The sequence below is a fragment of the Bradyrhizobium sp. SOJA106 genome, from assembly GCF_059448745.1.
The window spans coordinates 2,166,181-2,223,007 of sequence record NZ_CM182549.1; the positions used below are offsets into that span (position 1 = coordinate 2,166,181).

General features: G+C 64.0%; 47 protein-coding genes, 1 tRNA gene and 2 pseudogenes. 29 read left to right on the plus strand and 21 right to left on the minus strand.

The features are described from left to right. The first annotated feature begins 74 nt into the window (after positions 1-74). Complete coding sequence (locus AC5V87_RS09540; protein WP_495370788.1) at positions 75-221, plus strand: hypothetical protein; 147 nt, start codon at positions 75-77, stop codon at positions 219-221. Between the two features lie 494 nt (positions 222-715). On the opposite strand, the gene AC5V87_RS09545 is transcribed toward AC5V87_RS09540, so the two are convergent. Beyond that, positions 716-982 carry a hypothetical protein gene (locus AC5V87_RS09545; protein ID WP_495370789.1) on the minus strand — a complete coding sequence of 89 codons (267 nt, stop codon included), beginning with the start codon at positions 980-982 and terminating at the stop codon, positions 716-718. Positions 983-1,567: 585 nt separating this feature from the next. Between AC5V87_RS09545 and AC5V87_RS09550 the strand changes: the two genes are divergently transcribed. Together AC5V87_RS09550 and AC5V87_RS09555 are read left to right on the plus strand one after the other, a co-directional pair. Then, complete coding sequence (locus AC5V87_RS09550) at positions 1,568-1,789, plus strand: LuxR C-terminal-related transcriptional regulator (protein ID WP_495370790.1); 222 nt, start codon at positions 1,568-1,570, stop codon at positions 1,787-1,789. 305 nt (positions 1,790-2,094) lie between these two features. Further along, positions 2,095-3,203, plus strand: a pseudogene (locus tag AC5V87_RS09555) (IS630 family transposase). A 916-nt stretch (positions 3,204-4,119) separates the two neighbouring features. On the opposite strand, the gene AC5V87_RS09560 reads toward AC5V87_RS09555, so the two are convergent. Continuing rightward, positions 4,120-4,195, minus strand: a tRNA-Ile gene (locus AC5V87_RS09560). 339 nt (positions 4,196-4,534) lie between these two features. Next, a complete protein-coding gene (locus tag AC5V87_RS09565; RefSeq protein WP_456840361.1) occupies positions 4,535-5,509 on the minus strand; it encodes a Bug family tripartite tricarboxylate transporter substrate binding protein in 975 nt (324 codons plus the stop codon). A gap of 107 nt (positions 5,510-5,616) precedes the next feature. Here AC5V87_RS09565 and AC5V87_RS09570 point away from each other — a divergent pair, with 107 nt between their 5' ends. Then, positions 5,617-6,579 carry a TAXI family TRAP transporter solute-binding subunit gene (locus AC5V87_RS09570; protein ID WP_456840360.1) on the plus strand — a complete coding sequence of 321 codons (963 nt, stop codon included), beginning with the start codon at positions 5,617-5,619 and terminating at the stop codon, positions 6,577-6,579. Positions 6,580-6,705: 126 nt separating this feature from the next. On the opposite strand, the gene AC5V87_RS09575 is transcribed toward AC5V87_RS09570, so the two are convergent. Together AC5V87_RS09575 and AC5V87_RS09580 are read right to left on the minus strand one after the other, a co-directional pair. Continuing rightward, complete coding sequence (locus AC5V87_RS09575; protein WP_456840359.1) at positions 6,706-7,920, minus strand: ABC transporter substrate-binding protein; 1,215 nt, start codon at positions 7,918-7,920, stop codon at positions 6,706-6,708. A 99-nt stretch (positions 7,921-8,019) separates the two neighbouring features. Then, positions 8,020-8,913, minus strand: a complete 894-nt coding sequence (locus AC5V87_RS09580) for a substrate-binding domain-containing protein (protein WP_456840358.1) — start codon at positions 8,911-8,913, stop codon at positions 8,020-8,022. A 391-nt stretch (positions 8,914-9,304) separates the two neighbouring features. Here AC5V87_RS09580 and AC5V87_RS09585 point away from each other — a divergent pair, with 391 nt between their 5' ends. From AC5V87_RS09585 to AC5V87_RS09595, 3 genes are read left to right on the plus strand one after another with little or no spacing between them, the layout of a single operon-like run. Beyond that, positions 9,305-10,138 carry an ABC transporter substrate-binding protein gene (locus AC5V87_RS09585; RefSeq protein ID WP_495370791.1) on the plus strand — a complete coding sequence of 278 codons (834 nt, stop codon included), beginning with the start codon at positions 9,305-9,307 and terminating at the stop codon, positions 10,136-10,138. Positions 10,139-10,192: 54 nt separating this feature from the next. Beyond that, positions 10,193-11,299, plus strand: coding sequence for a molybdopterin-binding protein (locus AC5V87_RS09590; RefSeq protein WP_456840356.1), 1,107 nt, complete (start codon positions 10,193-10,195; stop codon positions 11,297-11,299). A 13-nt stretch (positions 11,300-11,312) separates the two neighbouring features. Further along, positions 11,313-13,262, plus strand: a complete 1,950-nt coding sequence (locus tag AC5V87_RS09595; RefSeq protein WP_456840355.1) for a molybdopterin biosynthesis protein — start codon at positions 11,313-11,315, stop codon at positions 13,260-13,262. Between the two features lie 303 nt (positions 13,263-13,565). Here AC5V87_RS09595 and mobA read toward each other — a convergent pair whose 3' ends face one another. Both mobA and fdhD read right to left on the minus strand, forming a co-directional pair. Further along, complete coding sequence (mobA, locus tag AC5V87_RS09600; protein WP_456840354.1) at positions 13,566-14,222, minus strand: molybdenum cofactor guanylyltransferase MobA; 657 nt, start codon at positions 14,220-14,222, stop codon at positions 13,566-13,568. After that, positions 14,203-15,093: a formate dehydrogenase accessory sulfurtransferase FdhD gene (gene fdhD, locus AC5V87_RS09605; protein WP_456840353.1), complete on the minus strand. Its 891-nt coding sequence runs from the start codon at positions 15,091-15,093 to the stop codon at positions 14,203-14,205. The genes mobA and fdhD overlap by 20 nt, the downstream gene beginning before the upstream one ends. A gap of 93 nt (positions 15,094-15,186) precedes the next feature. Here fdhD and mobB point away from each other — a divergent pair, with 93 nt between their 5' ends. From mobB to AC5V87_RS09675, 14 genes are all read left to right on the plus strand, one after another. Further along, positions 15,187-15,714 (plus strand): molybdopterin-guanine dinucleotide biosynthesis protein B, encoded by a 528-nt coding sequence (gene mobB, locus AC5V87_RS09610; RefSeq protein ID WP_456840352.1) that lies wholly within the window; start codon positions 15,187-15,189, stop codon positions 15,712-15,714. A 9-nt stretch (positions 15,715-15,723) separates the two neighbouring features. Then, positions 15,724-16,980 carry a molybdopterin molybdotransferase MoeA gene (locus AC5V87_RS09615; RefSeq protein WP_495370792.1) on the plus strand — a complete coding sequence of 419 codons (1,257 nt, stop codon included), beginning with the start codon at positions 15,724-15,726 and terminating at the stop codon, positions 16,978-16,980. 45 nt (positions 16,981-17,025) lie between these two features. Continuing rightward, the gene (locus AC5V87_RS09620) at positions 17,026-17,289 is read left to right on the plus strand and encodes a sulfurtransferase TusA family protein (protein WP_495370793.1); all 264 of its coding nucleotides are present in this window, start codon (positions 17,026-17,028) and stop codon (positions 17,287-17,289) included. Between the two features lie 311 nt (positions 17,290-17,600). Beyond that, the gene (locus AC5V87_RS09625) at positions 17,601-19,256 is read left to right on the plus strand and encodes an OFA family MFS transporter (protein ID WP_456840349.1); all 1,656 of its coding nucleotides are present in this window, start codon (positions 17,601-17,603) and stop codon (positions 19,254-19,256) included. A gap of 90 nt (positions 19,257-19,346) precedes the next feature. Next, complete coding sequence (locus AC5V87_RS09630; RefSeq protein ID WP_495370794.1) at positions 19,347-19,622, plus strand: hypothetical protein; 276 nt, start codon at positions 19,347-19,349, stop codon at positions 19,620-19,622. Positions 19,623-19,868: 246 nt separating this feature from the next. Next, the gene (locus AC5V87_RS09635) at positions 19,869-21,578 is read left to right on the plus strand and encodes an NADH-ubiquinone oxidoreductase-F iron-sulfur binding region domain-containing protein (protein ID WP_456840347.1); all 1,710 of its coding nucleotides are present in this window, start codon (positions 19,869-19,871) and stop codon (positions 21,576-21,578) included. After that, positions 21,575-24,340 carry a formate dehydrogenase subunit alpha gene (fdhF, locus tag AC5V87_RS09640; RefSeq protein ID WP_456840346.1) on the plus strand — a complete coding sequence of 922 codons (2,766 nt, stop codon included), beginning with the start codon at positions 21,575-21,577 and terminating at the stop codon, positions 24,338-24,340. Before AC5V87_RS09635 ends, fdhF begins: the two co-directional genes overlap by 4 nt. A gap of 135 nt (positions 24,341-24,475) precedes the next feature. Next, positions 24,476-24,949, plus strand: a complete 474-nt coding sequence (ybaK, locus tag AC5V87_RS09645) for a Cys-tRNA(Pro) deacylase (protein ID WP_456840345.1) — start codon at positions 24,476-24,478, stop codon at positions 24,947-24,949. A gap of 179 nt (positions 24,950-25,128) precedes the next feature. Beyond that, a complete protein-coding gene (locus AC5V87_RS09650; RefSeq protein WP_456840344.1) occupies positions 25,129-26,019 on the plus strand; it encodes an N-acyl homoserine lactonase family protein in 891 nt (296 codons plus the stop codon). Positions 26,020-26,127: 108 nt separating this feature from the next. After that, positions 26,128-27,075: an ABC transporter ATP-binding protein gene (locus AC5V87_RS09655; protein WP_456840343.1), complete on the plus strand. Its 948-nt coding sequence runs from the start codon at positions 26,128-26,130 to the stop codon at positions 27,073-27,075. Next, positions 27,072-27,773 (plus strand): ABC transporter permease, encoded by a 702-nt coding sequence (locus AC5V87_RS09660; RefSeq protein ID WP_456840342.1) that lies wholly within the window; start codon positions 27,072-27,074, stop codon positions 27,771-27,773. Before AC5V87_RS09655 ends, AC5V87_RS09660 begins: the two co-directional genes overlap by 4 nt. An 11-nt stretch (positions 27,774-27,784) precedes the next feature. Beyond that, a complete protein-coding gene (locus AC5V87_RS09665) occupies positions 27,785-29,386 on the plus strand; it encodes a Gldg family protein (protein WP_495370795.1) in 1,602 nt (533 codons plus the stop codon). Beyond that, positions 29,383-30,444 (plus strand): DUF4340 domain-containing protein, encoded by a 1,062-nt coding sequence (locus AC5V87_RS09670; protein ID WP_495370796.1) that lies wholly within the window; start codon positions 29,383-29,385, stop codon positions 30,442-30,444. The genes AC5V87_RS09665 and AC5V87_RS09670 overlap by 4 nt, the downstream gene beginning before the upstream one ends. After that, positions 30,441-31,532, plus strand: coding sequence for a HupE/UreJ family protein (locus AC5V87_RS09675; protein WP_495370797.1), 1,092 nt, complete (start codon positions 30,441-30,443; stop codon positions 31,530-31,532). The genes AC5V87_RS09670 and AC5V87_RS09675 overlap by 4 nt, the downstream gene beginning before the upstream one ends. Positions 31,533-31,632: 100 nt before the next feature. On the opposite strand, the gene AC5V87_RS09680 is transcribed toward AC5V87_RS09675, so the two are convergent. Beyond that, the gene (locus AC5V87_RS09680; RefSeq protein ID WP_495370798.1) at positions 31,633-32,310 is read right to left on the minus strand and encodes a GntR family transcriptional regulator; all 678 of its coding nucleotides are present in this window, start codon (positions 32,308-32,310) and stop codon (positions 31,633-31,635) included. Between the two features lie 149 nt (positions 32,311-32,459). Between AC5V87_RS09680 and tcuA the strand changes: the two genes are divergently transcribed. Together tcuA and tcuB are read left to right on the plus strand one after the other, a co-directional pair. Next, positions 32,460-33,851: an FAD-dependent tricarballylate dehydrogenase TcuA gene (gene tcuA, locus AC5V87_RS09685; protein ID WP_495370799.1), complete on the plus strand. Its 1,392-nt coding sequence runs from the start codon at positions 32,460-32,462 to the stop codon at positions 33,849-33,851. Continuing rightward, positions 33,838-34,944, plus strand: coding sequence for a tricarballylate utilization 4Fe-4S protein TcuB (gene tcuB / locus AC5V87_RS09690; RefSeq protein ID WP_495370800.1), 1,107 nt, complete (start codon positions 33,838-33,840; stop codon positions 34,942-34,944). The genes tcuA and tcuB overlap by 14 nt, the downstream gene beginning before the upstream one ends. Positions 34,945-35,101: 157 nt before the next feature. Here tcuB and AC5V87_RS09695 read toward each other — a convergent pair whose 3' ends face one another. Next, positions 35,102-38,506, minus strand: a complete 3,405-nt coding sequence (locus AC5V87_RS09695; RefSeq protein WP_495370801.1) for an acyl-[ACP]--phospholipid O-acyltransferase — start codon at positions 38,504-38,506, stop codon at positions 35,102-35,104. A 664-nt stretch (positions 38,507-39,170) separates the two neighbouring features. Between AC5V87_RS09695 and AC5V87_RS09700 the strand changes: the two genes are divergently transcribed. Beyond that, entirely contained in the window at positions 39,171-39,791 is a 621-nt protein-coding gene (locus AC5V87_RS09700; RefSeq protein ID WP_495371869.1) for a TetR/AcrR family transcriptional regulator, read from the plus strand. A 15-nt stretch (positions 39,792-39,806) separates the two neighbouring features. On the opposite strand, the gene AC5V87_RS09705 is transcribed toward AC5V87_RS09700, so the two are convergent. The 5 genes from AC5V87_RS09705 to AC5V87_RS09725 all read right to left on the minus strand — a co-directional run bounded on the left by AC5V87_RS09705 (position 39,807) and on the right by AC5V87_RS09725 (position 45,033). After that, complete coding sequence (locus AC5V87_RS09705; RefSeq protein ID WP_495370802.1) at positions 39,807-41,114, minus strand: GGDEF domain-containing protein; 1,308 nt, start codon at positions 41,112-41,114, stop codon at positions 39,807-39,809. A 236-nt stretch (positions 41,115-41,350) separates the two neighbouring features. Then, on the minus strand, positions 41,351-42,655 hold the full coding sequence (pncB, locus tag AC5V87_RS09710; RefSeq protein WP_495370803.1) for a nicotinate phosphoribosyltransferase: 1,305 nt from the start codon (positions 42,653-42,655) through the stop codon (positions 41,351-41,353). A gap of 84 nt (positions 42,656-42,739) precedes the next feature. Further along, positions 42,740-43,651, minus strand: coding sequence for an Lpg1974 family pore-forming outer membrane protein (locus AC5V87_RS09715; RefSeq protein WP_495370804.1), 912 nt, complete (start codon positions 43,649-43,651; stop codon positions 42,740-42,742). A gap of 113 nt (positions 43,652-43,764) precedes the next feature. Further along, positions 43,765-43,950 carry a hypothetical protein gene (locus AC5V87_RS09720; RefSeq protein WP_495370805.1) on the minus strand — a complete coding sequence of 62 codons (186 nt, stop codon included), beginning with the start codon at positions 43,948-43,950 and terminating at the stop codon, positions 43,765-43,767. 153 nt (positions 43,951-44,103) lie between these two features. After that, positions 44,104-45,033, minus strand: coding sequence for a LysR family transcriptional regulator (locus AC5V87_RS09725; protein WP_495371870.1), 930 nt, complete (start codon positions 45,031-45,033; stop codon positions 44,104-44,106). A 95-nt stretch (positions 45,034-45,128) separates the two neighbouring features. Here AC5V87_RS09725 and pcaH point away from each other — a divergent pair, with 95 nt between their 5' ends. Both pcaH and pcaG read left to right on the plus strand, forming a co-directional pair. Then, a complete protein-coding gene (pcaH, locus tag AC5V87_RS09730) occupies positions 45,129-45,917 on the plus strand; it encodes a protocatechuate 3,4-dioxygenase subunit beta (protein WP_495370806.1) in 789 nt (262 codons plus the stop codon). Between the two features lie 17 nt (positions 45,918-45,934). Further along, the gene (gene pcaG / locus AC5V87_RS09735; RefSeq protein ID WP_495370807.1) at positions 45,935-46,561 is read left to right on the plus strand and encodes a protocatechuate 3,4-dioxygenase subunit alpha; all 627 of its coding nucleotides are present in this window, start codon (positions 45,935-45,937) and stop codon (positions 46,559-46,561) included. Between the two features lie 23 nt (positions 46,562-46,584). Here the strand turns inward: pcaG and AC5V87_RS09740 are convergent, their stop codons facing one another. Then, positions 46,585-47,190: a LabA-like NYN domain-containing protein gene (locus AC5V87_RS09740; protein WP_456843421.1), complete on the minus strand. Its 606-nt coding sequence runs from the start codon at positions 47,188-47,190 to the stop codon at positions 46,585-46,587. A 357-nt stretch (positions 47,191-47,547) separates the two neighbouring features. Then, positions 47,548-48,453, minus strand: a complete 906-nt coding sequence (locus AC5V87_RS09745; RefSeq protein ID WP_495370808.1) for a helix-turn-helix domain-containing protein — start codon at positions 48,451-48,453, stop codon at positions 47,548-47,550. Positions 48,454-48,503: 50 nt separating this feature from the next. On the opposite strand from AC5V87_RS09745, the gene pobA reads away from it, so the two are divergent. Beyond that, a complete protein-coding gene (gene pobA / locus AC5V87_RS09750) occupies positions 48,504-49,676 on the plus strand; it encodes a 4-hydroxybenzoate 3-monooxygenase (RefSeq protein WP_495370809.1) in 1,173 nt (390 codons plus the stop codon). Positions 49,677-49,719: 43 nt separating this feature from the next. Here pobA and AC5V87_RS09755 read toward each other — a convergent pair whose 3' ends face one another. The 3 genes and pseudogenes from AC5V87_RS09755 to AC5V87_RS09765 all read right to left on the minus strand — a co-directional run. Beyond that, entirely contained in the window at positions 49,720-51,870 is a 2,151-nt protein-coding gene (locus AC5V87_RS09755) for a CHASE2 domain-containing protein (protein WP_495370810.1), read from the minus strand. Between the two features lie 19 nt (positions 51,871-51,889). Then, the gene (locus AC5V87_RS09760; RefSeq protein WP_495370811.1) at positions 51,890-52,558 is read right to left on the minus strand and encodes a hypothetical protein; all 669 of its coding nucleotides are present in this window, start codon (positions 52,556-52,558) and stop codon (positions 51,890-51,892) included. 186 nt (positions 52,559-52,744) lie between these two features. After that, positions 52,745-53,227: pseudogene (locus AC5V87_RS09765) on the minus strand (HD-GYP domain-containing protein); the annotation flags it as partial. 205 nt (positions 53,228-53,432) lie between these two features. Between AC5V87_RS09765 and AC5V87_RS09770 the strand changes: the two are divergent. Together AC5V87_RS09770 and AC5V87_RS09775 are read left to right on the plus strand one after the other, a co-directional pair. Next, complete coding sequence (locus tag AC5V87_RS09770; RefSeq protein ID WP_495370812.1) at positions 53,433-53,876, plus strand: hypothetical protein; 444 nt, start codon at positions 53,433-53,435, stop codon at positions 53,874-53,876. Positions 53,877-53,983: 107 nt separating this feature from the next. Continuing rightward, complete coding sequence (locus AC5V87_RS09775; RefSeq protein WP_495370813.1) at positions 53,984-54,268, plus strand: hypothetical protein; 285 nt, start codon at positions 53,984-53,986, stop codon at positions 54,266-54,268. Positions 54,269-54,851: 583 nt separating this feature from the next. Here AC5V87_RS09775 and AC5V87_RS09780 read toward each other — a convergent pair. Beyond that, positions 54,852-55,217 (minus strand): VanZ family protein, encoded by a 366-nt coding sequence (locus AC5V87_RS09780; RefSeq protein ID WP_495370814.1) that lies wholly within the window; start codon positions 55,215-55,217, stop codon positions 54,852-54,854. Between the two features lie 1,089 nt (positions 55,218-56,306). Beyond that, a complete protein-coding gene (locus tag AC5V87_RS09785) occupies positions 56,307-56,480 on the minus strand; it encodes a hypothetical protein (RefSeq protein WP_456840323.1) in 174 nt (57 codons plus the stop codon). Between the last annotated feature and the right edge of the window lie 347 nt (positions 56,481-56,827).

Consider the following 56,827-nt stretch of genomic DNA (forward strand, 5'->3'; position numbering starts at 1 on the left):
ATTCATTTTTGGAGCGAGGAGCGACCCGCCACAGCCACCGTTGGCCGACCGCCTTGAATTGCTTCCGAGTCAGCATGTCGCAGGACAAGAAGTCCAAGAAGCCTACGGAACCAGCAAAATCGCGCGAGGAAGAAGCTCGCGAGGTCGCGCAAGAATATGCCGATCAGCAGCGCGAGTTCATTGACAAATTTCGCAAGCGTCAGGACGGGCACGCTCGGTAAGTTGCATGGGGTCGCGCCGCCGGAGAGACAATGAAGCCGGAAGAACACTAAACAGGGGCGCTCTTACCGCTTCGGCACTCTGATTTCCCGGACCGTCAGCTCGGCCAGAGCGATGGCATCACTAACGCCGCGCATGTAAATGTCCATCATCCTCTTGGCGACGGGATCACAAATCGGATCGCTCCGATCCACCAAGTCGAGCTTGCGCAGGCGTGGTGGAAGGCCAGCCGCCGGACCGCATCATCCTTGCCGAGAGCGCAATTGTGTCGTCGCAAAAAATGCGGCGCCACCTCGGGGGCTGAGTTGGGGTTGATTCTACGGACCAGCCGATGGGGATCGTACTGGCCCAGGGCCCAAAGTGCACCGGGCTGGGCTTTCTAGCGATATAGCATCCGATGTATGGCGTGGCGCGACCGGCTTGCGTAGGAACTTTGGAACTAACGTTTCAAACCGGGCGCATCGCGCGGTGTCAGCGTCGCGTGCGGGAGTTGGTGCTACTGACGTTGATCTTTCAACTTGGTTGACGATACGCCCCGTTGAAGGGCATCCAATGCGCTGCGTACGTGTTGTGCGGCTTTCTTACTGCCGGTCTTTTCAATTTCTTCCAAAGCCCAAATCAGGTGCTGCATCGCAGCTTGGAGGCGAGGATCGGTCGGAGATGTCATCGACCCTGCATATCCAACTAAATTTCGTTCGTCGCCTCTCAGGCCCGCATAGGGGAAATGCGGGAAAAAGCGGAAGTTCACAAATGAACAGTTCATGTTGATGAACGGTCAGTACCTACTCGCCCCATTGTCCCCCAGATAGACACATCCGGGTCGCTCCAACGCACACATCACCGTTGATCTAAATCAAGCTTGAACGCAGCGCCACACGAAACGATGGAAATGCAGTGGGAGCTGGCCAAGTCACCGGAGCAAAGGGCATGAGATGCGGAACCGGATTGGTCGTTGCTACTCTGCTGGCAGCCGGAGCACACCCAAGCGATGCCGCCGTGCGGATCACAGATGATCCCGGTGGTTGATCGAGAAGTATATATACAGGTATGAGCGGCTGCGCGCTTCAGGGCAGCGTGTAGTCATCGATGGTCTCTGCGCGTCTGCTTGCACGATTGTCTTGGCGACCTTGCCCTCCAACAGGATTTGCGTCACTTCGCGGGCCGAACTAGCTTTCCACGCCGCCTGGGATATTGGGCCTCACGGAAGGCCTATTACAAACTCCGGCGCAACACGCATGATGTATCTGATGTATCCTGGTCCGGTGCGCCGTTGGATCGCCCAACGTGGCGGGTTAACGCGCCGAACCATATTCCTGAGCGGAAACCCGCTACAAGCGATGTATCGCTCATGCCCGTCCTGAGCCAGCGCGAGAAGAAGCTTCTGAGACGACTGGCTCAAGGCAAGACTGACCGGCAAATCGCGACCGAGATCGGGGGCAGAAAAGATCAAATCGGATTGCAGCGGCAAAGGCTGATTGAACGACTGCAAATCCGGTCGCAGGAACAGCTTGAGGCTCGAGCCGAGGAATTTGCTTGTTGGCCGAAACGAACAGGACGGCGAGAGCCTTAGCCAAGCACCGTCCGCGCTCGATCGATGTGGTCAGTACCGATATCCATAAGGATACTGACCCGGGCAGACGTAGTTGCCGTAAGTGTCGTATGTGCAGTTGTTGTAACCGCCGTAATAAACCTCCGGCGCGCATGCCGCCCCCATGGAAGCCTCCGCCACCGCGGAACCCACCGCCGCCGCCACGTCGAGGTCAGCACCCGAAAAGAGCCTTCGCCTCGCGCAGTAATCAGTTTTTGACCTAGTCATCTGGAACGCAAGTTCGTCGCATTAGTTGATAGCTCGAATCTCTGTAGAGGAGAGCGCTTGTGGCGAATGCAGGTATGAGAGGCCGACCGATTGCGCCGTTAGTGCTGAGCCAGCAGGAGCGGACGTACCTGGAGAGGCAAGTTCGTCGTCATCGCGTTGCCCGGTCGCTATCTGAGCGATGCCGCGCGATCCTGCGATGTGCGGACGGCTTGCCAAGCAAGTCTGTGGCTGCCGAACTCGGCCTCCACGAACACACCGTTGGGAAGTGGCGGCGCCGATTTTTGAAGGATCGCTGTGACGGCCTGCTTGACGAGGCCCGCCCTGGTCGCCCTCGAACCATCAACGACGATCAGGTTGCCGCGGTGATCGAGCGGACGTTGCGGACGACGCCAGCCGATGCGACGCACTGGTCGATCCGCTCGATGGCTGCGGAAACCGGCTTTTCCCACACCACGATCCGCCGAATGTGGGCGGCGTTCGGCTTGCAGCCGCACCGTAGCCAGACATTCAAGTTATCGAGCGATCCGCTGTTCGTCGACAAGGTACGCGAATCGTCGGCCTTTATCTGTCCCCGCCGAACCGAGCCCTTGTCCTCAGCATCGATGAGAAAAGTCAGATTCAGGCACTCGATCGCGAGCAGCCGGTCTTGCCGATGATGCCTGGCGTACCGGAACGTCGCACGCACAGCTATGTGCGGCATGGCACGACCACGCTGTTTGCTGCACTTGATGTCGCCTCGGGGTTTGTCATCGGCAAATGCTACAAGCGTCACCGGGCGGTCGAGTTCTTGAAGTTCCTCAAAGAGATCGACGCTCAAGTCCCTGAAGGGCTCGAGGTCCATATCGTCATGGACAATTACGCCACCCACAAGACACCCAAGATCAAAGCGTGGCTCGCCCGCCGGCCGCATTATCATATCCACTTCACGCCGACTTCCGCGTCATGGATCAATCAGGTCGAGCGCTAGTTCGCTGAGCTCACCAGAAAGCAGATCCAGCGAGGTGTTCACACCTCCGTCAGGCAGCTCGAGGCCGACATCCGTACCTTCATCGACCTGCACAACAAAAATCCCAAGCCCTTCAAATGGACCAAGTCCGCAGACCAGATTTTGGCTTCCGTCAAACGCTTCTGTCACAAAGCTCAGCAGACTTTATGTGGCGAACTTTAGATTCACGTGACCAGATCAAAGTCGATCGCAGGCTCGATTCTTAATCGTGCACGTTCCCGATGGGAACGGGACGCATTTGCCACTACGGCTGCCGGTGCAGTTGGTGGCGTCCGACATCGGTCAAGTATCCGCCGAGTGTGCGCACTCGGCGCCATCTGCTCCATCGTCGCGCGATTAAATGTGACGCCGTACTCGTCTGTCGGGGAAAACTTTCGTTCGCTTCGACAGTCAATAATCGCTGGCGGCCGACGTCTGCCAGTCATCGACTTAGCGGTGCTGTGTGATTATCTACCGGGTGCTGGTCTGGTCGTCAAAGTTGATCCATTGATGTCGCACTGGGTCCGACGACCGCCGGCCTAACTCGTGCTCGGCCTGCATCAGACGGACCTGCTGAAGGACCACAACCTCACTACGTTGAGACTGAAATTGAGGACGCGCATGGACGACAAACGATGGCATTGACTTCTTAACTTTGAGGAGGCTGAAACCAAGAAACGTGGGGTCGCGTCGGCCAAAGCTACCGGACCGAGGTATCCGTGCTCGAGTTGGCATGTTGGGGAACGAGTCCCTCCCTTAGGCCTGCGTTGTCGTTGGACGAGCGCTCCTCGAGACACGGGAGCGATTACCGCGGCGTTCAGTTACGAGCATCCATCGGTGCTACGCTGCGACAGGCCGCAGCGACTTGGCTCATGCAGCGAGGCGCGGATCCGTGGCAGCCAGCGAGGTATCTCGGGATGTAACTTGAGGTGCTGTTCAACACGTATGACCATCAAAATCCTGACGATTTGTCCGATGCCGTCGACCGAATCGCCAAGTGCTACCCAGCCAGCGAACGAAAAGCGCACGTATCTGGTGCGATATCTGGTGCGGTGCTTCCGATGAAACGAACCCGGGCTTGATAAGCCACTGATTTCATTGGTGGGCCCGGCAGGACTCGAACCTGCAACCAGACCGTTATGAGCGGCCGGCTCTAACCATTGAGCTACAGGCCCCGCCGCGGGACGGCTAGCGCGTATGCGCGACCGGCAACGGTGCGCGGTTCGTTTACAGGGATGGAGGCGGGGGTGCAATGCTGACAGCCGCGGCGGGAACGCCAGCACGGCTTGGCTCAGTAAATTTTGAATTACCGAAATCGGCAATGATGCCCTTATGCGCCTGTTTTGCCCGACGAGTCAAAGGGTTTTTCGCGGGCCGGCTCGCCCGATCCTGTAAACCATTGTAATCGCTGAAGGTTTCTACTGTGCATGGGGTTGTTTTGATTTTTGATTTGAAGGGGCCCTTCGGCCCCGCCCAATGGCTTGGTTGCGAGCCGCAAGCTCGCCACTAGCCCACTAGTCCACCGAGACGCCGGCGAACTCCACCACCTTGCGCCACTTCTCGGTCTCGTCGGCGACCAGCTTGCCGAACTCGGCTGGCGCCATTGGCTTGGGGATGCCGCCGTTCTCGGTCAGCCGCGCGATCACCTTCGGGTCCTTCAGCGCCTCGCCGACGGCCTTGTTGAGGATCTCGATCACCTCGCTCGGCGTGCCCTTCGGGGCGGAGATGCCGTAGAAGCCGACCGATTCGAAGCCGGGCACGGTCTCGGCGATCGCCGGCACGTCAGGCACGCTCGGCCAGCGCTGCGGCGAGGTCACGCCAAGCGCGCGGACATTGCCGCCGCGCGACTGCTCGAGCGCGGAGGGCAGGTTGTCGAAGATCAGCTGCACCTTGTTGGAGATGATGTCGGGGAAGGCGATCGCCGAGCCCCGATAGGGCACGTGGATCATGTCGCACTTGGTCATCGCCTTGAACAGCTCGGCCGACATGTGCACCGAGGTGCCGTTGCCGGAGGAGGCATAGGAGATCTTGCCGGGATTGGCCTTGCAATAATCGATGAACTCCTGGACCGTCTTCGCCGGAAACGCGTTGGAGACGACCAGCATGTTGGTGAGCTGCATGATGCTCGCCACCGGCACGGTGTCGCGCAGGAAGTCGAACGGCAGCTTCTTGTACAGCGAGGTCGAGATCGCGTTGTTGGGCGCGACGAACAGCAGCGTGTAGCCGTCGGGGGCTGCGTTGATCGCAGCCGCAGCCGCGATGTTGCCGCCGGAACCGGTGCGGTTCTCGACGATGAACTGCTGGCCGAGCCGATCCGACAGCGCCTGCGCCATGATCCGCGCCACGATGTCGACCGGGCCGCCGGCGGCAAAGCCGATCATCCAGTGCACGGGGCGGTCGGGATAGGCGGCGGAGGCGGGAGGGGAGGCGCTGAAAAGACCTAACAGAACTGCGAGCCCGAAAACACCGTTACGCAAAATTCGCAACATGACGCCTCCCATTGTTCTATTGTCGTTATGGGCCATGCTTTCACAAAAACGGGCCGCTGCCTACATCGCCGCAAGTCGGTGTTGACGCAGGCCCGCCGGGACTGACCATGAGATTCGTAATTCTCCTTCTCGCAGCGGTGCTGCCCTTCACCCCCGTCGTGGCTCAAACCGGAGGCAAGGCCATTCCGACCACGACACTCAGCCTCGGTACCGCGACGCCCGGCGGCGGCTTCCCGCTCTATGGCAATGCCTTCGCCGAGGTGATGAACGCGGCCGATCCGCAAATCACCATCGCGCCGCGCAACACCAAGGGCAGCAACGAGAACATCCCGCTCCTCGAGAAAGGCGAGCTCGATCTCGCTTTGGTCGCGGGCGAGCCGGCCTATGAGGCCTTTGCCGGCATCGGCCGTGCGAAGGTAGCGCTGAAGATTCTCACGGCGATCTATTCCAACCCCGGCATGTTCGTGGTGCGGGCCGACAGTCCCTACAAGACGATCCGCGATCTCGTCGGCCAGCCCGTCGCGTTCGGCGCCAAGGGCTCGGGCCTGCCGATCCTGGCGCGCTATGTGCTCGACGGCCTCGGCCTCAAGCAGGACGAGGATTTCAACGCCATCTATCTCGACCGCGCCGGCGATGGCCCTGCGATGGTCGAGGACGGCCGCGTCGCCGCGCTCTGGGGCGCCGGCATCGGCTGGCCCGGCTTTGCCGCGGTCGCCTCGAGCGCGGCAGGCGCGCGCTTCATCGCACCGAGCGCAGAGGAGATCGCGCGCATCCGCGCCAAGCACGCGTTCCTGAAGCCGCTCACGGTTCCGGCCGGCTCCTATCCGAAGCAGAGCGAGCCGATTGCCTCGCTCGGCTCCTGGAGTTTCGTCCTAACGCGCGAGGACCTGCCCGACGATGTCGCCTATCGGTTGGCGAAGACGCTGCACGGCGTCGAGGCGACGTTCTGCAAGCGGCTCGCGCAGGCCTGCGAGACCACGGCCGCGAACACCGTCGCGGCCGCGCCGAAGACGGAGCTGATCCATCCGGGCGTGATGAAGTACTTTCGCGAGATCGGGGTGGTGAAATAGGAACAGCCACACCCACGGCCGTCATGGCCGGGCTTGACCCGGCCATCCACGCGTCACCGCGGTTGAGAAGAGACGTGGATGCCGGGGTCAAGCCCGGCCATGACGAGTGTGTGTTTCGCTACATCGTCACTTCTTCACGAGCGCGCACGCCGGGTCCGGCGGGCCGAACGCCTTCTCGCCGGAGATCGTCGTGAGGATCTTGTAATAGTCCCACGGGTACTTGCTCTCCTCCGGCGTCTTCACCTGCACCAGCCAGAGATCGTGCACCATCAGATTGTCCTCGCGGATCCTGCCGTTGCGGGCGAAGAAATCCTCGACCGGCTTCTCGCGCATCTTGGCGGCGACCTTGAGCGGATCGTCGGTGCCGGCGTCCTTAATGGCGTTGAGATAGTGGATCACGCTGGAATAGACGCCGGCCTGCCACATCGAGGGCATCTTGTTCATCTTGGCGAAATAGCGCTTCGACCATTCGCGCGTCTTGTCGTCCATGTCCCAATAGAACGACGTGGTCAGGAGCAGGCCTTGCGCGGCTTGCAGGCCAAGGCCGTGGATGTCGGTGATCAACGCCAGCAGTGCCGCCATCTGCTGGCCGCCCTTGAACACGCCGAACTCCGAGCCGGTCTTGATCTCGTTCATGTTGTTGGGCGGGCCTGCCGCAATGCCGATGATCTTGGCCTTGGAGGCCTGCGCCTGCAGCACGAACGAGGAGAGGTCAGCCGTTGCCAAGGGCGGCTTCACCGATCCCAGCACCTTGCCGCCATTGGCGGTGATGACGCTCGAGGCATCGCGTTCGAGGGAGTGACCGAAGGCGTAATCGTCGGTGATGAAGAACCAGCTGTCGCCGCCGCGCTTGACCACGGCATCCGCGGTGCCGACCGCGAGCGCGCGGGTGTCGAACACCCACTGCATCGCATAAGGCGAGCAGAACTTGCCGTGGAAGTCGGCAGTGCCGGTGGAGTGGGTGATGAACAGCTTCTTCTTCTCGTTGGCGATGTTCTGCACCGCGAGGCCGACGGCGGAGACCGGTACGTCGACGATCAGGTCGACCTGGTCGACGTCGTACCAGCGCCGCGCGAGCGAGGCGCCGATGTCGGCCTTCAATTGGTGGTCGCCGATCACGATGCTGATCGGCTTGCCGAGCACGGTGCCGCCGAAATCGTCGATCGCCATCTGCGCCGCGGTCACCGAGCCCTGGCCGGTCGGCGCGGAGGCGGGGCCGTTCATGTCGGTGAGCACGCCGATCTTGACGACGTTGTCGGACACCTGCGCCGAAGCTGTGCCCGGCAATAGCGCTGCCACCAGGGCAGCCGCGACCGGCAGTCCAAATCTCGCTGGATTCACGTTTGTCCTCCCCTGATCCGGCGCGTTGGCCGGTGTTGCCCCGGGTATGGCCCGGCTGAATTGGTTTCTTTTGCAACTATTAGGGGGCGGGCGTCAATGTCAGGCTGCGAAGCGGATCTGTCCTGCGGGCGAGGGATCATAGCCGGTCAGCTCCTCGGCGCGTTGGCGCAGCCTCCGCTCGTTCAGGAACCTGATCAAGGCCTGCATGGCCGGGCGGAAATAACTGCGCTGCCGCATCGCAAGATCGAAATTCTCCCAGGCCAGCGGCACGAAATCCAGTCCAGCCGAACGTGCCGCCGCCCGCGTCGCGACGCCGCAATCGGCCTGTCCCGCCCGCACGATCTCGGCGAGGTCCGGACCCGTGAGGGCCGGCGCCTCGATCCGGTGCAGATCCCGCGTCGAGGCGCCGGCGCGCTTCAGCAGCACGTCGAGCAGCATCTGCGCGCCAGTGCCCTGTTGCCGCATCGCCATCCTGGCGCCGAGCGCGAGCACGTCGGAGAGGCCGCGCAGCCGCTTCGGATTGCCCGGCGCCAGCACGAGGCCCTGCTCGCGGCGCACGAATGCGACCAGCACGGCATCGTGCAGGTCCGGCGCGTCGCGCAGCGCCGTCGCGCTGGCGTCAGCGGCAAGATTGCCGTCGGCGTCGAGGCTGTGGAAGTGCACCGCGGCTGCCATCACCTCGTCGCGCTGCAAGCGCTCCAGCCCGCGCGCGCTGCCCTCGGTCATCGATCCCAGGCCCGAGCCGGATTCGCGCAGGCTCCAATCCAAGAGCTCGTCCTGGCTGCCGCCCACGACCGGCGGCGGCTCCGCGATCAGCATGCCGGCGGGCCGCGCGAGGCCCGAGAGCACCCAGAGGTCGAGTTCGTGCCGCGGGAAGAGCCACTTTCCGGTCACCTTGCTGCAGGGGATCGCGCCATTGGTGACGAGTTCGTAGAGCTTGCGTTCGCCGAGCCGGAGATAGTCGGCGGCTTCGCTGGTGGTCAGGAATTCCATCCTGCATTCCTATGCAAATTCTTGCTTCTTTTTGACGCTCGACGCAGGTGGAATTCTGCATTTCAATTTCTGTACAATGGAACCATGCACGTTGATTTCGTTGCTTTGCAACACATCCGCGCCGGCGATTTTTGCTTTGGTGAACGATCCTGTGCACGCGCATGGCGGGGGTTGCGATCGCGATCGAGATAAACGTCGCGGCGTTGCCGAACTTTCCCGAATGTCGCGCCTCGACGCGAGCGCGCCGGCGCGCGGCGACGTCTGCTGCTGTGGTGATTGGACTGCAGCTCTATCTTTTGTTGCCGAGACCCGACTGGCGATGCGAAATGCGTCACGAGTGCGGCGCAATCGATCATCATCATGATCGCGTCATATCCGAGGGAACCCGTCCATGGCCGTTCGCCGCTTGTCCGCTCTGCTTGCGCTTCTCTGCGGCCTTGGCGCAGCCGTTGCGGCGTCATCCGCCGAGGACCGCGCGATCGTGCTCGCGACGACGGCATCGACGCAGGAGTCCGGCCTGCTCGACTATCTCCTGCCGATCTTCCGCGACAAGACCGGCATCGACGTCACCGTGATCGCGCGCCGCGCCGACGAGGTGCTCGAGGGCGCGCGACGGGGCGAAGCCGACGTGGTGCTGATGCACGCGCGGCCGCAGGAGGAGAAATTCGTCGCCGACGGATTCGCATCGAAGCGCTACGACGTGATGTACAACGACTACCTGCTGATCGGGCCGAAGAGCGACCCCGCCGCCGTGAAGGGCAAGGACATTGCGACCGCGCTGAAGGCGATCGAGGCCAAGGGCGCGCCGTTCGTGACGCGCGGCGATCGCTCGGGCACCCACGCAGCCGAGCTCGCGCTGTGGATCGTCGCCGGCATCGACATCGCAAGCGCGAAGGGCGCCTGGTATCGCGAGGCTAGGCAAGGCATGAACGCGGCGCTCGAGGCCGCGCGCGCCGCGAACGCCTATGTGCTGTCCGATCGCGGCAGCTGGATCGCCTTCAAGGAGCGCGGCGGTCTCGACGTCGTCGTCGAAGGCGACAAGCGGCTGCTCAACCAGTACGGCGTGATGCTGGTCAATCCCGAGAAGTTTCCGGACGTGAAGAAGGAGCTCGGGCAGACCTTCGTCGATTGGCTGACCTCGCCGGAGGGACAGACCGCGATCGCCGGCTTCAAGGTCGACGGACAGCAGCTGTTCTTTCCAAATGCGGACAGGTCGGGCGGCTGATGTCCGCACCGCCAGCGGTTGCCAAACCGGGCGATGCATGGTCCATCATGGCGCATGACCCAGCGCCTGCCGCCCTCGCTCACATCGCTCGACGTTGCGCTCGCCGCATTGCTGCGCGGCGTCGATCCGCTTGCGCCGGTGGATTTGCCGCTGACCGAAGCGGCCGGCTGCATTGCGGCGGGCGCTCCGCTGCTTCCGGCCTGTCCGCTGCGCGACATCGCCGCCGCGGACGGCTGGGCGTTCCGCGCCAATGATCTCGTCGGCGCCTCCGCCTATTCGCCGCTGCCTCTCACAGGGACGCCTGCCTGGGTCGAGGTCGGTGATGCGATGCCTGCGGAATGCGACTGCGTGCTCGATGCCGATGCGGTCGAGGTGTTGGGGCCGCTGGTCCAGGTGCTGGCCGAAGGTGTGCCGGGGCAGGGCGTCAGGCGCGCCCGAAGCGATGTCGCGGACCGCACGCCTGCCGGGCGACAGGGGCACCCGGTCAGCGCAGCCGATCTGTTCATCGTGCGCATCGCGGGTTTGGCAGAGCTCAGCGTGCGGCGGCCGCGGCTGCGCATCGTCAATGTGCCGGGCGCAACGATAGCGGCGCATATGGTCGCCGAGATGGCGCGTGCGGCGGGGCTGGACGTGACGACGTTCGAGGCCGGCGCGCGTGATCGGGCATCGATTGCCGCTGTGCTCGATGTCTCCTCTTGCGATGTGCTGCTGACGGTCGGCGGCAGCGGCATCGGCCACCGGGACGCGGCCGTCACCGCGCTGGCCGAGCGCGGCGATGTGCTCGCGCACGGAATTGCGCTCCAACCGGGACGTACCACGGCCGTGGTGCGGCTTGGCAAGGTTCCCGCCGTGGCCCTGCCGGGATCGCCGGATCATGCCCTCGCGGCCTGGTTCGCGCTGGTGCTCCCCCTGATCGATCGTCTGTCGGCGCGTCAGCCGCGCAGACAGGCGACCTTGCCGCTCGCGCGAAAAATTGCGTCCAGCGTCGGCATCGCCGAGATCGCGCTGCTCGCGAGGGAACATCAGACATGGATGCCGATTGCGGTCGGCGACTGGCCGCTTCAGGCGATCGCCCGCGCGGATGCATGGCTGCTCATTCCCGGCAGCCACGAAGGATTTGCGGCGGGCGCGCCGGTCGATGCTTATCTGATGCGGGAGTGAGATGGGTTCCGGCATGACGATGTTCCCAAAACCGCCAGACCGCAGCGGGCTCGAACAGGAGCAGTTCCTGAAGGTTCTCTCGCGCGAGGAGGCGCTGGCGCGCTTCGAGGCGGCGTTGTTCCCGCGTGTTCTTCCGAATGAGACGCGCAAGCTCGGTGCTGCGCTCGGCGCGGCACTCGCCGAAGACATCACCGCACCGATCGATGTGCCGCCGTTCGACCGTTCCAATGTCGACGGTTTTGCCGTGCGCTCGTCCGACCTCGCCGCGGCCGGCGAAGGCGCGCCCGTTCGCCTTGCGCTCAACGGTGAGACCATCCATTGCGGCGCCGCGCCGGCGCTGCAAGTGGCAGCGGGAACCGCAACGCCCATTGCGACGGGCGGTCCGTTGCCGCGCGGCGCCGATGCGGTCATCATGGTCGAGCACACCCAGCCGGCCGGCTCGGATGCGATCGAGGTCCGCCGCGCGACATCTCCCGGCCAGTTCGTCTCCTATGCGGGCTCCGACATCGCGCGCGGCGAGGCGCTGCTGCGCGCCGGCACACTCGTCGGCTCGCGCGAGATCGGCATGCTCGCGGCCTGCGGCATCGCCGAGGTGAAAGTCGCACGCAAGCCGCGGGTTGCCGTGATCTCCACCGGCGACGAACTGGTGCAGTCCGGCGAAGCGCTTGCGCCGGCGGCGATCTACGACACCAACGGCGCGATCGTCGCCGCGGCGATTGATGAGAATGGCGGCGAGGCGGTCTTCCTCGGCGCCATTCCCGATGATGAGGCAAAACTCGAAGCCGCCATGCGCAGCGCGCTGGCGGCCTCCGACATGCTGGTGCTCTCAGGCGGGACCTCGAAGGGTGCCGGCGACCTGTCACATCGCATCATCGGCCGGCTCGGAGAACCCGGCATCATCGCGCACGGCGTTGCGCTCAAGCCCGGAAAGCCGCTGTGCCTTGCGGTGTGCGACGGCAAGCCGGTGGTGATCCTGCCGGGCTTTCCGACCTCGGCGATGTTCACCTTTCACGATATGATCCTGCCGGTGCTGCGCAAGCTGGCCGGATTGCCGCCGCGCTCCGATGCCAAGGTGAATGCGACGGTGCCGGTGCGCATCGCGTCCGAGCTTGGCCGCACCGAATTCGTCATGGTCTCGCTGGTCGAGGGCAAGGACGGCCTGATCGCCTATCCCTCCGGCAAAGGCTCCGGTGCGATCACGTCCTTCGCGCAGGCCGACGGGTTCCTGCGCATCGGTGCGCTGGCCGACCAGATGCCGGCCGGGACTGAAGCGGAGGTGACGCTGTTCACACCACATGTGCGCGTGCCCGATCTCGTCATCGTCGGCAGCCACTGCACCGGCCTCGATCTCGTCACGGCGCAGCTCGCGCATGCCGGATTCACCGTCCGCTCGATCGCGGTCGGCAGTCTCGGCGGGCTCGCGGCGGCCAAGCGCGGCGAATGTGACCTCGCGCCGATCCATCTGTTCGACGACAAGAGCGAGACCTACAATGTGCCTTATCTCGTCGACGGGCTTGAGCTCGTGCCGGGCTGGCGGCGGATGCAGGGCATCGTCTTCCGGAAGGGCGACAAGCGTTTCGACGGGCTCGGCGCGAAGGAGGCGGTTGCCGCTGCCCTCGCTGATCCGACCTGCATCATGGTCAACCGGAACCAGGGCGCCGGCACGCGCATCCTGATCGACCGGTTGCTCGGCGGTGCGCGGCCCGAAGGCTACTGGAACCAGCCGCGCTCGCACAATGCGGTGGCCGCGGCGGTCGCGCAGCACCGCGCCGACTGGGGCATGACCATTGCGCCAGTCGCCCATGCGGTCGGGCTCGGTTTCATTCCGTTCTCGGAAGAGCATTACGACTTCGCGCTGGTGATGGCGCGCGAGCAGCGGCCGGCGGTGCAGGCTTTTCTCGATGCGCTCGGCTCGGATGAGGCGCGCGCCGCACTGCAGCACGCGGGCTTCCGGCCCGCGTAGACGACGCGGCGCTCGAGCCGGACGATGTCGGGCTTGCTAAGCCGTTTCCTGCGATTGATCGTATCCGAAACATCGATGGCGAAATCGACAACTTCGAATATGACATCCAAGAGGGAGTCGGCCATGGCTCATCCCGGCAACGTATCGATCATTGTTCGTTCCCTTGCGCGGTCCGGTTCACGGCCACGAGCTCCGCGCAGCGCGCCAAGGCGCGATGGCAATAAAGATGAATGATCATCGCGCTTAGCTTATTGTGAGCATGATCTTGTCGGAAAACCGATACCCACTTTTCCGGATCGTGCTCTAGGCTGCGTCATCCAGCGCGGCCAGCCGCTCGGCCTCGGCGATGTCCTCGACCGTGTTGGCATTGAAGAACGGATCGAGCGGCGCGGTCGGCCACGTCACCGTCGCCAGTGGATGACGCGCGGTCCAGCGGTCGATCTTGCGGAGGTCCTCGACGACAAGGGCGTGGCGTAGCTCGTCGCGCAAGGCGACGCGCCACAATCCGATCACCGGATGCGTCTGATCGCCGGATGCGGCGACCGCGAGCTGCGCGTTGTCTCGCTCTCGTGCCTGGTGCAGCCGCGCGACGAGATCACGCGGGAGGAACGGGCAATCGCCGGCGGCGCTCAGCACCCATTCGATTTCCGGGCGATTCGATGCGGTCCAGTCGAGCGCGGCCAAAATGCCGGCGAGCGGGCCGGGATAGCCCGGGACATTGTCGGCGACGACCTGCAGGCCGAAGGCGGCGAAGCGCGCGGGATCCCCATTCGCATTGAGGATCAGCCCGCTGCATTGGGGTGACAGGCGCGCGATCACGCGCTCGAGAATGGTGCGGCCGCCGATCGTGCGCATCGGTTTGTCGCCACCGCCCATGCGCCGCGCGAGGCCGCCCGCGAGCAGCACGCCAAGAGTTGATGGAATACTCGTGGCGGGGATGTCAGTCGTCACCACCTTCACCCTTGCGCTTGTGCTTGGCCGACTCCTCCTCGACGTAAGCGAGGTTCTGGTCGTAGACGATCCGCTCTTCGCCGGCGAGCACGATGAAGCGCTTGCCGCGGGTGCGGCCGACCAGCGTCAGGCCGACCTGCCTTGCGAGATCGACACCCCAGGCGGTGAAGCCGGAGCGCGACACCAGGATCGGAATGCCCATCCGCACGGTCTTGATCACCATCTCCGAGGTGAGGCGTCCCGTAGTGTACAGGATCTTGTCGCTGGCATCGACGCCGTGGCGGTACATCCAACCGGCGATCTTGTCGACGGCGTTGTGGCGGCCGACATCCTCGGTGTAGCAGAGCGGCGTGCCCTCTTTGCACAGCACGCAGCCGTGGATCGCGCCGGCTTCCAGATACAGTGAGGGCATGGTGTTGATGGTCTGCGTCATCTGGTACAGCCAGGAGGTGCGCAGTTCGGCCTTCGGCAGCGCCACGCTCTCGACGGCCTCCAAGAGATCGCCGAAGGCCGTACCCTGCGCGCAGCCCGAGGTCTGCGTGCGCTTCTTCAGCTTGGCTTCGAAATTGGTGTGGTGCTCTGTGCGCACGACGACCACCTGGAGGTCGTCGTCGTATTCGACCTGGGTGACTGCGTCATTATATTTCAGCATGTTCTGGTTCAGCAGGTAGCCGAGCGCCAGATATTCCGGATAGTCGCCGATTGTCATCATGGTGACGATCTCCTGCGCATTCAGGTAGAGCGTCAGCGGCCGCTCCATCGGCACCTTGATCTCGACCCTGGCGCCGGTCTGGTCGGTCCCGGTCACGCTCTGCGTCAGGCGCGGGTCGTCCGGATTGGGAACGATGAGGGGCACCGGGGCTTTGTCGATCTTCATCATAGCCGTGACGTTAGCATGACATTCGGGTCAAGCCGATATAAGCATGCTCACCATGATGGAGAAGGCGGTTCCGGCCGCGGAGATCTAGATGCGATGAAAGTCATCGGCCTTGCAGGCTGGAGCGGTGCGGGCAAGACCACGCTGTTGACGCGGCTGATCCCGCATTTCAACACGCGAGGCCTGCGTGTCTCCGTGATCAAGCACGCGCATCACCGGTTCGACGTCGATGTGCCTGGCAAGGATTCCTGGCGCCATCGCGAAGCGGGGGCGGCCGAGGTGCTGGTGGCATCGTCAAACCGCTGGGCCCTGATGCACGAGTTGCGCGGTGCGGCGGAGCCGCGGCTGCCGGAACTATTGAGCAAGCTGTCCGCCGTCGATCTCGTCGTGGTCGAGGGCTTCAAGCGCGAGCCGCATCGCAAGATCGAGGTGCACCGCGCCGCCAACGGCAAGCCGCTGCTGTTTCCGGACGATCCCGGCATTGCCGGGATCGCGACCGACGTCGCGATTGACACGCGGCTGCCGACTGTCCATCTCGATGACATCGAGGCTGCCGCGGCGCTGATGCTGCGTGCGGCGATGCCGGTCGAAGAAGCGGTGGCCAAAAGCGCCGCGATGCGCTGACGAGGCACTATGGCGCAACTGTCAGACGATTGCTTTGCCTTCGGCGGACCGATGATGTCGGTCGACGAGGCCGTTGGCCTGATCACCACGCGCGTCAACGCGATTACCGATCTCGAAACGGTGGGCCTGGTCGATGCGGACGGCCGCGTGCTGGCGCGGGATATCGCCGCGCCCCTGCCGCTGCCGCCGTTCACCAACTCGGCCGTTGATGGCTACGCCGTGCGCAACGCGGACCTGCCGCAAATTGCGGAGCAAGCGTTGCCGCTCGATGGCCGCATCCAGGCCGGGGGGGCTGCGCATGCGCCGATCAAGCCCGGCCACACCGCGCGCATCTTCACGGGCGCGCCGATGCCGCCGGAAGCCGAGACCGTCTTCATGCAGGAAGATGTCCGCATCGATGTATCGGGCAAGATCGTGCTGCCGGCGGGGCTGAAGCCCGGCGCGAATGTACGTCCTGCCGGCGAGGACATCCCTCAAGGGCACGTCGCGCTGCGCGCCGGCCAGCGCCTGCGGCCGCAGCATGTCGCGCTTGCCGCAGCCTTCGGCCTCGCCAGGTTCGACGTGATCAGGCGCATCCGCGTCGCGGTGTTCTCGACCGGCGACGAGCTGGCCTCGCCCGGCGAGCCGCGCGCCGCCTCGCAGCTGTTCGATTCCAACCGCTTCATGCTGATCGCGATGCTGCGCCGGCTCGGCTGCGATGTCAGCGATCTCGGCATCCTGCGCGATGAACGAATCGCGTTGGCGAATGGCTTGAAGCAGGTTGCGGGCGTGCACGACTTGATCCTGACCACCGGCGGCGTCTCGACCGGCGAGGAGGACCATGTCAAGGCGGCCGTCGAAAGCATCGGCTCGCTGGTGCTGTGGCGGATTGCGATCAAGCCCGGACGGCCCGTGGCGATGGGCATCATCGGCGGCACGCCGCTGATCGGTCTGCCCGGCAACCCCGTCGCGAGCTTCGTCACTTTCGTTCATGTGGTGCGACCGACAGTGCTGGCGCTTGCCGGCAGCCTGCCCGAGCCGCGGTTGCCGATTCCGGTACGCGCGGCGTTCACCTACAAAAAGAAGACCGGCCGCCGCGAATATGTCCGCGCGACCTTGCGGCGCGGAAACGACGGTGCATTGGAGGCGGTCAAGTTCCCGCGCGAGGGCGCCGGCCTGTTGTCCTCGCTGGTTGAGACCGACGGCCTCATCGAACTTGGCGAGGACATCATTCGTGTCGAGCCCGGCCAGAGCGTGGGGTTCCTGTCCTATGCGGATTTGCTTTGACGTTCCTTCGTTGACGCCAGCGCTTCGCCCGGCCATGTTGCGCCCATGACCAGAACGACGCTCGATCTCACCGGGCTGAAATGCCCATTGCCTGCGTTGAAAACGCGCAAGGCGCTGAAGCCTTTGCGGCCGGGCGATCAGCTCGAAGTGCACTGCACTGATCCGCTGTCGGTGATTGACATTCCGAATCTGGTCCGCGAGACGGGCGACACGGTGGAGATCACCGAGCGCAACGACGCGCGCATCGTGTTCTTGATAGAAAAGACAAATGGCTCAATAGAAAGCATCAATGCTGCGTTGCGTCCTTGAGGACGTTACCGCGCTGATACCGACCATTTGTCTATCGACATCAATCACGGCTTCTGCCCCAATTGACAATCTCCGTGCAGGCGCGGAGGTTGAGTCTTGTCTGCGATACGCGGAACGGGCCACACGAAGCTTGCACGTCGTATCGGCATAGCACCCCGCTCGCGGGGTTAACTTTTTCGGATGCGCGCGACGATCCTGGCGCGCGTCGGATGATTGGGCGGAGCAGCAGGGACATTGGCTGCCCCGCAACGGGCTGAGGATCAGGATATTTGCGGCAGGCTGTTCAGAAGGGCGGCTTAGGGGAGGAATGTATGGCTACTGTGGAAAGCGCCGGGACCATTGCAGGCCGCGGCGCGGGTTTTCTTGATCGCGAACGAACCATTGCGACTGCCGGCTTCAATCGCTGGCTGGTACCGCCGGCGGCGCTGTGCATCCATCTCTGCATCGGCATGGCCTACGGCTTCTCGGTGTTCTGGCTCCCGTTGTCGCGCGCGATCGGCTTGACCGCGCCGAAGACCTGCGGGGACATTTCGCTGTTCCAGGAGCTGTTCACGACCAGCTGCGACTGGAAGGTCGCCAGCATGGGGTGGATGTACACGCTGTTCTTCGTGCTGCTCGGCATCGCGGCGGCGGTCTGGGGCGGCTGGCTGGAGCGGGTGGGTCCGCGCAAGGCCGGCTTCGTTTCGGCGCTGTGCTGGTGCGGCGGCCTCTTCCTCGGCGCGATCGGCGTCTACACCCATCAGCTCTGGCTGTTGTGGCTGGGCTCGGGCGTGATCGGCGGCGTCGGTCTCGGCCTCGGCTACATCTCGCCGGTCTCGACGTTGGTGAAATGGTTTCCGGACCGCCGCGGCATGGCGACCGGCATGGCCATCATGGGCTTCGGCGGCGGCGCCATGATCGGTGCGCCGCTGGCGAACCTCCTGATGAACTATTTCAAGAGCCCGACCTCGGTCGGCGTCTGGGAAACCTTCGTCGCGATGGGCGTCATCTACTTTGTGTTCATGATGATCGGCGCGTTCCGCTATCGCCTGCCGCCGCCCGGCTGGCAGCCGGAGGGCTGGACCCCTCCGGCCAAGGCGAACGCGATGATCTCGAAGAACAACGTCCATCTCAACGACGCGCACAAGACGCCGCAGTTCTGGCTGATCTGGTGGGTGCTCTGTCTTAACGTGTCGGCGGGTATCGGCGTGATCGGCATGGCCTCGCCGATGCTGCAGGAGATCTTCGCCGGCAAGCTGATCGGCCTGCCGGACGTCGGCTTCAACGCGCTCGACGCCGGGCAGAAGGCGCAGATCGCGGCGATCGCCGCGGGCTTTGCCGGATTGCTGTCGCTGTTCAACATCGGTGGCCGTTTCTTCTGGGCCTCGCTGTCGGACAAGATCGGACGCAAGAACACCTACTACACGTTCTTCATCCTCGGCATCGTGCTCTACGCACTGGCGCCGACCTTCGCGGCGATGGGCTCGAAGCTCCTGTTCGTGCTCGGCTTCGGCATCATCCTGTCGATGTATGGCGGCGGCTTCGCCACCGTGCCGGCCTATCTCGCCGACATGTTCGGCACCCAGTTCGTCGGCGCCATCCATGGCCGGTTGCTGACGGCGTGGTCGACCGCCGGCATCATCGGCCCAGTCGTGGTGAACTACATCCGCGAGTTCCAGCTCGCAGCCGGCGTGCCGCGTGACCAGCTCTACAACACGACGATGTACATCCTTTGCGCGATGCTGATCGCGGGCCTGATCTGTAACTACCTGGTCAAGCCGGTCGATGCGAAGTGGCACATGAAGGAGGCCGAGGTTGCCAAGCTGCAAGCGGCCAGCGCCAGCGCGGCCGCCGCGGGGCCGCACGGCTCCTACGGCATCGGCTTCGGCGGGCTTGATGCCAAGGCGGCGCTGTTCTGGGCCTTCGTCGGCATTCCCCTGCTCTGGGGTGTCTGGAAGACGCTGGAGAGCGCGGTCAAGATCTTCTGATTGCCGTCGAGACCGCTGCGGGACGCTCATCTGCGTCCCGCAGCGTTCGCCTTTTAGACATCACCAGGAATGGGACTCAGGGGGATCTCAATGCTTCGCACCCGTATCTGCCTCGCCGCCATGCTGCTGGCCGCGGGCCTCCATACCGCGTCGGCACAGACTGCAACCGCGCCCGCAGCACCGGCCGCGACGACCCAAGCCAAGCCGGGCAAGATCAAGCTCACTATGCAGAAGTTGAAGGACATGAAGGCCAAATGGGCGGCCAACAAGCCGAAGCTGAAAGCCTGCCGCGGCGAGGTGAAATCCAAGGGCCTGACCGGCGACGATCGCTGGTTCTACATCGAAGACTGCATGAACAAGACCTGAGGCAAGGTTCCCGCGAACAGTTTGCGCAAGGGGGCGCGGCAGGGCGGCTGCCCGCCCCTAAATGACTATAGACACATTCTAATTTTACTTGGCGTCTGGTATACCAGAGGCTAGAGTCGCCTGGAATGAGGCCTGACTCAGGGGATGCGGACGACGCGGTTCCCGTCCGACAGGCCTGGAAATGGCGGATCGCGATGGCGATCCCGCCTGAGGTCATCGCGCTTTTGAGGAGAACGCGACGTTTCCATGAGCAGCAACGACGACGTTCACAAGGTCAGGGAATTCGAGCATCCGGGCGAGGGGCGCCGGCGCGCCAAGGCCACGCCCAAGGGGCGGCAGGTCGACCCCATAGCCGCCCATGAGATCGAGCAATTGCTCGGCGATCGGCCGCGGCGGCGCGATCTCCTGATCGAATATCTCCACCTGATCCAGGACCGATATCACCAGATCTCGGCCGCGCATCTGGCGGCGCTTGCCGACGAGATGAAGCTCGCCTTCGCCGAAGTGTTCGAGACCGCGACCTTCTACGCGCACTTTGACGTGGTCAAAGAGGGCGAGCCGAACATTCCGCCGCTCACGATCCGTGTCTGCGATTCGCTGACCTGCGCGATGCTTGGCGGCGAGAAGCTTCTCGCGGACTTGCAGGACGCCTCCGGTCCCGGCGTCCGCGTCGTCCGCGCGCCCTGCGTCGGGCGCTGCGACACCGCGCCCGCCGCGGAAGTCGGCCACAACTTCGTCGATCACGCCACGGTTGCCAATGTGATGGCGGCGGCGAAGGCCGGCGACACCCACGCGCATCTGCCCGATTATGTCGACTACGACGCCTATGTCGCTGGCGGTGGCTATAAGCTGCTGGGCCGCGTGCGCTCCGGCGAATTGTCGAAGGATGATTTGCTGAAGGCGCTCGATGACGCCTCGCTGCGCGGCCTTGGCGGCGCCGGCTTCCCCACCGGGCGCAAATGGCGCGCGGTCCTGGGCGAACCCGGTCCGCGGCTGATGGCGATCAACGGCGACGAGGGCGAGCCCGGCACGTTCAAGGACCGCTATTATCTCGAAACCGATCCGCATCGCTTCATCGAGGGCATGCTGATCGGCGCGCATGTGGTGCAGGCCTCCGACGTCTACATTTACTTGCGCGATGAATATCCGGCCTCGCGCGAGATCCTCGAGCGCGAGATCGCCAAGCTTCCGGCGGGCGGCCCGACGCTGCACATGCGCCGCGGCGCCGGCGCCTATATCTGCGGAGAAGAGTCCTCGCTGCTGGAAAGCATCGAGGGCAAGCGCGGCCTGCCCCGGCACAAGCCGCCTTATCCGTTCCAGGTCGGCCTGTTTGGCCTGCCGACGCTGATCAACAACATCGAGACGCTGTGGTGGGTGCGCGACATCGTCGAGAAGGGCGCCGATTGGTGGAAGGGTCATGGCCGCCATGAGCGCCACGGCCTGCGCAGCTTCTCGGTCTCGGGCCGCGTGAAAAATCCCGGCATGAAGCTGGCGCCCGCGGGCATCACCGTGCGCGAGCTGGTCGATGAATATTGCGGCGGCATGGCCGACGGCCATCAGTTCTACGCGTACCTTCCGGGCGGCGCCTCCGGCGGCATCTTGCCGGCCTCGATGGATGACATCCCGCTCGATTTCGGCACGCTGGAAAAATACGGCTGCTTCATCGGCTCGGCCGCGATCGTGATCCTGTCGCAGAAGGACAGCGTGCGCGCGGCCGCACTCAACCTGATGAAGTTTTTCGAGGACGAGAGCTGCGGCCAATGCACGCCGTGCCGGGTCGGAACCCAGAAGGCGGCGCTGCTGATGCAGAAGCCGGTCTGGAACCGCGCCTTGCTGGAAGAATTGAGCCAGGCGATGCGCGATGCCTCGATCTGCGGGCTCGGACAGGCGGCATCGAATCCGCTGTCCTCCGTGATCAAATATTTCCCTGAGGAGTTCAAGGAAGCGGCGGAATGACGAAGATTACGTTCGAGCTCGACGGCAAGCAGGTCGAGGCCAGGCCCGGCGAGACGATCTGGCAGGTGGCAAAACGCCAGGGCCGCGACATCCCGCATCTCTGCTATTCGCCTGCGCCCGACTATCGCCCCGACGGCAATTGCCGCGCCTGCATGGTCGAGATCGAGGGCGAGCGCGTTCTGGCGGCATCCTGCAAGCGTACGCCGTCGGTCGGTATGAAGGTGAAGACCGAATCCGCGCGCGCGACTGCTGCGCAGAAGATGGTGATGGAGCTGCTGGTCGCCGACCAGCCGGCGCGCGAGACCAGCCACGATCCGGATTCGAAGTTCTGGCATTGGGCCGAGACCACGGGCGTCACCGAAAGCCGCTTCCCCGCCGCCGAGCGCTGGGAGACCGACGCCAGCCATCCGGCGATGCGTGTCAATCTCGACGCCTGCATCCAGTGCGGCCTCTGCGTGCGCGCCTGCCGCGAAGTCCAGGTCAACGACGTCATCGGCATGGCTTATCGCAACCACGATTCCAAAATCGTGTTCGACTTCGACGATCCCATGGGCGAGTCCACTTGCGTTGCCTGCGGCGAATGCGTGCAGGCCTGCCCGACCGGAGCGTTGATGCCGGCCGTGATGCTCGACGAGAAGCAGACGCGCGTCGTGTACGCCGACAAGAAGGTAGACTCGCTCTGCCCGTTCTGCGGCGTCGGTTGCCAGGTCACCTACGAGGTCAAGGACGAGAAGGTGATCTATGCCGAAGGTCGCGATGGCCCCGCGAACCACAATCGTCTCTGCGTGAAGGGCCGCTTCGGCTTCGACTACATCCATCATCCGCATCGGCTCACAACACCGCTGGTGCGGCTGCCGAATGCGAAGAAGGATGCCAACGACCAGGTCGATCCCGCCAATCCCTTCACCCATTTCCGCGAAGCGAGTTGGGAAGAGGCGCTCGACATTGCCGCCAAGGGCCTCGTCAAGATACGTGACGAGAAGGGCGCGAAGGCGCTGGCCGGCTTCGGTTCGGCCAAGGGCTCGAACGAAGAGGCCTATCTGTTCCAGAAGCTGGTACGCACCGGTTTTGGCTCGAACAACGTCGATCATTGCACCCGTCTCTGCCACGCCTCGTCGGTGGCGGCGCTGTTCGAAGGCCTGAGCTCGGGCGCGGTGTCGGCGCCGTTCTCGGCGGCGATGGATGCCGAGGTGATCTGGGTGATTGGCGCCAATCCGACGGTGAACCATCCGGTCGCGGCGACGTTCATGAAGAACGCCGTGAAGAATGGGGCAAAGCTGTTCGTGATGGATCCGCGCCGGCAGACGCTGTCGCGCCACGCGACCAAGCATCTCCAGTTCAAGCCCGGCTCCGACGTCGCCATGCTGAACGCGATGATCAACACGATCATCACCGAGGGCCTAACCGACGACCAGTACATCGCCGGCTACACCGAAGGGTTCGAGCAGCTCAAAGAGAAGATCAAGGAGTTCACGCCGGAGAAGATGGAGCCAATCTGCGGCATCCCGGCGCAGACGCTGCGCGAGGTGGCGCGCACCTATGCGCGGGCAAAGTCGTCGATCATCTTCTGGGGCATGGGCATCAGCCAGCATGTCCACGGCACAGACAACGCGCGCTGCCTGATTGCGCTGGCGCTGATCACCGGTCAGGTCGGCCGGCCAGGGACCGGTCTGCATCCGCTGCGCGGCCAGAACAACGTGCAGGGCGCCTCCGACGCCGGCCTGATCCCGATGTTCCTGCCGGACTATCAGCCGGTCGGCCGCGACGACATGCGCGGTGCTTTCGAGAAGCTCTGGCAGCAGGACCTCGATCCCGTCCGCGGCCTCACCGTCGTCGAGATCATGAACGCGATCCACGCCGGCGAGATCAAGGGCATGTATATCGAGGGCGAGAATCCCGCGATGTCCGACCCCGATCTCCAGCACGCGCGGCAGGCGCTCGCGATGCTCGATCATCTCGTGGTGCAGGATCTGTTCGTCACCGAGACCGCGTTCCACGCCGACGTCATCCTGCCGGCCTCGGCCTTCGCCGAGAAGGAGGGCTCTTTCACCAATACCGATCGCCGCGTGCAGCTCGCGCGTCAGGTGATCAAGCCGCCGGGCGATGCGCGCCAGGATCTCTGGATCATCCAGGAGATCGGCAAGCGGATGGGCCTGCCCTGGAATTATTCCGGTCCCGGCGACGTCTACACCGAGATGGCGGAGCTGATGCCGTCGCTGAAGAACATCAGCTGGGAGCGGCTGGTGCGCGAAGGTGCCGTGACCTATCCGGCCGATGATCCGAACAAGCCCGGCAACGAGATCATCTTCACCACGGGCTTCCCGACTGCGAGCGGCCGCGGCAAGATCGTGCCGGCTAAGGTCATCCCGCCCGATGAGCTGCCGGATGCCGAGTATCCGATGGTGCTCTCGACCGGCCGCGTGCTGGAGCACTGGCACACCGGCTCGATGACGCGCCGCGCCCAGGTGCTCGACCAGATCGAGCCGGAGGCGGTCGCGTTCATGTCGCCGAAGGACATGCACAGGAAGAAGCTTGCGCCGGGCGATTTCATTCGCCTCGAGACCCGCCGCGGCGCCGTCGAGGTCAAGGTCCGCTCCGACCGCGACGTGCCGGAGAACATGGTCTTCATGCCGTTCTGCTACGCCGAGGCGGCGGCGAACCTCCTGACCAACCCGGCGCTCGATCCGTTCGGCAAGATCCCGGAGTTCAAGTTCTGTGCGGCCAGGGCCGAGCGCGCCGAGATGCGGGACGCGGCGGAGTAGGGGCGGCGGTACGGCGTCTGCCTCATCCACGGTGTCGTCCTCTCGTTCGCGGGGACGACACTGAAGGTGTGGCGCGCGTGTGCATCCACATCGTCATCCCTTCGCTCCTCGCAATGACGGTGGTAAATGTGGCCCATGTCCAAGGTCACCCCCGCCACACGCGCGCTTGAAGCCGCCCGCGTCGTCTTCACCGTCCACAGCTACGACTACGATCCCGACGCGCAGAGCATCGGCCTCCAGGCCGCCGCCGCGCTCGGTGAGGATCCGGCGCGCGTCCTCAAGACGCTGATGGCGCTAATCGACGGCAAGCCGGTTTGCGTGATCGTCCCGTCCGACCAGGAAGTCTCCATGAAGAAGCTCGCCGCGGCCGTGGGTGGCAAGTCGGCGCAGATGATGAAGCCGCCCGAAGCCGAGCGCGTCACCGGCTACAAGGTCGGCGGCATCAGCCCGTTCGGACAGCGCAAGCCGGTCCGCACGGTGATCGAGCAGAGCGCGCTCACGCATGATCTGGTCTATCTCAATGGCGGTCAACGCGGCCTGCAAGTGCGGCTCAAGCCGGCCGATCTGCGGGACGCCCTGAAGCTGGTCGTGGCGGACGTCGTCGCCTGAGCTAAACGCGACCGTGGGCCATCTCGAGCCATCGAATTGCAGCGCACAAAGCACGCCGCGCGCCGCGCAGGTCGATTTATTTGCACGCTCGCGTGCATGGAGCCTGCACAGCGGCGTTAGACTATGGTAGGGTGCTGCAATCCGCTGAAAAAAAGTGCGTCGAAAACAGGGAGGACGACATGCGGGTGACTGCGTTGAAGGTCCTTGGCTCGCTGGCCGCAGGACTTTTTTTTATTTCGGCAGCCGCGCTGGCCGCTGAACCGCCCAAGGAGATGAAGCTCTACGTCTTCTCTTCGGGAGCGCTCAATCTCGACAAGTCGATCATTCAGAACGGCAGCAGCGGCAAGGTCCAGATCCCTGTCGGTTTCTTCCTGATCCGCCACCCCAAGGGCGACATTTTGTTCGATTGCGGCAATAACGACCGCATCATCAAGGATCCCGACTATTGGGGCCCGTTCGTCAAGGCGCTTGATCCGGGCCGTTCGCCCGAAATCGCCATCGACGCGCAGCTTTCCAAGATCAACGTGAAGCCGTCCGACATCAAATATGTCATCCTCGGCCATTTCCACGTCGATCACGCCGGTAACATCGGCAAGTTCCTGGATTCGACCTTCGTGTACCAGCGCGACGAGATGAGGAACGCGTTCTGGCCTGCGCCGGGCTACGCGACCTTCTTCATCACCGATGATTTCGCCATGCTGCGCAACAGCGTCGGCGGAGGCATGCCCTCCAAGTACAAGACCATCGAGCTCGACGGCGATCTCGACCTGTTCGGCGACAACAGCGTATTCATCCACCGCACCGTGTCGCATACGCCCGGAAGTCAAATCCTGGTCGTGCGCCTGCCGAAGACCGGCACGGTGGTGCTGACTAGCGACGCCGTCTATCTCCAGGAGAATCTGGACAAGAACATCCTGCCGAGCATCGGCAGCGTCTACGATCCGGTCGGCATGCTCGATGCCTACGCTTGGGTGAAGCGGGTTCGGGACACCGAGGGCGCCGACATCATCTATGCCCATGACCCCGATACGTTCAAGGCGCACAAGCATTCGCCCGAATTCTACGAGTGATTGGTCGCGACTTCGGGCCATCGCACATGCGTCATCATCCCGGGCCCTCGCCCGGGATTTTGCGCGGTAGTCTCACGCGGTGCCTGCCACAGGGGGTGTAAGGTCTCCATGCTGTCGGCTGTCTCTCCGGTCGTCGTCGCCGAGCGCGTAACAAAATGGTACGGACCGCGGCGCGCAGTTGCGGACGTGTCTTTTGCGATCGCGCCCGGCGAGATCGTCGGCCTGTTGGGGCCGAACGGTTCCGGCAAGAGCACGATCTTCCGCATGCTTACCGGCTATCTGGTGCCGACCTCTGGACGGATCGAGGTCGCGGGCCACGATGTCATCGAAGACTCGCTCGGCGTGCGCCGCGCCATCAGCTATGTGCCGGAAGATGCGCCGCTCTACGACCATATGCGGGTCGGCGAGTTCCTGCATTTCATGGCCGGCATCAAGGGATTGCGCGGGCCGAAGGCGAGGGCGGCGGTCGACGAGGCCGCCGAGCGGCTCGACCTTGCCCGTGTCATGAGCCTCACGACCGGAAAGCTGTCGCGCGGCTTCCGCCAGCGTGTCTCGATCGCGCAAGCGCTGCTGGGCGATCCAAAAGTTCTCGTGCTGGACGAGCCGACCAGCGGTCTCGATCCGCACCAGGTGATCGCCGTGCGCGACTTGATCCAGTCATTGGCCGGACGTCACACCGTGCTGATGGCTTCGCACATCCTGCCCGAAATCGAGAAGATGGCGTCCCGCGTGATGATCCTGCTCGATGGCATGCTTCTGACGTCCGATGCGCTGAAGGACGCCGCGCAGGACCTCGCATTGCGACTGTCGGCAGACGCGACAGAAGATGCTGTGCGCAATGCGACAAAGACGGTCGCCGGCATTCGCGAGATTGTCGCCGATCCGGGCAGCGCCGGACGCTTTCGGATCAGGACGGAGCGGCGTCCGTTGCTCGCGGAGGACCTGGTCTCCGCCCTGGTTGCGGCCCAGATCCCGTTGCGCGAGCTGACCGAACTGCGGCCCGATCTCGAACGGGTGTTCCTCGATCTCACACGGCAACCGGAGGCGGCCGCATGAGAAGCTTTGCGGTGCTGCTAGGGAAGGAAGCGACGGCGCTGTTCTCCTCGCCGATCGCCTACGTGCTGATGACGGTGTTCCTGCTGATCATGGGCTACAGCTTCACGCTCACCCTGTTCCTCAGCCACCAGCCCAGTATGGTGCACATCTTCTTCCAGATGTTCGTGCTGTTCATGCTGACCGTTCCGCTGATCACGATGCGTCTGTTCGCCGAGGAGCGGAAGTTGAAGACGCTGGAGGTTCTGTTGACCGCGCCGGTCTCGGAGGTCGCGATCGTGCTCGCAAAGTTCCTGGCCGCGATGAGTCTGATCGTAGTCATGTTGGTGCTGTCTGGGGCCTACGCGGCTGCGCTCGCCTGGTTCGGGGACCCCGATTTCGGACCGATCTATAGCGGCTATTTCGGCTTGCTGCTGTTCGGATCGGCGCTGGTCGGCGCGGGGCTGCTCGCCTCGGCGCTGACGGCCAACCAGGTGATCGCCGCAATGATCTCGCTCAGCGTATTTCTGCTGCTCTGGATCATCGACAATTTCGGCTGGTTGCTGCCGAGTCCCGCCGACACGCTGGTGGTGAACCTGTCGCTCTCGATCCATTTCCGTCCCTTTGCCGTCGGTTCGATCTATCTGTCCGACGTGGGCTTCTTCCTCAGCGTCACCCTGTTGACGCTGCTGTTGACGGTCCGCGCGCTGGCGCGGCGCTGAGGGCGCAGGCGATGCGCGGCTCCGCGAGATCCAACATTGGTTTCCTCGCATTGGCGGCCGCCGCGATCGTTTGCGGCGCGCTCGGCTTTGCAGGGTTCGGCGAGACCGCATCGAACAGCGTCTTGTTCGCCGCCTGCGTCCTGGCGTTGCTCGCGCTGTTCATGCTCGCGATGCGGCTTCCCTTGCGCGGCGGCGGCGCGCGCTGGTCGGCCTGGCTTGCCAACGCGTCGGTCGTCATTGCTGCGGTCGTAGCCGTGATCAGCGCCAACGTCGCGCTGTACCGTCACGACGTGCATTTCGACGTCAGCCGGGAAGGGCGCAACACGCCGCCGCAACAGCTCACCGACGTGATCGCGCAACTGCCCGCGCCGCTCGCGCTGACCTATTTCTACAATGCGAGTGACGCCAACGCGATCGCGGTCCGTGACCTCGTTCAGACCGCCGCGCGCAACCACCCGCTGCTCGCCTTCCGCGCCATCGACCTCGATAAGGAGCCCGGCCTTGCCCGCGATCTCGGCGTGCGCGCCTATAATACGGCGGTCTTGCAGGCCGACGACCGCAAGGTTCTGGTCGAAAACGTCATCGATCCCGCCCGCATCGGCTATGCGGCGCTCCGCGTGCTGCGCAAGCGCGTGGAGACAGTCTGCTTCGTCACCGGCCACGGCGAGACGTTCCGTCCGCTGCCCCCGCACTTCCACTTCAGCCATGTCGAGACCCTGAAGGGGCACGAGACGCCCGGCGCCGGCGACGTGCTGGAGACGGCGCCCGAAGCGCTCGACCGGCTGCTGCTGGCGCTGAACCAGATCGGCTTCGAGATGCGCGAGCTCGTCACGGCGACCGCGTCCGCCATTCCGTCCGATTGCTCGGTCGTCGCAGATATCGGTCCACGCACGGCTTTTGACGCTCGCGAGACCGCGCTGCTCGGCGATTATGTGAGGGGTGGTGGCCGGTTGTTGTTGCTGATCGATCCGCTCTCGCACGTCGACGGCGATTTTGAGCGGTTGCTGCTCAAGCCCGTGGGCCTGTCGAGCGAGGCTGCGATCGTCATCGATCCGCTCAATCATTTCCGCACCGATGCGGACAAGGTCGCCGTGCCCTATTATCCGCCCCACCCGATCACGAAGCGTTTGGCGCTGACCGTGTTTCCGCAAGCGCGGCCGCTCGCGGTGGCGCAGCCGCCGTCCGGGGTCAGTCTCATCGTGCTGGCCGCGAGCAGCCAGGATAGTTATCTGCGCTCGCCGAGTGCAGCGCCGGCCGCAGCCGATGGCGAAGCGCCGGGCGCACGGCGGAGCGCGCAGCCGCTCGCGGTTGCGCTCGAAGGCAGCTGGCCGGGCGCGGTGCCGGACAAGCGCTTCCGCCTGGTCGTGGCCGGCACCAGCAAGGTCGCGAGCAACGAATATTTTCCTTACGTCTCCAATGGCGAACTGTCGCTCGCGATGCTGCGCTGGCTCGCCGAGGACGACACGACGCCGAGCATCGCACCGCAGACCTTCAAGCTGCCGGAGATCGTGTTGACCAGCAGCCAGATGCGCGACACCTTCATCGTGCTCGAGGTGCTGCTGCCGCTGAGCACGGCAGTGTTCGGTGTTGCAATGTGGTGGAGGCGACGGTGACGGACGGGACGGCCGCACGCGGAACGGCCCGATGGCTGACGCCGCTGCTGGCTGCCTGCCTCGCTGGACTGCTGGCTGTCCTGATCATCAGCGGACAATGGCCGGAGCTGCGCAGCAAGGTTGCTTTTGCGCCGAAGGGTCTTGTGACCATCGCACCCGCGGACGCGCGACGGGTGGAAATCCGTTCCGGCAGCGACAGTGTCGTCCTGGTGCGCGAGGGCGGTGAGTGGACGATCGAGGGGCTGAACGGTGCCTTGCCGGCCGAGCTCAAATCGCATCTCGAAACCGCGCTACGGCTTGTCACCGTCAGCGAGCCTGCACGCGAAATTCCGGCAAGCGAGCTCACCACGGCGAGCTTTGCCGCATTTGGTCTCGATCCGCCCGCAACCGTTGCCGCGATCGAGACGGCCGATGGCTCGGCGACGTCGATGAATGTGGGCACGCTCAACCCCGCGAGCACCTCTCACTATGTCCGGATCGCCGGGCGTCCCGCGGTGTATCTGATGCCGCGCCATGTCGGCGATGAGTGGCGTGTCACGCTCGATATGGCGCGCCGTCTGCGCGGGCCGACCGGACCGGACGCGACAAGCCGCGGCAGGAGCCTATTGCTGCCGGTGTCGATGGCGCAGGTGTGGGCGCTCGAGATCCTGTTCGCCGGCAAGCTCACCCGCTTCGAACGCGACGCCGACGGCAACTGGTTCCGTCATCTCGGCCTGCACAACCATGCTGCCGGTAACGTTGTGCATGTCGCCAATCCCGAGCAGGCCCGCATCATCGACGCAGCGCTGCGCGCATTCGATGCGAGCGCGATCGAGACGCATGTTGGACCCGCCGATCCGTCGCAACTGGCCCGCTACGGGCTCAACCTGCCGAGCCTGATCGTGCTGGTCTTTGCTCGCGACGCATCTGCGCCGTTGGCAAGGCTCGAATTCGGCGCGTCCGCCGACAGCCTCGACCGCTATGCGCGCCTCGCGCCCGATGGGACGGTGGTCACCGTGGCCGAGTTCGAAATGCGCCGGTTGACGGAGCTGCTGCGCGCGGTCGGAGCGGGATCATGAGCCTGCTCCGCCTCCTGCTGCTCGGCGTGATCCTGCTCGGCCTTGGCGCGCCGGTGCGCGCGCATCAGGTCAACCTCTCGACGGCGCGCGTGGCGCTGGCTGCGGACCGCACGGTGGTCATCGAGGTCGCGCTCAAGGGCAGTGATGTCGACCGCCTCGTCGGCACCAAGCTTTATGACGCGACGGCGGATGCGGTCGATCCCGCCGCGGTCGATGCGGCTGCGTCGTTGATCCTGGTCTATTTCAAGGCGCATCTGGCCGTCGCCGGCACCGGTGGGAGCGGCTGCGCCGCAGGAGCGGCCGTGATCCTCGCCGACGGCGACGGCGTGATCTACCGCAACAGTTTTGCCTGCACCGCCGTCACGGGCGACATCATCTACCGCTCCACTGTGCTGACCGAGAAGGATCCGACCGCGCGGCAGGTGGTGCTGGTCGCGCAGGGCAAGTCCGAGGCGCAGGCGCTGCTCGATGCCGGCAATATCGCCGTCACGCTCTCGGCGCCGGCGCCGCCGCTGTGGTCGACGATGCAGCGCTATCTCCTCACCGGCATCGAGCACATCTTTCTCGGCTATGACCACATCGCCTTCCTGATCGCGGTCGTGCTGTGGGCACGCCGACTCGTTCCGGTCATCAAGATCGTCACCGCCTTCACCATCGCCCATTCGATCACGCTGTCGCTGGCAGCGCTAAACGTCGTCGTCATTCCGAGCCGCATCGTCGAGCCGGCGATCGCCGTCTCCATCGTGTTCGTGGCCGTCGAGAATTTCTTCTCGCGCGACATCGACAGGCGTTGGCGCGTGACCTTCCTGTTCGGACTGATCCATGGCTTCGGTTTCGCCGGCGCGCTAAGGGAGGTCGGCCTACCGACGGACGCGATCGTGCCGGCGCTCGCGGCTTTCAATGTCGGCGTCGAGATCGGGCAGGTCGCGATCGTCGCGATCGTGCTGCCGATGCTCAGCCTGTTCGACCGGCTGATCGCAGCCGACCCGGCCAAGCCGGTCAGGGCGGCAAGGCTGGTCTATGCTGTATCCGCGGCCATCAGCCTGGTCGGCGGTTACTGGCTTTTCGAGCGCGTGTTCGAGGCCTAAAGCGCGATGAGATCAGGATGATTCGTCACCGCGCTTTAGCTTGTTGTTTGCGCATGATCTTTCGGAAAAGCGCTGCGCACTTTTCCGGATCATGCTTTAGCTACTGTTTCTGCAACAATTTCAGCCGGCAGCGCAGCGCCTCGCGGATGTGCGCGCGCGCGATCTGCTCGGCCTTGTCGCCGTCGCGCGCCGCGATGGCATCGATGATCGCCTGGTGCTCGCCGTGACTGGTTGAGGGCCGGCCCGATACGGTGAAGGTGGTCGGGCCAAGCAGAGCGATCCAGTCCTGTAATTCGCGGGAGGCGTTGTCGAGATAGCGGTTGCGCGCGGCACGGCAGATCGCTTCGTGGAAGGCACGGTTGAGCTTCGCCATCTCGGCGGCGTCGGTGGTCTCGACAAAAGCCTGCTCGATATCCCTGAGTGCGTCGACCTCGGGAGGCGAGGCATGCGCAGCGGCAAGGCGCGCGGCGGCGCCTTCCATGATCTCGCGCATGGCATAGAGCTCCAGCACCTCGGAAATGTCGAGGTTGCGCACGATCAGCCCGCGGCCGCCGGCGGGCTCGACGAAGCCGCGTGCGGCAAGCCGGCCTAATGCTTCGCGCACCGGCGTGCGGCTGACCTTGAGCCGCTGGGCGACCTCTTCCTCGCGCAGACGGTCGCCGGCGCGGTAGCTGCCGGCCTGAAGCGCCTGGCAGAGCGAGCGGAACACGGCCTCGCCCAGCGCGACGCCGGCGCCGCGCGCGATCGATCCGCCTGTCTTTGCCGGGCGTCTGGCCATGGTCCCTCACCTGCATCCTGCCCATGCAGAGATGGCACTTGCTGCCTTTTGTATATCTTTGTATACGAAAGTGCGCAATGGCGGACGGCATTGACCGGCCGCCGCCGGCGGGCAGAATGTCTCCAACTTCGTCGCATCGGGCGGACCGCATGGGCAGCAAATACGACGTGCTGGTGATCGGCGGCGGCAACGCGGCGCTGTGCGCGGCGATCTCGGCGCGCCGCGGCGGCGCCTCGGTGCTGGTGCTCGAAGGCGCGCCGAAATTCTATCGCGGCGGCAACACACGCCACACCCGCAACATGCGCTGCGCCCACGACACCGGCACCGAGATCCTGACCGGACCCTATACCGAGGAGGAATTCTGGGAGGACCTGCTGCGCGTCACCGGCGGGCAGACCGACGAGGCGCTTGCCCGCCACATGATCCGGGAGTCCAAAGATATCCTGAACTGGATCGTGGAGCAGGGCGTGCGCTGGCAACCCTCGCTCGGCGGCACGCTGAGCCTCGGCCGCACCAACTCTTTCTTCCTCGGCGGCGGCCGCGCGATGCTGAACGCGCTGTATCTGACCGCCGAGCAGCTCGGCGTCGAGGTCGAATACGACGCCGAAGTCACCGACCTCGCGATCGAGGATGGCATGTTCCTCGCAGCGCGTCTCAAGCGGCCGGTCAAGGGCGAAACCGAGATCCGCGCGACGGCGCTGGTCGCCGCGGCCGGCGGGTTTGAAGCCAACATCGAATGGCTGAAGCAATATTGGGGCGAGGCCGCCGACAATTTCCTGATCCGCGGCACGCCCTATAACCGCGGCTCGATCCTGAAGATGCTGCTCGACAAGGGCGTGCAGGAGGTCGGCGATCCCACCCAGTGCCATGCCGTCGCGATCGACGCCCGCGCGCCGAAATTCGACGGCGGCATCATCACGCGCCATGACTCCGTCGTGTTCGGCATCGTCGTCAACAAACACGCGCAACGCTTCTATGACGAGGGCGAGGACATCTGGCCGAAGCGCTACGCGATCTGGGGCCGGCTGGTCGCGGCTCAGCCCGACCAGATCGCCTACATCATTTTCGACTCGACCGTCGTCACCAGCTTCATGCCGACGCTGTTCCCGCCGATCGCCGGACAGACCCTGGCCGAGCTTGCCGGCAAGCTCGAGCTCGATCCAGCCGCGCTGGAAAAGACTATCGCCGAGTTCAACGCCGCGGTGCGGCCTGGCACGTTCGATCACACCATCCTGGACGATTGCCGCACCGAAGGTATCACGCCGCAAAAGACGCACTGGGCCCGCAAGATCGAGACGCCGCCTTATCTCGCCTATCCGGTGCGGCCCGGCATCACCTTCACCTATCTCGGCACGCGCGTGAACAAGGAGGCGCGGATGCTGATGACTGACGGCAAGCCGTCGGGCAACATGTTCGCTGCCGGCGAGATCATGGCCGGCAACGTGCTCGGCAAGGGTTATGCCGCCGGCATGGGCATGACCATCGGCAGCGTGTTCGGGCGTATCGCAGGACGGGAAGCGGCGAAACATGCACGGAACTAGGACCCTCGACGAAGCCGACCGTCTGATGACGGTCTGCAATTCCTGCCGCTACTGCGAGGGTCTTTGCGCGGTGTTTCCGGCCATGGAGATGCGCCGCGCTTTCTCGGACGGTGACCTCAACTATCTCGCCAATCTCTGCCATGCCTGCGGCGCTTGCTACGTCGACTGCCAGTTCTCGCCGCCACACGAATTCAACGTGAATGTTCCGAAGACGCTCGCGATCGCGCGTGCCGAATCCTATGCCGCCTATGCCTGGCCAAAGGCGCTGTCCGGCGCCTTCGCGCGCAACGGATTGGTCATCAGTGTCATCGCCGCGCTCAGCATGGCGGCCTTCGTTTTCGGTTTCGCGGCACTGAACGACCGCGGCGTGCTTTTCGGTGTGCAAACCGGCCCCGGCGCGTTCTACCGACTGATGCCGCACAATGCGATGGCCGCGCTGTTCAGCGCTGCGTTTCTCTTCGCGATTCTGGCGCTGGTCATGAGCGTTCGCGCATTCTGGCGCGACATCGGCTCGCCCATCGGCGGCCATGCCGACACGGGCTCCATCTTCCAGGCGATCCGCGACCTCGGCGAGCTACGCTATCTCCATGGCGGCGGTGTCGGTTGCTACAACGAGGACGACAAGCCGACCGACCGGCGCAAGCTTTTTCATCATTTGACGTTCTACGGCTTGCTGCTGTGTTTCGTTGCAACATCGGTGGCCACGCTCTATCACTATCTGCTCGGCCGCGAGGCGCCGTATCCATGGTGGGACCTGCCGGTTGTGCTGGGCACTCTTGGCGGCATCGGCCTCATCGTCGGTCCGATCGGCCTGTTCATGGCCAAGACGCGCCATGATCCTGATCTGCTCGACGAGAACAGCTATGGCATGGATGTCGGATTCATCACCATGCTGTTCCTGACCGGGTTCACCGGCATGCTGCTTCTGATCCTGCGCGAAACTGCAGCCATGGGGCCGCTGCTCGCGCTGCATCTCGGCGCGGTGTTTGCCCTGTTCATCACCTTGCCCTATGGCAAGTTCGTGCACGGCATCTATCGCTTTGTGGCGCTGGTGCGTTACGCGCAGGAGCGGCGCAGCGAAGCCGGCTCTTGAGCGGCGTGCGGCGCCGGCGTATCTCTTGAGCCGGCGGCATGGGATTTCAGTTCAGCAGGCGCTTCGGCGAGCGTCCGTCGCACTGTGGGATGATGTTCGTGCGAGCAAATGAGGGGAGCGTCGCACCGGGCATGTGCCGGTGCGACGGTCCTGAGCCTTACGCCACCTCGCGCTCCGGCGCGGACGCCTGCTCGCGGGCCATCGTGGTTGCGGTGACATAGTCGGTCTTGCCGGTGCCGAGCAGCGGCACCTTGTCGACCACCATGATCGTCGCGGGAACGGTCAGTTCGGAGGCGCCGATCGTCTTGGCCCGGGCCTGCATCGCGCTGCGCTCGGCGTTCTTTTCCGTCGTCAGCAAGACGATACGCTCGCCCTTGCGCTGGTCGGGAATCGATACGGCGACCGATGCGGCTTGCGGCCACAGCGTCGCCGCGATGCTCTCGACCGCCGAGAGCGAGACCATTTCGCCCGCGATCTTGGCAAAGCGCTTGGCGCGTCCCCTGATGGTGATGAAGCCGGCGGAGTCGATCGACACGATGTCGCCGGTGTCGTGCCAGCCTTCGGCGAGCCTTTCGAGCACGCCGGGATTTTCGGCGCGCAGGTAGCCCAGCATCACGTTCGGTCCGCGCACCGAAAGGCGTCCGCCTTCCTCGATGCCAGGGACGGGATCGAGCCTGCTTTCCATCAGCGGCGACAGACGGCCGACCGTGCCGGGGCGGTTGGCCATCGGCGTGTTCATTGCCAGCACCGGTGCGGTCTCGGTGACGCCATAGCCTTCGAGGATGCGGATGCCGTAGCGCTCCATGAACACCTGCCGCGTGCGGTCCTTGACTGCTTCGGCGCCGGCGATCACGAGGCGCAGCGTGCGGAAATCGTAGGCGTGCGCCGAGCGCGCATAGCCGGTGAGGAACGTATCAGTGCCGAACAGGATGGTGGCGCCGGTCTGGTAGATCAGCTCGGGCACGATGCGGTAATGCAGCGGGGAGGGGTACATGTAGATCGGAATGCCTGCGAGCAGCGGCATCATCATTCCGCCGGTCAGTCCGAATGAATGGAACACCGGCAGCACGTTGAACACCTTGTCATTGGCGTTGGCATCGACCCGCGCCAGCGCCTGCGCCGCGTTGGCGAGGATGTTGCGGTGGGACAGCACCACGCCCTTGGGCGTGCCTTCCGAGCCCGACGTGAACAGCACGACGGCCGGATCGTTCGCCTGGCGGGCGACACGTGGCGCGGTGCCGCCGAGTAAGCCCCTGATCTTGTCGGCTGTGCCGATCGAGGCGCGGACGTCCTCGAGATAGACCACGCGCGCTTCCGCGGAGATCGCCGCCATCAGCTTGTCGAGCTTGCCCTTCTCGATGAAGGCTTTTGACGTCAGCACCGTCTTGACCTGGGCGGCCTTCATCGCGGCGAGAACGTTGACCGGCCCGGCGGAGAAGTTGAGCATTGCGGGGACGCGGCCGATGCTTTGCAGCGCCATGAACACGACGGCAACTCCCGCCGAATTCGGCAGCAGCACGCCGACATTCTCGCCGGCCGTGGTGCCGACCTCGAGCTTGCGGCTCAACACCTGCGCGCCGAGGATCAGCTTGCGATAGGTCAGTTTGGTGCCGAGCGCGTCCTCGATGATGACCTTGCCGGTGTCGCGGTCGCGATAGGCGTGGCCGAGCGCTTCGAACAGCGTTTGGTCGAGCATGGCGTTCTTGACCAAGGCGTCGATCATCACGTCCTGGAGCGCGGCGCCCGCGGCGTTGCGGCGCGCCTTGCCCTTCAGCGCCTCGTCGACCGGGAGCTTGACCGGCGGCAGGATCGTGACCGTCACCCGCGGGAACCACGAGCGTTTGATCTGGCTGGAGTTGAGGTAGCTGAGATGCGAGCGCTGTGCGCCCTCGATGCGGACCGGAACGACCACGGCGTCGGCCTTGTCGGCGATCATCGCGGTGCCGTCATAGACCTTCATCAGCGAACCGGAGACGGTGATGCGTCCTTCCGGGAAGATCACCACCGGTTCGCCGGCGGCGACCAGCTTGATCAGGTCACGTGCGGCGAGCGGCTTGGTGGGGTCCATGGTGTAGTGCTTGACGACGCGCAGGAAGGGCTTCGCCCACCAGGCCTTGGAGATGCCGGTGTCGACCGCGAAACTCGCGTCGATCGGCAGCACGGCGTGCAGCAGCGGGCCGTCGATCAGGCTGACATGGTTCGGCGCGATCAGCATGCGCGTGCCGGGGGGCGGCAGGTTCTCGAGCCCGCGAACCTCGGTGCGGAACAGCGCGCGGAACAGGAGCCCGCCGAAATCGCGCACGCCTTCCTTGCCCCACTTCGTCAACACGAACCACACCGCGCCGAAGCTCGCGACGCCGAGGCCAAAGAATATCCAGCCGACATGCAGCCCGCCTGCCTGGAGAAGCGCGACGAACAGCGAGCCGACCACCATGAAGGCAGCCTGCAGCACGTTGCCGGCAGCGATGATGCGGGCGCGCTCGTTCGGTGCCGACCAGGCCTGGACGGCGGCGAAGGAGGGAACGACGAACAGGCCGCCGCCGAACGCGAAGGCGACGAAATCGGCGAGCATGCGAAGGCCGGCGAATGAGGTCGCGAAGCTGGCTGCGGTGATGTCCTGACCCTTGGTGGTCACGGCGATGGCCCAAGCGAGATCGAGGCCGGCGCAGCCCATGATGATGGCGCCGATCGGCACCAGCGCGAGGTTGGGGCGAACGTGGCTCAGGCTGGCTGCGAACAGCGAGCCAATGGCAATACCGATCGCGAAGATCGCAAGGCACAGCGTCACCACGCCCTCGGTGCCACCGACGACCTCCTTGATCAGGGCCGGCAGCAGCGACAGCACGATGGCGCCCACCAGCCAGAACCAGGAGACGATCACCGTGCCGTCCCACAGCCGGCGGTCGGCATGCAGCGTCCTCAGCAGGCTCAGCGTCGAGGTCCAGGGATTTGCGGTGACGGGCAGATCGGGAGCGGAGGGCGTGGTTGCGGGAATGCGGGAGGCGAAGGCCCAGGACAACAGGGCCAGCACAACAACGGCCGATGCGACCCAGCCCATATGCGCCGAGCCCGCCACGAATTGGCCGCCGGCAACAGTGCCGAGCAGGATGGCCATGAAGGTCGCGCCTTCGACCAGCGCATTGCCGGTCGCGAGCTCGCCGAGTTCGAGCTGGTCCGGCAGCATCGAATATTTCACGGGACCGAACAGGGCGGCGATGATGCCGAACAGTGCCAGCGCTGCGAACAGCAGCGGCACCGAGTGCAGGAAGAAGCCGGCGGCGGCAAAGGCGGCGGCGAATATCTCGGCGAATTTGAGCCGCCTTGCGACGACGGATTTGACGTACTTGTCGGCGAGCTGGCCGCCGAGCCCGGACAGGATGAAATAGGGGAAGATGAACACCGCGCCTGCCACCGTCACCAGGGCGTCGCCATGGCCGGTCGCGGCACTGTAAAGCAGGATGATGACGAGTGCGTTCTTGAGCACGTTGTCATTGAGTGCCGAGAAGAACTGCGCCCAGAACAGCGGCGCAAAGCGGCGTGACGACATCAAATCCCTGATCATGACTAGTCCTGTTTTGGCGAGGCAGCCTGAGGTTGTTACGCTGTTGATGAAACGTCACGACCGAAGGATATGGGACGAACGATTGCGGAGTGACGACGGTCACCGCCTGCTCTGTTCCCCCGGTCCTCCGATCCTGTTGGTCTCCAAGTGATCTCGTTAGGTTCGCAAATATCTGGCTGCGGCCGCGCTTCCGGCGGAAGGGCCGCACCCATCGGGATATCGCGCCGCACGATGAGGAAAGTGAACCGCATCGCCGAGGATTGCGGGAAGGGCTGCGAATGTCGGGACATGGTGAGTGCTTTGTTGCAAGCGGTCCTTGCATTCTAGTCGTTCCGAACGTGCCAGCTCAGGTGAGATGATTGAGGTGGCGGAACGGCGAGAAGCGGCGGAGCAGGCTGAAGCGGCGGCCATCGTGACGGGCGCGGGCGCGACTGGCCCGCCACATCCGGAAGGTCGCGCGCCGTTCGGACAGCACGCCGGCAATGTCGCAGGCATTTGCGATGCGATCGATCGGGGTCATCGCGAACTTGAGCAACGCCCGGCCAAAGCCGGTCGCGAGAGCGGCGGCGTCATCGACGAAGGTCGAGGCGATATCAACAGCGAGGGTTTGCATTTTCCAGGTCTCCGGGTTAATTTGAACAATGTTCACGTGAGTAGCTTGAAAATGAACAATGTTCAAGAAGAATCGCTGCGGGACCAGAAAAAAAATCGGCGACGGCTCCAGATCCTGGAGATCGCCCGCGGCATCATTGCGGCTAAAGGGTTGAGATCGTTAAAGGTTCGGGACATCGCGGAGGCCGCCGGCTGCTCGGTCGGCAGCGTCTATAACGAGTTCGGCGATTTCGACGGGGTGATCCTCACCGTCAACCGGGAGACCGTCCAGGCGCTCACACTACGCCTTCGCGGGGTTTCGGCCGAGGATCCGGTTCGCCAACTCTATGGGCTGGCCGAGACCTATCTCGATTTCTTCGCCGAACACGCCAATCTGCTGCGCTCGTTGTTCGAGCACCGGATGGAGGACGACCGTCCTTATCCAGATGACATCCTCCAGATGGTGATGGATGCGTTTGCGCTGATGCATCCGCCTCTGGTGCGGGTGCTACCGGATGCCGACGACGTGAAGATCGCGCTGCTCTCGCGCACGCTGTTCTCGGCGGTCCATGGGATCATCTCGCTGGGCCTCGAGGACCGCATGGTGGCGGTGCCGTCGCAGATGCTGCGCCAGCAGGTCGAGCAGTTCCTGGACACGCATCTCGCCGGCCTCGGGATTCCCTGCGCGCGATGAACACGACGAGCCGCGTCAGGCGCAGGCAGCCTCGCGCGGCCGCGCCGGAACGACGACGACATCCGATTTCGCATTGTCGACCTGGATCCGGTTGCGTCCCTTTTCCTTGGCGCGGTAGCAGGCGGCGTCCGCGCGGCGCATGGCGTCTTCGAGCGTGGTGCCGCCTTCGGCGATGCAGGTGACACCGACGCTTGCCGTCACCGCAAAGCAACGATCCTCCCAGGCGAAGCTGAACATTTCGAGCGACCGGCGCAGCCGTTCTGCGATGTCGACGGCGCGCGGAAGCGAGCACCGCGGCAGGATCAGGCCGAATTCGTCGCCGCCGAGCCGGGCCACGAGATCATGCGGCCGCCGGTCCTGCTGCAACAGCTGCGAAACCTGGCCGAGCAGGCTGTCGCCGGCGAGATGGCCGCAGCTGTCGTTGACGCTCTTGAACTGGTCGAGGTCGAGCAGGATCAGTGCCAGCGTGCCCGCTGCGACATTGTCCAGCTCGGCTTGCAGGCGCGCTTCGAAGGCGCGGCGGTTCGAAAGCCCGGTCAGCCAGTCGTGCGAAGCTTGAAAGGCGAGGCGCTCCTTCTCGGCATGCAAGGCGTCCTCGAAGGCCTGTCGCTGCAGCAGCAATCGCCGCGTGTGCCAGACCAGGAGCACGATCAGCATCACCGCAGTGACGATGTTGATGCCGGTCAGCGTCACCTTGATGGCGCGGGAGCCTTCGCCGAGAACGGTGGAGAAGCGGTTGGCATGCACCGTGAATTGAGCGTTGAGGTCCGAGAGCCGCGACGACAGGAATTGCAGGCGGCCCGTGTCCTGAACAGGGCCGTTGTCCAGCTCGGACCGGATCACCTCGCCGAAGACGCTCAGCTCCAGCAGCATGGGGTCGGTGGCAGCCCACTCGCGGATCGCTTCCCGGAGGAAGCTGACGCCATTGAAGTAGCGAAACAGCCAGATCAATCCCGGGACGTCATCGGGGTGGTTGCCACCTTGCAGGAAACCGACGCGGGCGGCTTCGACGTCGACCGGATCGCGCTCAAGCGCCCAGCGCGCGAATTCGTCGCCGATCGGCACGGCGAGCGAGGCCTGATATTGCGCGAACTGGCTGGCCTTGCCCGAATGCAGATAGAGATTGAGGAAATAGACGGCGTTCTTCTGCGAGCGCGACCACAGCGCTTCGCCTGCGACATAGGCGCGGACCGAGGACATCACTTCGAGACTGAATCCCGCGATCCCCGCCTGGAGCACGACGACCATCACGAAAGGCGAGACGAGCTTGATGACGTGAAGGAAGCTGTTTCCCTTCGTCGAAGACGCTGTTCTGCGGAGCACCCTGCATTCCCCAAATCGATCAACGACCCCAGCGGAGCGTTGCGCCTGCAACGCCAAGTAGAGGAGATGGTTGCTTAACTCGATCTGAAAGAGACAGGGGACTGCGTTGCAGGGTGAAGGCGCTGTGAAGCGGATGGGCGCAGATCGCTTCAAATGCCGGAAGATCGCAACTGGCCCTGTTTCGGCGAGCCGATGACTCGCATTCGTCGCCTGCGATTTACCCGATCGAGAGAATACTAGACCAGCACCGGCTTGCGCACACGACCGGCGTCGCCGAACACGCGCAGATAACGCTCGATCTCGGAGGGCATTCCGGTCGCCTTCTCCGGATTGTCGGAGAGCTTGACGGCCGGATGGCCGTCGACCGACGACACCTTGCAGACCAGCGAGATCGGATCGAGGCTGAACGAGCCATCCGGCGTGCAGCCGACGAAGTCATTGGTGAGATTGGTGCCCCAGCCGAAGGAGAGCCGCACGCGGCCGGCGAAGTGATGATAGGTCTCCTCGATCGAGCCGACATCCATCGCGTCGGAGAACACCAGCAGCTTGTCCCTGGGATTGCGGCCCTTCTTCTGCCACCAGGCGATGATTTCCTCGCCCGCCTGGATCGGCGGCGCGCTGTCAGGACGGAAGCCGGTCCAGTCGGCGACCCATTCCGGCGCATCGCGCAGGAACGCCTTGGTGCCGAAGGCGTCAGGCAGCGCGATCAGGAGATTGCCGCCATAGGTCTGGCGCCACTGGTCGAGGATGCGATAGGGCGCCCAGCGCAATTCCTCGTCGTCCTTGGCGAGCGCGGCCGCGACCATCGGCAGTTCGTGCGCGTTGGTGCCGATGGCTTCGAGATCGTTGTCCATCGCGAGCAGCACATTGGAGGTGCCGATGAAGGACGAACCCAGGCCTTCCTTCACCGCCTCGACGCACCAGCGCTGCCACAGGAAGCCGTGGCGGCGGCGGGTGCCGAAGTCCGACAGCCGCAAATTCTCCAGCTTGCGCAGCCGCTCGACCTTGGTCCACAGCTTGGCCTTGGCGCGCGCATAGAGCACGTCGAGCTCGAAGCGGCCGCGGCCCTTCATCGCCGAACGCGAGCGCAACTCGTTGAGGATCGCGAGTGCCGGGATTTCCCACATCGTGGTGTGCGTCCAGGGTCCGTGGAAATGCAGCTCGTATTGACCCTCGACCTTGCGCAGCTCGTATTCGGGAAGGCGGAATTCGGCGAGCCAGCGGATGAAATCCGCCGAGAACATGTGGGTCTTGCCGTAGAAGGTGTTACCCGCGAGCCAGATCAGCTCCTTCTTGGTGAAGCGGATGGTGCGGGCATGGTCGAGCTGGGCGCGCAGCTCGCCCTCGTCGATGATCTCGGCGAGGCGCACATGGCGCGAGCGGTTGATGACCGAAAATGTCACCTGCTGATCCGGGTAATCCTCCCGAATCATCTGTAACATCAACAGCTTATAGAAGTCGGTATCGAGCAGGCTGCGGATGATGGGATCCAGCCGCCAGCTGTGATTGTAGGTTCGGCTCGCAATGTCGGTCACTGTCATGACCGAATTCTAGCGTGGCCGCCCGCGCCCAACCAGTGGGTTTGGCGAGGAGCAGGCCCCCCGCCGCACGTTCCGCGACGGCTTCTACATCGCGTCGAACTGTCCCGTCAGCCTGACGCGCGGACCGTGGGTGTAACGGTCCGGCGTGAAGCCGTTGTTGGACGAGCCGGCCTCGTTGAACACGTTGACGAACGCATCGAGCCGGTAGCTGGCGCCAAGCTTCAGGTTCTGGGTCAGCCAATAGGAGATGCCGACCTGGATGTCGGCGCTGAGCGAACCGGCAAAGATACGATTGCTGTCCGTCGTCACATGTTCGAAGGGTGGTGGAGGGTCAGACAAGCTCCTCACAGTGCGCTGCTGCTGCTGCCGGCCCACCAACAAGGCGACGTCGCCGTGATAGTCGAACGACCATGTGCCGGCGAATGGGACCGAGCCTTCCAGACCGATGAGTGGTCCCGCGCCCAGGAAGCTCGCGCGCGTATCGACGAAATTCGATGTCGTGTAGGAGAGGCCGAGGCCGGTGAGAGTCTCGGCATTCGGGTCCGAGCTCCGGGCGGTGAATTCGGCAATGCGAAGACCAGCCTTGAGCTGAAGTGCATCTGGGCCGCGCCCGGCGATGTCGTGCCCGATCGCAAGATCAGCAAGCCAGTGAGTTTCCTTGTACGCGGCCCCGAAGGTTTGTGTTCCTATTACGCCGAGGGGGAAGGCGAAGTTGATCGTTCGCGTACCGTTGGTCTCGCCGCCTTCGCCGTAGCGGAATTGACCGTTGATGTGCCAGGGAGATGCGGCGAAGCGATGGTCGAATCCGATGGCTGTTTCCCAGCCGACTTTGGGGGTCAGGGCGAAGACACCGGTGACGCCAGTGATGTCGAAGTAAGTATGGAGCACGGGATCCCCGCCGCTCCAGATTGCGCCGCCTTCCACCCAGGCTCTGAACAGTGCCGGGCCGGCCAGCGGCGGCGCCTTGACCGGGAAGTCCGCGGCATAGGACTGCAACGGATTCTTGGCCTGTCGCGAAGCCGCCGATACGGCCGAGAACGTACCGTTTTCCCCGTGCGATCGGGCGCCGGTCCTGGCCGATTCGACCGAAGCCTGCGCGCCCTGCGATTTCAGCCGTATATTCCCTTGTGCAGCCGCTGGTTCTCGCGTAAGGCAGCGTTTTCCTTGCGGATCGCGGCATTCTGACGTTCCAGCCGTTCGAGGCGCGCATTGACGTCTTCGAGTTCCCCGGCAGCGGCACCTGACGCCGTCAACGCAGCAGTTGCGCCGAGCATGAGCGCAAGAATTGTCTTCATTGTATTCACCTCATTCCACCAGTGGCGCGACCGTGGCGAGGAGTCGGGGATTGCGCATCGACCGTTCGGTTGAACTCGGCCGGTTGCTACGCCTGGCGCGACATTTCCGGACGTTGGTGTGGCCGATCGGCCGCAGCGGCGCCGACTTCTGGATCAGCCGCCTGATGCGGTCGCTGCGACCGTCTCGAGCTGACTCCTGAGCCAGCGATGTGCCGGGTCTTTCTGATAGCGCTGGTGCCAGACCATGAACATCGGCAGCTCGGCCAGCGTGCGCGTGCGTGAGGCCAAGGGAATTCGCGCATACGCGAAACCGTGCATCACGCCGGACGCGAGCAGGCTCGGCATGCTCGCCAGCATCTGCGAGCCGCGCAGGAACGACGGCACGCCGGAGAAGCTCGGCACGGAAATGGCGATGTCGCGGTGGAAGCCGCTCGCAGCGAGCCGGCGGTCGAAGTCGAGCCGCTCGTTGTCGGTATAGACCACGGTGATATGTCGCGCGGTGAGATAAGCGCTCCGGCCTGACGGTGCGGCGCGTGCCTTGGGATCGAAGTAACAGACATAGTGATCGCTCAGCAGGCGCTTCTGCACGATGTCGACGCCCGACGGCGGTAGCGGCGTGATCAGGAGATCGCAGCGGTTTTCGCGCAGCATGGCGGGCGAGGGCGATTGCGACGGGATCACGCGCAGGTTCAGGCTCTTCACCTGCGCGGCGACATGATCGAAGAACCGCGGCAACAGCAGGTCGCGCTGAAAATCATTGGCGGCGATCGTCAGCGAAAGCTGCGCGCGCGCCGGCTCGAAGGTCACGCCGCCGGCAAAGCTGCGCATCTCGTCGATCAGGGCGCGCGCCTTCGCGGCCAGCGCCTGGGCATGGGCGGTGGCGACGATGCCGCGGCCGGACTTGGCGAACAGCGGATCGCCCGCGATCCGCCGCAGCTTGTTCAGGCCGTGACTGACCGCCGACTGCGTCAGGCCGAGCCGCGTCGCCGCCGCAGTGACCGAACCTTCCTCGAGCACGGCGAGAAACAGCTCGAGGGCGTGGCCGTCCAGCGACAAATGATCGATTTTTTTCATGCAATACATTATAATCGATCTATTTATCTTGAGAATAGACCGGCTCATGATCTCCCGATAAGCCGCGTGCCCGACCCGGCGCCACAGAGGGAGAGACAACGCCGATGAATGCCCAGGCCCCGATGCCAGCCTTGCAGGATCCTCGCCTCAACCGTCCCGAACCGTTCACGCCTCGCGATGGCGGCTTCTTCCAGCGCGACCGCTCGATCCATCCGCCGGCACATGCGCCTGGCTACAAATCCTCGGTGCTGCGCTCGCCGCGCCAGGCGCTGTTGTCGCTGGAGAACTCGGTCTCGGAGATCACGGGGCCGGTGTTCGGCCACAACGATCTCGGCCCGCTCGACAACGACCTGATCCGCAACTACGCCAAGGACGGCGATCCCGTCGGCGAACGCATCATCGTCCACGGCCGCGTGCTGGACGAGACCGGCCGCGGCGTGCCGAACACGCTGGTCGAGTTCTGGCAGGCCAATGCAGGCGGCCGCTACCGGCACAAGAAGGATACGTATCTGGCGCCGATCGATCCCAATTTCGGCGGCTGCGGCCGCGCGCTGACCGACGACACCGGCTATTACTATTTCCGCACCGTGAGACCAGGTCCCTATCCCTGGCGCAACTTCGTCAACAGCTGGCGTCCCGCCCATATTCATTTCTCGGTATTCGGCTCGGGCTTTGCGCAGCGGCTGATCACGCAGATGTATTTCGAAGGCGATCCCTTGATCCCGGTCTGCCCGATCCTGACGACGATCCCGGACAAGGATGCGCTGGATCGCCTGGTCGCACCGCTCGACCTCAACGCCTCGACGCCGTTCGACTCGCTCGCCTATCGCTTCGACATCGTGCTGCGCGGCCAGCGTTCGACCTATTTTGAAAATCGCCCCGAAGGGAACTGAGCCCAGGAAACTGAATCATGCCGCAGCCGCTCAACTACCTCAAGGAAACCGCTTCGCAGACCGCCGGGCCCTACGTCCATATCGGCCTGATCCCGGCCATGGCCGGCTTCGACATCTTCGAGAAGAATTTTTCCAACGTGCTGGTGACGCCAAACACGTTGGGCGAGCGCATCACGCTGGAAGGCAAGGTGCTCGACGGCAGCGGCACGGCGCTGCGCGACGTCCTGCTGGAGATCTGGCAGGCCAATGCGGCCGGCCGCTACAACCATCCGGCCGATCGCTCGGCCGGCGCGCTGGACGAGGCGTTTCGTGGCTGGGGCCGCGCCGGCTCCGACTTCGAGAGCGGCCTCGTCACCTTCGAGACCATCAAGCCCGGCGCCATCACCGACAAGGCGGGGCGCAAATGCGCGCCGCATGTCAATGTCTGGATCGTCGCGCGCGGCATCAATATCGGCCTCAATACGCGAATCTATTTCTCGGATGAAGAGACCGCCAATGCCGCCGATCCCGTGCTCAACCTGGTCGAACCGCCGGTGCGCCGCAAGACATTGATTGCCACGCGCAGCGAACGCGCCGGCAAGGTCGTGTACTCCTTCACGATCAACTTGCAGGGACCGGAGGAGACGGTGTTCTTCGACGTGTGAAATCCGGCATTCGTCTCGCAGGGTCACTCTACCCGGTCGTCGCGTTTGATCGTTCCGCGCGTGAGGAATTGCGGTGACTGCCGCAGCTCCCGCGGCCGGTCGGCCGGATCGCGCCCCACTTTCGGTTTCAGGTCTGCCAAATCGATGAAGACGTCAGCCTGTCGGCGCAGCTCATCTGCGACCATCGGCGGTTGGGTGGAGAGAGTGGAGACGACCGTCACGCAGACACCGCGGCGTTGCAGGCTTTCCACCAGTGAACGAAAGTCTCCATCGCCGGAGAACAACACGATCTGATCGACGTGCTCGGCGAGCTCCATCGCACTTACGGCGAGCTCGACACCCATGCTGCCCTTCACCTTGCGGCGGCCGGTGGTGGCGTCGACGAACTCCCTGGTGAGCTTGGTGATGACGGTGTATCCGTTATAGTCGAGCCAGTCGATCAACGGGCGGATCGACGAATACTCCTGATCCTCGATGACGATCGTGTAGTAGAACGCGCGCAACAGCGTGCCGCGGCTCTGGAATTCGCCGAGCAGACGCCTGTAATCGATGTCGAACCCGAGCGCCTTGGAGGTGGCGTAGAGATTGGGGCCATCGATGAAGAGCGCGATCTTCCCAATTGAAGACATTATGCACAAATCCCCAGTTCCGCACGAAAGCTGGACGGTCCAGCCGAAATGGTGCGGTGTGTCGGCCGGAAGCTCTGAAGGCGCCGATGGCTTGGCGAAAAAGGCGGCGCAGACGACCGGACAGGGGTGGCCGCCTTGCGCCAAGGTTAGGGAGGATTCATGCCACAGGCGCCAGGGCGCCGAATGCAGCCACGCTAAGGCGGGCGCAGTTCTGGCTCAATTGTACGGAGGTAAACAGCCCCTATCCAAAGGATGGGACGGCATATACGAAGGTAAGTGGCTGCGTCGGCAACAGGCGCAATCGCGGTCCGCGGCGTGGCCCGCGACCGTGGGCGCGCTGGGTTCTTCGCGCCTGTGTCAGTCTTGATTGCGATACAGCCGCGCGCGGAATGCCCGCGGTGATGCGCCGGTGGCAGCGGTGTAGACCCGGCTGAAATAGGCGGGATCCTCGAAGCCGAGCGCATAGGCGATCGTCGAGACCGGCAGATTGGTGTAGACGAGGTTGCGCCGCGCCTCACGGATCAGCCGGTTGAGGATCAGGTGCGAGGCGGTATCGCCGGTCGCAGCCCGCGTGATCCGGTTGAGATGGGTCGGCGTGATCGACAGAGCCTTGGCGTAGTCCGCAACGCTCCAGCGCTCCAGATGATGCTGCTCCAGCAGCGCCTCGAAGCGGCGGAACAGTCCGCTTTCCGCCGTGCCCGCGCCGCCGCTCTCGCCGGTGAGCGCGCGTGCCACCAGCCCGATCATGGCCGACGACAGAGCGCGCAGCACATGGGCCCGGCCGAAATCGCGTGCGGCGTGCTCGGCAAAAATCTGCTTCATGGTCGTGCGGATCTGCGGCGTGCCGCGCACCACGGCCGATCGCGACAGCGCCCCGCGCAGGCCTTCAGCGGCGAGCAGCGCCTCGTCCAGAATTTCCGCCGCGATGGTCAGCACCCAGCCTTGCGTATCGGGCTCGAAGCGAAAGCCGTGGACATGGCCGACCGGCACGTTGACGATCTGCATCGGCCGGAGCGGCACCACCCGCCCGTCGAGCGTCGCCTCGCCGCCGCCGCGCTCGATCAGCAGCACCTGATGCAGCCGGGCGTGGCGGTGCACCGCTAGCGTCCAGTCGTGCAGCGCCGAGCGGGACGCGATCGTCTCGCAATGCACGACGTCGGGCAGATCGCCGGATTCGCCAAACAGATTATAGACCCGGATCGCCGGGACAGGGGCTGCGCGTCTCATGTTCGAATAGTACAAGACAAAGACGAAACCCTCCATCGGTTTGCGGGATCAGATCTGCAAAAAAGTGCCGACGGGAGGACGCAAAAATGAAAGTTCAGGTCTGCATCATCGGCGGTGGACCGTCCGGGCTGCTGTTGTCCCAGCTCCTTCATCTGAAGGGCATCGACACGATCGTGCTGGAGAAATACAGCCGCGATCATGTGCTCGCCCGGATTCGCGCCGGCGTGCTCGAGCATGGTTTTGCGAAACTGATGCGCGAGGCGCAATGCGGCGAGCGGATGGACCGCGAGGGTGAGATCCACGGCGGATTCGAGATCGCCCATGACGGCAAGCTGTCCCATATCGACCTGCACAAGCATTCCGGCGGCAATTCGGTGCTGGTCTACGGCCAGACCGAGCTGACGCGCGACCTCTACGAGGCGCGCGACCGGCTCGGCGGCAAGGTCGTGCACAATGCCGAGGACGTCACGCCGCATGATCTGACGTCCAACCGGCCTTACGTGACGTACCGCTCGAACGGCGAGACTGTCCGCGTCGATTGCGACTACATCGTCGGCGCCGACGGCTTTCATGGCGTCAGCCGCAAGTCGATCCCGAAGGACGTGCTGCGCGAATACGAGAAGGTCTATCCGTTCGGCTGGCTTGGTGTGCTGTCGCGCACGAAGCCGGTGTCGCCGGAACTGATTTACGTGAAGCACGAGCGCGGCTTTGCGCTCTGCTCGCTGCGGTCTCAGGTATTGAGCCGCTACTACGTCCAGGTGCCGCTGACCGACAAGGTGGAGGACTGGAGCGATGATGCGTTCTGGGCCGAGCTGAAGCGCCGCCTGCCGGACGAGGTTGCCGGCCGCCTGATCACGGGGCCCTCGATCGAGAAGAGCATCGCACCGCTGCGCAGCTTCGTCGCCGAGCCGATGAGCTATGGCCGTCTGTTCCTCGCCGGAGATGCTGCGCACATCGTGCCGCCGACCGGCGCGCGCGGGCTGAACAGCGCTGCCTCCGATATCTACTATCTCTATCACGCCATGCTCGCGCACTATCGGCGCGGCGATGATTCCGGGCTTGCGGGCTATTCCGCCAAGGCGCTGGCGCGGATCTGGAAGGCGCAGCGCTTCTCCTGGTGGATGACGATGATGTTGCATCGTTTCCCCGACCGGCTGGAATATGAGGACCGGCTGCAGCAGACCGAGCTGGAATACCTGCTCTCGTCCGAGACGGCGCAGCGCCTGCTCGCGGAGAATTATGTGGGGCTGCCGTTTTAGCGCGATCTCTCTTCCGCTCCCCTGGAGAGGAGGGTGAGAGAGGTTACTTCCCTTCCAGCGTGTTGACAGGGACCCAATCCAGCGGCGGAGGATTGACCGTCAAAGCTTTCGCGCGCTTGGCGAACAGCGCCGATGCCGGGTCGATCTTCGCAACGCGTTCGAACGCATCAGCCGCCTTCGCGAACTCCCGCGCCCGCCAGCACGCCAGCCCCTCCGCATACGCCGCGGCTACCTTCGTCTGCTCAGCGCTCTCTGCGCCCCTCTCGGCGAGCGGCTCGAACACCTTGATCGCCTCGCCGCGTCCCAAGACCCTGATCGCATCGAGCTCGCGCCATTCAAAGGTGTCGCCGGTCTGCGCGACGGTTGCCTCCGAGGCCATGATCGCGGTGCCGTAATATTTGTTGGCGCCTTCGAGCCGCGAGGCGACGTTCACGGTGTCGCTCATCACGGTGTAGTTGAAGCGGCGGCGGGAGCCGATATTGCCGACCACGGCTTCGCCGCTGTTGAGGCCGATACGGTGCGACAGACGGTGGCCGACGAAGGCTTTATTGCCGGCGTTCAGCTCCGCCAGCTTCTCATGGCACTTCAGAGCGGCGTGGACGGCGTTGCGCGCGTGGGCGGGATCGTCGGCCGGCGCGCCGAACATGGCGACGATGGAATCGCCGATATATTTGTCGACATAGCCGCCATGGCTCTCGATGATATCGGTCATGGCGGAGAGATATTCGTTCATCAGCTTCACCAGCTCGCCCGGTGTCATCTTTTCGGCGATGGAGGAGAAGCCGCTGAGGTCGGAGAAGAACATGGTGACGTTGCGCATCTCGCCGCCGAGCTCCGGCATCTTGCCGGAGGCGACCATGGTCTCGATGATTTCGGGGGCGAGATAGAGCGCAAAGCTCTTGCGCAGGAAACGTTCGTCGCGATCGGCCAGCACGAAGCGGTAGCCGATCATCATCGCGAGCGCGGCAAGGCTCGCGAGCGCCGGCTCGGTCAGCGGCAGCGCCAGGGCGTGGACGAAAGCCCCGACGGCCACGGCGGTGTAGATGGCGGTGAGACCGAACCATGCCATCACTGCGCCGCCCGGCGCGAGCAGGCAGGCCGCGCAGGCGATGATCGCCGCGAACACGATCGTGAGAATGGCTCGCATGGGAAAACCGAGCTCGGTCACGGCATCGCGCTCGATCAGGTTCCGCACCACGGTGGCGTGCACGAAGACGCCGGCGACATCGCTGCGAGCCTTCCGCGCGGTGCTTGCGGGTGCGGGCAGGGCGCACCGCGGGCCCGGCGCGCCGTCATAACCGCCCGCAAGGCGCATCGATGTCAGCTTGCGGTCCTCGAAATTGAGGATAGTGCCGAGCAGCACGACCTTGCCGTCGAACGCACGGCGGAAGAAATCGGTGTCGCCTTTCTCGACGCAGGCGCGCAGATCAGCGAACGAATAGGTCGGAACGTCGCGAGCCATCCCGCGAAAGTTTAGCGACAGTGTATTCGGCACCGCGCTCGGGATCGTGTAGCCGGACAATTCGGCTGCGCCGGACGGCCCAATTTCGACCTTTACTCCGAGCGCACGGGCGGCGAGCTCGACCGCCATCGCGGGCATCGGCTTGCCGTCGACGGAGAAGCTGAGCGGCATCCGCCGGATGACCTCGTCTGCGTCGGTGTGGACGTTGAGAGCGCGGATATTGCTTTTCACCGCCACTTGTTGCGCGCGGTCGGGCCGTTCCGGATGGTTATTGCTCAGGATCTCACCGAGCACCAGCTTGCCGCTATCGGAAAGCTTCCGCAATGCGATGAGGTAGTCCCGATCGAATCCCTTCAAGCGGCTGCCGAATGGCGCGTCGCCGAATGGAATCTCCGACTGCTCGATCGAGCTTTGAAAGATCACGTCGAAGCCGATCACCTTGGCTCCGCCCTCGGTGATGCTGCCGAGCACCCGGCCGATTTCGCGCGTCCAGGTTTGTGTCGGCGATCCCTTGAACGGCGAGGTGTCGTAGGTCTCTCCGTCGATCGCCACGACGACCACAGGCGAGGCCGCGGGATCGCGGCTGTCACTGGCGATCTTGCCGCGCAGCGCCGTGAGAATGTCGAGCGAGAGACCTTGCAGCGTCTGTAGCGGCGGAGACGTGAACACCGCGCCCGCAAGGAGCGCGATCAGGAACGCCGCAACGATGTCCCGCCTGCCGATCCGTCGCATCGCCCCGTCGCTACGTCGCCTATTCGAGCCGCAGCAGGCGGCCGACGATCGGGGTCGGCGATGACGTGGCGCTGGCGTCGACCTGGAAGGCGTAACGCTTGGCGCCGAGAATGGCGAGATAGCTGCCGCCGGGGGTCAGCGACTTGCCGGCCCTGGCAAAGTCGTAGAACTTGCCGCCGACCATGATCTCGCTCTTGAGCGGCACGCTGATCGTGGGCTCCTTGCCGTCGGTGCGCTCGATCACCAGCGTGCTGCCGCTCTTGGCCTGCACCAGCGGCGCTGTGCCGTAAAGCGTCGGCAGCTTCGATGATGCGTCCTTGGCGTCCGAGCGCATCGTTCGGAAGGTGGTCGCCGCGCTCTGGTTCGCCTCGCGCTCCGACAGTTTCGCCGCGTTGGTATCGCAGGGCACTTTTTCCCGCTTGATCTCGCCGAGCTGCACGGTGCTCTGCTCGGCGCCGACCAGGACGACGCCTTCGCTGATGGTCTCGCGCTGGCATGATTTGAGATAGCTGAGCGTGATGCTGGCCTTGGGACCGAGCTTGATGATTTTGCCCGGCGCCACATAATCCATGAACGCGACGCCGTCGACCTTGCCCTGCACGTCCTCGACGATTGCGGCCGGCGTCTCGGCCGAAGCGGGGGCCGCAAGGCAGAACGCGCCGACAGCGGCGCCGATCAGGCTTTTCATGGGAATGCTCATCCAGTTCGACCGATGCTGTACCGGTCCCCGTCCTGGTCCGATGCTTAGCAGCGGTGCGCCCAGGCATGTGTGACCAGAATCACTCTTGGTATTGGTGCCACTCTAGCAGCAACAGGTTCAACCCGGCGACCGGAGAAAGCGGAGCCGTGGCAAGCTGTTGGCCGAATGGATATATCAGGCCGCCGGGATGGCCGGACGGCTCTCCGTCGCACACTCTATATTGGGCAAGAGTGTCGCCTCGGTCTGATATGGCGTCGCCTGTTGCGCGGCGGCGATCTCGACGACCTCGTCCCAGCGCTCGTGATGGCCTGCCGCAATTTGCGCCCCGAGCTGGATCAGCTCGCAGCTGGAGTCCGCCAGGATCCTCTCGCCGATCGTCGCATGGGTCCGGATCACCGCCATCTCCTCGTCGGTCAGCCGGCCAGGCTTGAGCAAGATGTTGTCGGGGATGGCGACCTTGCCGACGTCATGCAGGGGCGCGGCCAAGTAGATGTCGCGGCAGAGCCGGGCCGACAGGCCGAGCTGCTCGGCGATGATGCGGCTGTACCGGGCGACCCGCAGCGTGTGCTCGCCGGTGTCGTTGTCGCGATATTCGACCGCGAGTGCGAGCCGCAGGATGATCTCCTCCTCGCGCTCGCCGAGCTTCCGTGTCGCCGCCACGCGCAGGGTCAACGCGGTTGAGGCCGCGGATGACGGCATAGAATTGTTCTGACGTCGGCCGTCGCGCCTTTGCGCGCGCCGCCAGCAATTTGACGGGTTCGCTTTGCGGGGCATTAACCGTGGCGAAATGCTCGTCGCATCGGTCATTGTCGCGCCCCAGAGTTCGTCGCAAATACGCATGGAATTGCGACGGATGTTCTTCATGCTGAGAGACGGCAAATACGCTGCCTGGTTCAGAACCCCACGTGGCCAGGGCACCGGCGTCGTACATCTGGCCGAAGGGCGGATCTCGGGCAGCGACAGCTTCTTCACCTATGGCGGATCCTATCGCGTCGACGAGCAGCGCTTCACCGCCCTCCTGACCACCAAGCGGTATGCCGATGGCCCGCCGACCGTGTTCGGGCACGACGAGGTCGAGGTCGAGCTCTCCGGCGTGTGCAGTGGGGCGATGGCGACCTGCTCCGGAAGAGCGAGGCAAGCGCCTGACGTGATGTTCGAGGCGACGTTGATCTACAGCCAGGAAGATCAACCTGCCGTCGAGGGGCGGCGCGGGGTCGTGAAGCTCAATGACAAGTTGCCCAGGGGGCTCGACAGCCGGTCCCGGCCGCGCCACTTCCCCGGACCACCCAGGTCTCCCGCATCTTAGTATTGCATTGACGCTGTTGCCTCGAAAAGACGCTGGGGCCGCGCCGAAGCAACCGTGCCTTTAGACGTGGAATCTAAATCTGAAGCCAGATAACAGTGGTGGAAAACATGCCTCAGATCTGGATGACTTATGACGAACTCGGAAGACTGTGCGACTGCGGCAGCAGTGAAGCCCGGTTGAGAGCCATTCACCTGTCACTTGACCGTCGCAAGAGCCGCGACGGAACGACGCGCGTCAAACTGGATCTGGCGTTGACAGCCAAGTTCTTCGCCTCCGTCCGCGAGTCTGATTTCGATCTCGACGGCGCCATCGAGGCGCTCCAAGCCACGCATCGGCAGATGGCCGAGCTCCTGACACCGCACGAATTCCTCGGCCGGCGCGGGGTCGCGTAAGCGATTCCCCGAATCGGGGGCGATCGCAATCGTCGGCGAGATTTATTCAGCAATACATCACGCTGGAGTTGATTGTCGGACGCAGCATGAAGCACCTGTTCTCTCCGGCTGGCGGGCTTGATCGATGTCGCCGGCCAGTTGTAGGCATTCTCGATCAATATCTGGAGGGCCGGACGCAACACGCATTCCGGCGCAACTGGCAACAGGCCTACTGTTGACGGCCAATTCCTAACTCTTTCTGCAATTGCGGCGAAAGTCCCATCGCGCCCTCGGTACGTCCTTGGCCGGTTCCCAGGTTTCGAGTCGACGTTGTCGGAGAGGGGGATGCACCCGTAGCGCTAGTCATCGGGGTGGGTGAACTCGACATAGTGCCGGTGTAGCCGCTGCGCACACCGCTCGGATAAGTGCCTTGGGCGATTGCCGAGTGCGATGTGGCAATGAGCAAAGCTCCACCCAGGAGCACATGAAGTTTACCGGCCATCGTTCAAATCCTCTAAACAGGGTGTGTGCATTGTGGATCAGAAGCCGCAGTTTGCCAATCTGCGTCATGCTGCGAGCTTTGAGCAGAGCGTGCAGAACGTGTCTACGATGGAGCTCTGGGCAAAAAGGCAAGAATCGCCTGAGCAAACAGGACGCCGACTGTTCCGCCTGCTGCCTTCTGCAGCACATCCACCAGGGCCGGATCGCGATCGGGCGTCAGAGCCTGCAGAACCTCGAGCCCGATTGCGACGGACAGCACGAGCATGCAAGCCAGGCGGAAGCGTCCAGGCAGCAAAAAAGACAAGAGAAAGCCCAGCAGCCCATAAGCGCTGAACCGCTCGACGACGACGATCCAATAGGCTTCGTGATGGCCGACAAGCACGGGGCGACCTGCCAATTTCGCCAGGGTGGCGTAAGTTATCAGCGCGAGGCAGATGCCAGTGGCCGCAACGAGGGGCTTCCGAAACATGTCAGCACCATACCGCAATTTTGCGAGCTGATGCCGGGAAACCCTTTGCTATCGTTAAGGAGGCCGCGCCTCTCCGTCCGACGAGAGTGCTCACCGACGCTTCGCAACAACGGATGCGCCAACCTTCATCGGGGCGCGGCGAGGGCTGGACCGGAACAACCTGCCAGGATCAGCCGCTACGACGGCCGTTTGATGCAACCCTCGGCATCTGAGCGACATTTCCCCCGTGGGGACGGATCAGGAATTGTGGAGGCTCGGACGACTTGGAGGGGCGCACATAAGGCTTCAACTTGAGGTATTTCGTACGACGCCTCTGCGAGATGACGGATCGCGTTCCATAACCAGCCGCGAACGAAATTGCCACGATGGCAGCCAGGAGTATGATGTCGAACATGCGAGAGAACCACCATCGGAGCACTTGCGTGTCCGATACCGGTGCTGGTCAACATTCATAAGGCAGTTTTGCGGACTTCCGATGACTCGCGATCACATGAATTTGCCTGGGATGACCGGAACTTTGTCCCCGTCCGCAGAATGCTCATCGAGGAACGTGTGTCAACATCATGACCCTTGCGTCACGCCCGTTCAGGAGGCAATTCGCCTGAACCTGCGTCGGCGCCGCCGTGAACGCAGCTCGCGAATGGCGTAACCCGCGGCAAACCCAGCCGCAAAAATAGCCAATACGAAGAGCAGCGCCAGCATGGCACCACTCGAAGCATTTGCCGTGCCAGCTCGGATTCGTCAGATAAAGGCGCTTCCTTGCAGGCGGCTGCTTTCGAGCCGCATCGTCAACCTGCTGTTCCTAGGCAAACAAGCACAGCCTTTTGTGTCGTGCCCTCGAGTGCTGCCGGTCCACGTCTCTCAAATCACTTCGATCACTATCTGAGCGTGGATACCTTGGCCGACGGGCCGCGTGACACAAAGGCGCAGCACCACGAATGCAACGTTAAGGGCTAGCCAGATCGATGCCGCGACAGTGAACTAATGTGTCACAGCGGAGTCCCCGCTTCTCGGCAGATCTTGCCGAAACAGCGCGAAGAACGGGGCGTGATTCCCTAAGCGACTCAGGCGGCCTTCGCCAGCTGCTAGCTAGCCTTTCTTCGCTGCCTTCGACTTGAGTGAAAGGCCGAGGCGCAAGGCCATCCGCTTGATTGCGTCGGGCGATCGCCCGAGCTGTTTTGCTGCATCTTCCAGCGAAGTCGAAGACTTGGCCAATTGCATGAGGCGGCGGTCTTCCTTGAATGACCAGGGCTTGCGCGCCATAATCGAAACTACCCTCTCACATCGATACGACGACAAAGCCGCCAAGCGGACCCATGTTCGCTCAGCGGCTTTGCTTGGGTGGGGCCGGGCCTTGGGGGAAGCCCGGTACGACGATGGATATGCGATCCGCCGAAACGCGCAACAAAGACTGGGAATTAAGCTAACCTCTCAACCTTACCGCTACGAAGCTGGTGCCGGATCTACGTATAACCACGGGAGTTTTTCGTCAGTGACGGCGGCTTACGGACAAGTGGCTGAAACCGAGGATGCTTCCATTATGGCTTCCGCAGAACTGGTTTGCGCGAACTGGATTCAAGAGATGGCTACTGTCGAGTTCGAAGCGCGAG

Bases quoted from the DNA above. Each gene is read 5' to 3' on its own strand.
- pcaG (WP_495370807.1), top strand. From the start codon at position 45,935: ATGCCGCAGCCGCTCAACTACCTCAAGGAAACCGCTTCGCAGACCGCC.
- AC5V87_RS09630 (WP_495370794.1), top strand. From the start codon at position 19,347: ATGCTTCGCACCCGTATCTGCCTCGCCGCCATGCTGCTGGCCGCGGGC.
- tcuB (WP_495370800.1), top strand. From the start codon at position 33,838: ATGCACGGAACTAGGACCCTCGACGAAGCCGACCGTCTGATGACGGTC.
- AC5V87_RS09740 (WP_456843421.1), bottom strand. From the start codon at position 47,190: ATGTCTTCAATTGGGAAGATCGCGCTCTTCATCGATGGCCCCAATCTC.
- AC5V87_RS09550 (WP_495370790.1), top strand. From the start codon at position 1,568: ATGCCCGTCCTGAGCCAGCGCGAGAAGAAGCTTCTGAGACGACTGGCT.
- AC5V87_RS09725 (WP_495371870.1), bottom strand. From the start codon at position 45,033: ATGTATTGCATGAAAAAAATCGATCATTTGTCGCTGGACGGCCACGCC.
- AC5V87_RS09585 (WP_495370791.1), top strand. From the start codon at position 9,305: ATGGCCGTTCGCCGCTTGTCCGCTCTGCTTGCGCTTCTCTGCGGCCTT.
- mobB (WP_456840352.1), top strand. From the start codon at position 15,187: ATGAAAGTCATCGGCCTTGCAGGCTGGAGCGGTGCGGGCAAGACCACG.
- AC5V87_RS09595 (WP_456840355.1), top strand. From the start codon at position 11,313: ATGACGATGTTCCCAAAACCGCCAGACCGCAGCGGGCTCGAACAGGAG.
- AC5V87_RS09770 (WP_495370812.1), top strand. From the start codon at position 53,433: ATGCTGAGAGACGGCAAATACGCTGCCTGGTTCAGAACCCCACGTGGC.
- AC5V87_RS09615 (WP_495370792.1), top strand. From the start codon at position 15,724: ATGGCGCAACTGTCAGACGATTGCTTTGCCTTCGGCGGACCGATGATG.
- AC5V87_RS09780 (WP_495370814.1), bottom strand. From the start codon at position 55,217: ATGTTTCGGAAGCCCCTCGTTGCGGCCACTGGCATCTGCCTCGCGCTG.
- ybaK (WP_456840345.1), top strand. From the start codon at position 24,476: ATGTCCAAGGTCACCCCCGCCACACGCGCGCTTGAAGCCGCCCGCGTC.
- AC5V87_RS09700 (WP_495371869.1), top strand. From the start codon at position 39,171: ATGAACAATGTTCAAGAAGAATCGCTGCGGGACCAGAAAAAAAATCGG.
- pncB (WP_495370803.1), bottom strand. From the start codon at position 42,655: ATGACAGTGACCGACATTGCGAGCCGAACCTACAATCACAGCTGGCGG.
- AC5V87_RS09695 (WP_495370801.1), bottom strand. From the start codon at position 38,506: ATGATCAGGGATTTGATGTCGTCACGCCGCTTTGCGCCGCTGTTCTGG.
- AC5V87_RS09675 (WP_495370797.1), top strand. From the start codon at position 30,441: ATGAGCCTGCTCCGCCTCCTGCTGCTCGGCGTGATCCTGCTCGGCCTT.
- AC5V87_RS09680 (WP_495370798.1), bottom strand. From the start codon at position 32,310: ATGGCCAGACGCCCGGCAAAGACAGGCGGATCGATCGCGCGCGGCGCC.
- AC5V87_RS09540 (WP_495370788.1), top strand. From the start codon at position 75: ATGTCGCAGGACAAGAAGTCCAAGAAGCCTACGGAACCAGCAAAATCG.
- AC5V87_RS09590 (WP_456840356.1), top strand. From the start codon at position 10,193: ATGACCCAGCGCCTGCCGCCCTCGCTCACATCGCTCGACGTTGCGCTC.
- AC5V87_RS09565 (WP_456840361.1), bottom strand. From the start codon at position 5,509: ATGTTGCGAATTTTGCGTAACGGTGTTTTCGGGCTCGCAGTTCTGTTA.
- pobA (WP_495370809.1), top strand. From the start codon at position 48,504: ATGAAAGTTCAGGTCTGCATCATCGGCGGTGGACCGTCCGGGCTGCTG.
- AC5V87_RS09720 (WP_495370805.1), bottom strand. From the start codon at position 43,950: ATGAAGACAATTCTTGCGCTCATGCTCGGCGCAACTGCTGCGTTGACG.
- fdhD (WP_456840353.1), bottom strand. From the start codon at position 15,093: ATGATGAAGATCGACAAAGCCCCGGTGCCCCTCATCGTTCCCAATCCG.
- tcuA (WP_495370799.1), top strand. From the start codon at position 32,460: ATGGGCAGCAAATACGACGTGCTGGTGATCGGCGGCGGCAACGCGGCG.
- AC5V87_RS09760 (WP_495370811.1), bottom strand. From the start codon at position 52,558: ATGAAAAGCCTGATCGGCGCCGCTGTCGGCGCGTTCTGCCTTGCGGCC.
- AC5V87_RS09620 (WP_495370793.1), top strand. From the start codon at position 17,026: ATGACCAGAACGACGCTCGATCTCACCGGGCTGAAATGCCCATTGCCT.
- fdhF (WP_456840346.1), top strand. From the start codon at position 21,575: ATGACGAAGATTACGTTCGAGCTCGACGGCAAGCAGGTCGAGGCCAGG.
- AC5V87_RS09580 (WP_456840358.1), bottom strand. From the start codon at position 8,913: ATGGAATTCCTGACCACCAGCGAAGCCGCCGACTATCTCCGGCTCGGC.
- AC5V87_RS09745 (WP_495370808.1), bottom strand. From the start codon at position 48,453: ATGGAGGGTTTCGTCTTTGTCTTGTACTATTCGAACATGAGACGCGCA.
- AC5V87_RS09570 (WP_456840360.1), top strand. From the start codon at position 5,617: ATGAGATTCGTAATTCTCCTTCTCGCAGCGGTGCTGCCCTTCACCCCC.
- AC5V87_RS09755 (WP_495370810.1), bottom strand. From the start codon at position 51,870: ATGCGACGGATCGGCAGGCGGGACATCGTTGCGGCGTTCCTGATCGCG.
- AC5V87_RS09650 (WP_456840344.1), top strand. From the start codon at position 25,129: ATGCGGGTGACTGCGTTGAAGGTCCTTGGCTCGCTGGCCGCAGGACTT.
- AC5V87_RS09655 (WP_456840343.1), top strand. From the start codon at position 26,128: ATGCTGTCGGCTGTCTCTCCGGTCGTCGTCGCCGAGCGCGTAACAAAA.
- AC5V87_RS09775 (WP_495370813.1), top strand. From the start codon at position 53,984: ATGCCTCAGATCTGGATGACTTATGACGAACTCGGAAGACTGTGCGAC.
- AC5V87_RS09635 (WP_456840347.1), top strand. From the start codon at position 19,869: ATGAGCAGCAACGACGACGTTCACAAGGTCAGGGAATTCGAGCATCCG.
- AC5V87_RS09625 (WP_456840349.1), top strand. From the start codon at position 17,601: ATGGCTACTGTGGAAAGCGCCGGGACCATTGCAGGCCGCGGCGCGGGT.
- pcaH (WP_495370806.1), top strand. From the start codon at position 45,129: ATGAATGCCCAGGCCCCGATGCCAGCCTTGCAGGATCCTCGCCTCAAC.
- AC5V87_RS09660 (WP_456840342.1), top strand. From the start codon at position 27,072: ATGAGAAGCTTTGCGGTGCTGCTAGGGAAGGAAGCGACGGCGCTGTTC.
- AC5V87_RS09665 (WP_495370795.1), top strand. From the start codon at position 27,785: ATGCGCGGCTCCGCGAGATCCAACATTGGTTTCCTCGCATTGGCGGCC.
- AC5V87_RS09545 (WP_495370789.1), bottom strand. From the start codon at position 982: ATGAACTGTTCATTTGTGAACTTCCGCTTTTTCCCGCATTTCCCCTAT.
- AC5V87_RS09785 (WP_456840323.1), bottom strand. From the start codon at position 56,480: ATGGCGCGCAAGCCCTGGTCATTCAAGGAAGACCGCCGCCTCATGCAA.